Source organism: Cupriavidus sp. 05L310, from assembly GCF_056398185.1.
The window spans coordinates 55,879-106,832 of the sequence record NZ_JBFTOX010000029.1; the positions used below are offsets into that span (position 1 = coordinate 55,879).

The window sequence follows — 50,954 nt, forward strand, 5'->3', positions numbered from 1 at the left end:
AATGGCCACGGTAGCGGGAGGTGCAATAACGAAAGACATGGGAAACCCTCACACGGAAAGAATGGATGAAGCCTTGCAGGGCGGGCACGCGCCGCGTTCCGCCCCCGGGCAAAAAAGATCAGGTGCGTTCTTCGCGCAGCAGGTTGAGCGCGGACAGCACCGGACGATCGGAATAGCTGAACAGCACCGTGTCCCCGACCGAAGCCAGTTGCACGGGCTGCCAGGACGGCACCACGAAGGTGTCGCGCGGCTCGAACTGGAACTGCGCTTCGCCGATGCGCACGGTGCCGCGCCCCTCCACCACCGAATAGACGGTGGCGTCGGTGCTGCGATAGGTCTTGCCCTGGAAGCCGGCCGGCAGGTACTGCATGAAGGTCGCCATGGTCGGCATCGGCCAGCCGCCGGTTGCCGGGTTCACGTAGCGCAGCTTCACGCCGTCCCAGGCATCGAGTTCGCCATTGCGGTAGAGCTGGTCCAGTGCCTCGCGGCTGCGGGCGTACGGGTAGCTGAAGATTGGCGAAGTGGGATCGGTGACGCGGTGGCGCACCGGCAGCATGTTGTGGCCGAAGCGGGCAAAGCTGTCGCCCTCGGGACGCAGCACCGGCTGCGAGGCTTCGGGATAGTTTTCGGCAAACCCGGCGTCCAGGTGCTGCAGCAGCGGGATATCCAGCCCGTCGAGCCAGACTACCGGCTCGCCGCCGTCGGCCACGGCTGGGTTGCCGTGGTCGTGCCACGTCCACGATGGCGTGATGATGAAATCGCCTGGATGCATGGTGGTGCGCTCGCCGTTGACGGCGGTCCAGGCGCCGCAGCCTTCCACGATAAAGCGCAATGCGGACTGCGTGTGGCGATGGCTGGGGGCGATCTCGCCGGGCAGGATCAGTTGCAGTCCGGCATAGAGGGTGGACGTGATGCTCGACTTGCCGGGCAGACCGGGATTCTCCAGCACCAGCACGCGGCGCACGGCCTCTTCCGCGCTGATGACCTCGCCAGCCTGCATCACCAGCGGACGGATCTCGGCGTACTTCCAGATCGCCGGCTGCGCCTGCGGGCGCGGCTCGCGCGGCACCAGCGCGTGCAGCGATTCCCACAGGGGGGCGAGATGGTTGCGGCCGATGCGGCCGTAGTACGCCGAGCGATCCGCGTTCTTGCTTGCGTCTGACATGCTTGTCTCCGGGTCCTTCGCCCTGCGGGGCGGGGAGCAGCCACGGCGGGCTGCGGGCTGTGGGCTTCGATGGAAGATTTATACGCCTGGAGATATACCTTGTAAAATAACAAATTCCTCTTATCCATATCGATATGGATATAGCTCAAAGGGAATACCCTGATGGATTGGACCCAGCGCCTCCGGTTGCGCAACTTGCAAATGCTGCTCAGCCTGGCCCAGACCGGCAATATGAGCCAGACCGCCGTGGCGCTCAGCACCACGCAGCCGGCCCTGTCGAAATGGCTCAAGGAACTCGAAGACGATATCGGCCTGCCGCTGTTCGAGCGCCACGCACGCGGGCTGCGTCCGACGCCCTACGGCGAATCGATGATTGCGCACGCCAGGCGCATCGAGGCGCACCTGGATAGCGCCCGCGACGACATGCAGGCCATGCGCGAAGGCGGCGCCGGCCTGGTCGTGATCGGCACCTCGGGCGCCTCTGCCGCCGATACCGTGCCGCTTGCCGTCACCTCCCTGCTGCAGCGCCTGCCGAAAGCCCAGGTCCGGCTGGTGGAAAGCACGATGAACCTGCTGATGGCGCAACTGGCGCGGGGCGAGGCCGACATCGTGGTGGGACGCTCCGCCCCGGAACTGCAAGACGGGCAGATGCGCACCGAGGCGCTTTACATGGAGCCGATCCATTTCGTGACGCGCCCGCGCCACCCGCTGTTCGAACTGGCCGAGCCCGCCTGGAGCGATCTGCGTGCCTACCGGTGGATCGTCTGGCCGCGCGGCACGCCCATCCGCAACACGCTGGAATCGGCGCTGAACGCGGCTGGCGAGAGCATGCCCGGCGACTGCGTGGAGTCGAACTCGGTCATCCTCAACCTGACCTTGCTCAACCACAGCAATATGGTCGGCGTGGCCTCGCACCGGACCGCGCGCCGCCTGGAACAGCTCGGCGCCCTGCGCATCCTGCCCTTGCGCCTTGCCGGCTTCGGCTCGGTGTCGATGTACTGGCGCGACGATGGCTTCGGCCGCACCGCCGTGAGCGCCGCGCTCGACGCCTTGCGGCGCGCGGCGGTCCGCTCGGTCGACGAACACCCTGGCGACGCGGGCAACTGACGCCGGCGCCTCAGCCGCAAGGCACCAGCCGCCACTCCCCGCCGTGCCAGGCCAACCGATGTGTCAGCCGTAGCGCATCGAGAAAGCGCTGGTCGTGCGACACCACCAGGATGGCGCCCGGATAGGCGCTCAAGGCCTGTTCCAGCGCGCGCACCGAATCGATGTCGAGGTGGTTGGTCGGCTCGTCGAGCAGTAGCAACCGGGCCGGACTCCCCGCCCACAACGCGCACGCTAGCGCCGCCTTCAGGCGTTCCCCGCCACTCAACGCACCCGAGAGTTGCCGCACCAGCCCGGCGCCAAGGCCGAGCAAGGACAGGTGACTGCGCAGCACGCCCTCCGGCAAGGGACTGTCCAGCTCCCGCAGCCGCTCCAGCACCGACTGGCCAGGCGGCAGCAGCGAAGCCGCGTGCTGGTCGAGCCAGGCGCTGGGGACACCTGTCGTGCAACTGCCGGAAACGGGCCCGCACATACCGGCCAGCATGTTCAGCAGCGTCGTCTTGCCGCTGCCATTCGGGCCGGTGACAGCTACCCGCACCGGCCCCGACAGCGTCAGGCTGAGCGGGTGCGCGCCAGCCGGGAACGGCGCGACGGCTTTGTCCAGGTGCACCACGCGCTTGCCGGCGGCAACCACCGCGCCCGGCAGCATCAGTGCCACAGGCGGGCCCGGTTCGGTGCGCTGCGCGGCTTGCATGACGGCTTCGTCCAGCGCCGCGCGGGCTTCCTGCTGGCGCCGCTGTTCGCGGCCGGAATATGCCTGCGCGCCATCCTTGAGCCGGCTGAGGTAGATACCGGGCAGGTTAGCCGTCTTGCCCACGCGGTCGTTGCGGGCGGCGCGGCGCTGGTGGGCATCGTGCTGGCGCCGCTGGTCGCGCAGGGCCAAGCTCCTGCTGGCGCGCGCATGGTCAAGCGCGGCCTGCGCGGCGGCGGCTTCGGCATCCCGTTGCGCCGCGTACAGCGTGTAGTTGCCGCCGTAGTGCCGCAAGCCCTCTGGCGTCAGCGCCGCGATGTGCGTCATCTCTTCCAGCAATTCGCGGTCGTGGCTGACCACTACCAGGCCGCCGCGCCATTGCCGCAACTGCTCGCGCAGCCAATGCCGGGCGACAAGATCGAGGTGGTTGCTGGGCTCGTCCAGCACCAGGCCATCGGCACCGGAAAGAAAAGCACCAACCAGCGCCACGCGGGTGAGTTCGCCGCCGCTGAGGCTGCTGGCAGGCCGCTCCGGCTCCAGGTGGCCCAGGCCGGCTGCCTCGCAGGCCAGCCGCAGCTTGTCGCGCAGATCCCAGCGTCCCTCCAGCAGATCGAAGTCCGGCCCACCTGCCTCGCCGCGCTCAAGCCGCGCGAGCGCGTCGAAGGCCGGCGTCAGGCCGGCCACGTCCGCCAGCGTTGCGCCGTCGGCCGGTCTGCCGTCTTGCGGCACATAGGCCACCGTGCCGCTGCGGACCACGCGCCCGGCATCCGGCGCGACAAGGCCCGCCATGACTTTTGCCAGCACGCTCTTGCCGGTGCCGTTGCGACCCACCAGGCCGATGTGCCCGGCATGGAAGGTGTCGCTGAGGTCGTCCAGCAGAACCCGCCCGTCGGGCAGCGCCACGGTGACATGGCGCAGCGACAGCGAGAACGCCGGGGATGAGTTCGAATTGGAGTTCGAATTGGAACCAGTAGGGAAACCGCCGGACGGCGGCGCGCAGAATACCGCGAACGGCATCGATGTGAAGTCAGTCATGCAAGCTCCAGGCAATACGGATAACGCGTCCGGAACCCGAGGGGCTCGACAGGCGCGACCAGTCTTGAAGTGGGCTTACAGGATCATTTGGCGTTGACTCCGGTGATGATGGGGGATGTGACCGGTCAGGCCCTGGCCGAGTTCCCTCGTCCTGCGCCAGCTAGTACCGGACAAGGTAAAGCCCTCTACTTTTACAGCACTTTTCGGCCTGGATAACACAGGGCACCTGGCAGGCTGGCCCGGCAAGCCGCCGCCTTCCTGCCTTTGCCGGCTTTGCATGCCGCAGACGCTTCCCTCGCCCACCCTTTCGTGCACAGCAATGCGCCATTGCACTTGCTTGTCATGACAAGTATTTACGCCCACTGTGGAGGTGAACAAGCAGGAGTCAACCATGAACACCCACTTCGTCTGGCACTACACCACCGCGACCCATTTGCCGACGATTGCCCAGTCCAGCGCACTGATCCCGACTGCGCAGCCCTTCGCCTCCGCCGCGGCCAAGGTGCTTTGGTTCTCGCGGCAACAGCAGTGGGAACCCTCGGCAGCCAATATCGAATGGAAACGCCGCGACGTTTTTTGTCACCGTGCCAGGAACGATGCCGGTTCGTCGCACGGTCTGTACCGGTTTGGCCTGCCCGGCTCGGATGGCCGGCTGCTGCCCTGGCCTACAGTGACGCGGGTAGCGGGGATCGGCGTGCCCGAGGCGATGGTCATGGTCGCCAACGGTATCCGCGCAGGGGCAAACCCCACGGACTGGCTGGGTACGTTGTCGGCCATCCCGCTTGCCGAACTGCGTTTCCAGGCCTGGAACGGCGAGAAGTGGACGGACGCGGACCTGCATGAATATGAACTCGCGGCGCGGCATGCGAGTGCCGCCGGGACGCAGGCGATCCCTCTCAGGGGCATAGATCTCGCTGCTCGCCGGGGCGCGGCACCCGACCTGCATTGAGAAATGATGCCAACCGATACGAAGCGAGACAGGAGGGCCACCATGTTTCAGCCGCCTCGCATGCCTCATCAGGCACGATAGTTTCCGTTTGCGGAAACTATCGTGCCTTGTCACCATCATCACCTATAGTTTCGCTAAACGGAAACTATATTGACTTTGGCCGTCATCAATCCTATTGTTTCCATATACGGAAACAATGAGCCCGGTTTCACTTCGCATGACGCTTGTTTCCGTAAGACGAAACAATCCCCCAGAAGCCAGGAAGTCTCAAACCCTATGCCGCGCCAGCTGCCAACCTCCCTGCCCCCTCCCCAGCCGCAAATCTCCAGTCTTGGCGAACTCGGCGCGCTCGTCCGTCATCGCCGGCTCAAGCAGAAGCTCAGGATCGACGACGCGGCGAGCTTTTGCGGCGTATCGGCGAATCTTCTGTCGCGGCTGGAAAATGGCCGCCCGGTCCAGACCGACAAGCTCCTGCTCGTCCTTTCCGGACTGGGCCTTGGCATGATCCTGGGACCGAAGGCGGCCACCGCGGATATCGAGATTTCCGCCAGCGCTTTCGAGGGTGCCTGATGGCAACGCACTCGCTCCGCGTTTTCGATGGTGCCGAGCTGGTGGGAGCCGTCCAGTATGACGCGCTGGAAGACAGTTTCTCGTTTGCCTATGACGAGGCCTGGCGTTCGGCCGCGCATCGCTACCCACTCTCGCCAGCCATCCCCTTCGATAGGCCAGCCAGTTCGGCAAGTCTCAGGCGCTTTATTGAGAACCTGCTTCCCGAAGGGCGGGCACTGGACATCGCCTCGGTCTACGGGCAAGTCTCGAAGAACAACGTCTACGGCCTGATCCGCCAGCTTGGCGGGGAAACTGCGGGGGCACTCAGCTTTCATGCCGACGCCCCGCCGCCAGCGCAAGCGCCACAGCTGCGCGAGATCTCCGCCGCTGAACTGAACCAGCGCATCCGCGACCGGGAGCAAGTGCCTTTCACCGTCTGGGATGGCCGGGTTCGCCTGTCCATCGCCGGCTACCAGGACAAACTGGCCGTCTTCATGGACGGGGAGCGCATCTACCTGGCCGACGGGGCCGGCGTCGCGTCCACCCACATCGTCAAGCCCGAGCCGGTCCATGACTCGGCCAGCTGCATGGTGGCAAACGAACACTTCTGCATGACGCTGGCCGGCCGCCTGGGCTTGCCCGTGGCGCCTGTGTCGATACTCCGCATCCCCAGCCCGGTCCTGCTGGTCACGCGCTTTGACCGCGTGAAGGAAAGCGGCATCGTCAGGCGCCTGCATATCGTCGATGCATGCCAGGCGCTGGATCTTCCGGTGAGCTACAAATACGAACGGAATTTCGGCGCCGCCAGGGACGTTGCGGCGATCCGCGACGGCGTCAGCTTCGCACGGTTGTTTTCATTGCGAGAGAAAACGGTCGACCAGGCCGTCGCCCAGCGCATCATGCTGCAATGGGCGATTTTCCAGTTCCTGATCGGCAACAGCGACGCGCACGGGAAGAACTTCTCGTTCTTCTGCACGCGAGCCGGGCTGACGCCCACGCCCTTCTACGACCTGGTCTCCGTGGTCCAGTACGATCAGTTCCTGCATGACCTTGCGATGGCGATCGGCGATGCGTTCGACATGGCGGAGGCCACGCCCTATGCCTTCGCGGATTTCATGTCACGCATCGGCATCCGCAGGCCGACCGCCGTGCGGACCATGACAAGCCTGGCGCGCGCCGCTGCCGCGCAGGCCGCCGGGCAAGCGGAGGATCCGGTGTATGTCGGTGAAGAGCGTGACATGGTGCGCTCGATCGTCGCCCTGGTCCGGCGCCAGGCCGACCGCCTCATCGATATGGCGCCGAAGATACTGGCGGTCGACGCAGCCTTGCTGTAGGCCTAGGCGCTCCGGCTTTGCCAGACTCCGCCGCACAGGCAACAGCCCGTCTTTTGTCCCCCATCTTTATTTCCTCTCGCGGTCAGGTCTTTGTCTTCATTTCCTGGAACCGGAGGCGCGGCGGCCAGTCATGCCGCGCCCTGCCGGACCGGCCCCGCGGCTGGCAGCGGCACCACCGGGACCGGGTCGACATGGGTCATCACATTCAACACGCCGCGCACTTCCAGCGCGCGCCGGCGCGCCTCCACGGCAACGCGGTGTCCGGCTTCCACGGTCATTGCGCCATCGATCTCAAGGTGCACATCCGCAAGGATGAAGTCGCCCATCTTGCGTGTCTTCAGGTCATGCAGGCCCTGCACGCCTGGCGTGGCAGCCATGGCCTGCCGGATCGCCTCGACGGTCTGCTCGTCCACGGCGCGATCCATCAGGTCGTGCAGCGCGTCGCGGGAAAACGTCCAGCCCATCCTTGTGACCATCAGGCCAACCACCAGCGCCGCTACGGGATCGAGCATGTGGTAGCCGAGCATATTGCCGCCAATGCCGACCGCGACCACCAGCGACGAAGCCGCATCCGAGCGCGCATGCCACGCATTGGCAACCAGCATGCTGGAGCGCACGCGCTCGGCTACGGCGAGCATGTAGCGGAACAACAGCTCCTTTGCCGCCAGCGCGCCCAATGCCACCCACAGGGCGATGGGCTTGACCGGCAGCACCAACTCCGGTTGCTCGAGCTTTTGCACGGCCGACCACAGCATGCCGGCGCCGACCGCGAGCAGCAGCACGCCGATCGCCAGCGACGCGGCCGTCTCGAAACGCTGGTGGCCATAGTGGTGATCGGCGTCCGCGCCCTTGCTGCTATGGTGGCTGGCAAACAGCACCACGAAATCCGAGACCAGGTCGGACAACGAGTGGATGGCATCGGCAATCAACGCCTGCGAGCCGGCGAACAGGCCGGCCAACAGTTGCATGCAGGTCAGCAGGATGTTGACCGCCACGCTCACCCACGTGCTGCGTCGCGCAGCCTGCGCCTTGGCCGGAGCGTCCTCGCCGGATGCTTCGTCTATCGTATCGACTTCCATCGATTTCTCTCTATGGCGTTGGGCGTTGGGGGCATTGGGGGCATTGGGGGCATTGGGGGCGTGGGGCTCGGGCGATCTCGCTTCGCGTGGCAGCCAGCCAGGGTGGCACCTGGCCGCAGCAATCCATATGCGGCCAAATGCTATATCAATTTACCTATTGATGCCGCGGGCAGCCCTCAACACCGCTGGCCCGTCAGTGCGACATCAGCAACGGAATTTCGGCATGGCGCATCAGCGTGCGCGTGGTGCCGCCCGTTACCAGCTCGCGCAAGCGTGCGTGGCCATAGCCACCCGCCACCAGCAGATCGGCCCCCAGGTGGCGCACGGCTTCCAGCAGCAGCCGGCCCACCCGGTCGCTGCCTTGCACGGCATGCATGACAGCGGTGATGCCGTGCCGCGCCAGATGATCGCGCAGGCCTGCGTGCGCGCCGGGGACATCGGGCATACCGTGGGTGCCTGTCCGATCATGCGTGCTCGACGCCGAAACCACCGTGACACGCCGCGCCTGGCGCAGCAGGGGCATTGCATCCGCCACCGCGCGGGCAGCCTCCCGTCCGCCGTCCCAGGCGATGGCCACATGCTCGCAAGTCAGGCGGCGCGCGCCAGGCGGCACCAGCAACACCGGCCGGCCGGCGTTGAGCATCACATACTCGGCAGTCTGCGCCACCAGCACGGGGACGGATTCCGGGCCGGGCGGGCGGGCCAGGACAACCAGGTCGGCCATCCGCCCCTGTTGGGCCAGGGCCCAGCCGGGCTCGTCCTCGATGAGCCGGTGCGTGAAGCCCACGCCCGGCGCCGCCTCGTGCATGGCACGATGGAAAGCGGCGCTGGCTTCGGCGCCCTGCGCCAGCAACTGGCGCCTGGCCAGTTCGGCGTAGCGCCCGGCCTCGTCGCCCGCGCCCCGGAAAGGCTCAAGCCGCATGCCGGTGGCTGTCACGCCGATCACATGGCCCGCGGAGCGCTGCGCCAGCCTGGCGGCAAGGCCGACGCGATCCGCACAGCCAGCGTCGGCGCCGAGTTCGACCAGCACGGTCTTGAAATCCATGGTGTTTTCCCTCCGTTCCAGGGACGTCCGCGAACGCGCGGAGACGTTGTCCGACCATCCGGAATGGACTCTACTCCGTGTGCCGTGCAGCGCAAGCGGGCGATGCGCGGGTGTTGCGGCAGATCAAGTTTTCTCCTGCCCCGAGTCCCCCTGCGCCGGGGTGCGCCGTGGCTCAATCTGGCTGGGCATCGGCGCCAGGCTGCGGATCAGCATGATGCTCATGTCGCTGAACGCCTGCGTGCATTGCGCCAGCGTGCCCCGCCACGCGGCATCTGCCAGCGTCAGGTTCTCCCACACCTCGACCGGGTGCGCCGGCGCAACGCCCTGGGCCACCAGCCAGGCGGCGATGTCCCTGGGCATGAAATCCCAGGGACGTGGAATGACGATGGCATTGCGCTGGTCCGCCAGCACATGCAGGAGATGGCGCTTGAACGGATCCAGGTCGCCGCGCCGGTGGAACGTCAGGAAGGTGGTTTCGTCGAAACAAACCTTGCCGCGCGCGGCCAGCACCTGGGCGGCGGAAATGCCAGGTACGGTTTCCACCGGATGGCCGCAAGCCCGCTCCACCCGCTCCAGGTACTGGAAGCCGCTGAAGTGCATGTCGCCCATGAACAGCACCACGCAGCGGCGGCCGGCATGATGCTCGGCCGCAACCCAGTCGAGCCGCTCGACCTGGTCCTGGTAGCCCATGGTGACAATCCGGGCATTCGGCGGCACCAGCGGCCGTATGACCTCGATGACCGTATCGAATCCGGCCACGATGTCGGCGCCGAGGATGAGGTCCGCTACGCCAAGGGTGAGGAAGTCAAGGTGCCCGGGACCTACGCCGGCGCAGATGATCATGGGAAATTCCGGTTCGATGGGAACGGCACGTGCATCGCGCCGCCAGGACAGCGCGCCATTATGCCAAGCCGGCCGCGTCGCGCCGGCCTTGCGGCAGGCGCTGCCATTGCGGTCCTGCGCGGGCAATCCGCGGTTTTCAGCGGTCGCTGAATCAATTCCCGGATAGCGGTATGCAAAAAAAACTTCAGGATCCGCTACCGGATGCCGATACCTGCATCAGAGCCGAGTCAATGTCCCATGAGCCCAGGCGGGCCAGGCAGGCATTCTCGGGCGTTAGCGACGTTTACCTCACCCATGCCAGACAGAGACAAAGCGCTCAGCATAGCCGACCCGCATCAGTTGTTCCGCAATTCGCTTGAGCAAGCTTCCGACGCCGTCTTCGTACTGAACACGGACAACCGGGTGATCTTCCTGAACGCAGCGGCGGAGACACTCTATGGGGCATCCCGCAAGCAAGTCTTCGGGATGGACGTGGACGCGCTCGTGCAAAAGCTGCCCGGCATCGGCGCGCGCGCTCACGGCGCGGAACCCGGTCAGGACGGCGAGCATGCCCTGCCTTTGCCCGCCGTCCAGATCCTGCGGCCGGACGGCGAGCGGCGCTTTGGCTTTATCGCGGAGGCCAGTACCCGGCTCGGAGACGTCACGCTGCGCACGCTACTGTTGAAGGTGGCGGGCAGCATCGAACCCAGCCGCGACGACCATCCACTGCTTTCGGTCATCGCCGACGAGATCGACAGCGCGGTCCTCGTGGTCGATGACGACTGGCATATTGTGTACGCGAACGCCGGGCTCACGCGCATGCTCGGCTACACGCGCGGCGAGATGGTTGGAAAGACGCCGCGCGAGCTGCTAGCCCGCGAATTCACGGATCCGGGCGTGATGGAGCGGCTGCATGCCCACCGCTCCTCCCCCGGCGGCGAACGCCATGAAGCGCTGGTGTACGCGCGCGATGGCAGCCCGCTGTGGGTCTCCGCCACGGTCCGGCATCTGGTCGCCAGCGACCGTCATCCGACCGGGGGCGACCGGCATCACGGCATCGTCATCCTCACGGATATCACTCAGCAGAAAGCCTACGAACTGCTGCAGCGAAAGGTGTTGCAGGCCATGGTGATGGAGCAGCCGCTCCCGGCCGTGATGGAACTGATCTGTGAGGAAGTGCAACGCGTTGCGCCTTCAGTGATTGCTTCGGTACTGCGGGTGGACGCCGACGGCCGTTTGCGCCCGCTGGCCGCGCCGAGCCTGCCGGCGCACTACGCGGCGGCACTGGACGGCATGAGCATAGGGCCCGCTGCCGGCTCCTGCGGCTCGGCCGCCTGGCTGGGCGAGCCGGTGGTGGTCAGCGATATCGCCAACGATCCGCTGTGGGCGGATTACCGCGATCTCGCCCTGCCGCTTGGCCTGGCGGCGTGCTGGTCGTATCCGATCAAGGCCAGCGACGGGCGCGTACTCGCCACGCTGGCGTTCTACTATCGCACTGTCCGCCAGCCAGATGCGTTCCACCTACAGCTCTTCGAGGTGTGCACTTCGCTATGCAAGCTCGCGTTTGAACGCGAGGCAGCGGCCGAGCGGATCATGCAGCTCGACCACTACGATTCGCTGACCGGCCTGCCCAACCGCAGCCTGCTGCAGATGCAGGCTAGCACCCTGCTGCTCGCCGCACGCCAGGCCGGCACCACGCTCTGCGTGCTGTTCGTCGACCTGGACCGTTTCAAGCATATCAACGACTCGCTTGGCCACGCCGGCGGCGACAAGCTGTTGCGCGAGGTTGCCCAGCGCCTGATCGCGCATGCCGGAGAATCCGCGCTGGTGGCACGGCTTTCGGGCGACGAGTTCGCTCTGGTACTGCCCGACAGCGACCGCCCCCGGACCATTGCCGCGGGCAAGCGCATCCTGGCCGCGCTGCACCAGCCGCTGCGCATCGATCACGCCAGCATCGCTCCGTCGGCCAGCATCGGAATCAGCATGTTTCCCGCCGACGGCGATGCCCTGGACTACCTGCTGCACTGCGCCGAGATGGCCATGTACGACGCCAAGGCCGCGGGGCGCAACCTGTTCCGCTTCTTCAGCATCGAGATGAACTGGGCCGCCCAGGAGCGCCTTGCGCTGGAATCGGCACTGCGCGATGCCTTGCTCGCGGAGGAACTGCATCTCAATTTCCAGCCCCAGGTGTTCCTGCGGGATGGGCGGCTCTACGGCCTGGAAGTCCTGGTCCGCTGGCATCACCCGCATTTCGGCATGGTGTCGCCCGACCGCTTCGTACCGCTGGCCGAAGACAGCGGCCTGATCGGCGCACTCGATCGCTGGGTGCTGGAGCAATCGTGCGCGCAACTCGCCGCCTGGCGCCTGCAGGGGCTGTCCGTGCCCACGATCTCGGTCAATATCTCGCCCGCCAGCTTCCGGGACCCGGGGCTGCCGGCACAAGTGGCCGAGACCCTGGCCCGCCACGGCCTGCCCGCCCAGGCGCTGGTGCTGGAGATGACCGAGGGGCTGCTGATGGAGGATGACGCCGGCATTGCCGCCACCGTCGCGGCCATCCACGCACAGGGCGTACGCTTGTCCATGGACGACTTCGGCACGGGATATTCCAGCCTTGGCTATCTCAGGCAGTTGCCCGTGCACCAGCTCAAGCTTGACAAGAGTTTCGTGATCGACCTGGAAAGCGATGCCGCCGCCCGCGAACTGGCCAGCGCCGTCATCCGTATTGGCGACAGCCTGAAACTCGCGGTGGTCGCCGAAGGCGTGGAAAACGAAGCGCAGCGCCAGTTCCTGCTCTCGCAGGGATGCCATATGGGACAAGGCTACCTGTTCTCGCGCCCGCTGGACGCCGCCGCGGTAGCACGCTGGATCACCACGCCACGGCCGGCCGAACACCAGTCCGCGGTGCCCGGCGACCGGCATTCCAAGCGCTGAGGGCAACGTTCACGTCTGGACCCGCCCAGGGCGATAGCCCGGGCGGTTCGCGCGGCCGGCTCAGGACGGCGAAGCCGGTCTCGCGTTTCCAGCCGCGCCCGCCGCTTTGGCGGCCTGCGCTCAGGCTTCCTCGCCCCCCACCTGCGCCTCGCCACCAAGCCGTGGCTTGGTGGCATAAGCTACGCCATGCATTTCCAGATAGTCGCGAATCAACTGGCGCACTACCTGGGAGGGCGTCTTGTCCTGTGCCGCGCACAGGTTCTCGAAGGCGTTCTTCTTCACCGGGTCGATCAGCAGGGTGAGACGGGCGGTTTTGGATTCCATGGGATTGCAGAGTGCCAGCCAGTGCGCCAGCAATGTTAATTTGATTAACATTTAATGATAATAGAACAACGGCCCAAGGGCAACCGACCGTCTTTCGTGCTGTGCAAAGGACTGGGCATTATCGATGTTTTTACCGAGGGTGCCGGGGGGCTGGCCATGTGATATCCCCGCTCGACCTCATCCACGGCTTGCTTTATTCCTGTACCGGGGCCGGTTGCCGTGGTGGCCGCGCAACGCCCCACCGGCCGCATGGCTGCCGCGGTCATCATCGCGCCATGGATCAGGGCAGCCATGGTGATGACCACGCGGCTCGCGCGGTACACTCCGTGGCTCGGACGCAACTGATTTACGGCCCAACACCACAAAGGTTCGCGCAGACACATTGCTTTGCAATTGCCCGGCTCGCCGCTATCTACAATCGAATTGTCGGGAGGCACATCCCGCCCATCAACGAGCCAGCAACGCATCATGCAGGACCAAGCTTTACCTCCCATCGTGATTTGCCTGCAGGGCCTGCGCGAGTTTGCCGCTTCGCTCACCGCGGGCTCCTTGCTCCAGTCCGCCACCTTGCAGGTGATCGCCGAATACGAACGCAATGCCCGGACTTCCGAGGACGCGTACTGCGCGCGGCTCCACTGCTGGGACTAGCCGCGGATCCAGCGGGACTGCCGTGCCGGCCGTTCAATGCCGGCACGCCAGCGGAGAGCGCGCGCCGCCGTCGCGCACCAGCGGCAGGATCGTAGGCGCGAGCGATTTCAGCAGTTGCACGGACAGCGCGCTGGTGAAGGCGTAGCGCGCGGCGTAGGGTTCCTGCACATAAGCCGTAACGTTGCCGAAATAACGGTCGCCAAGGAAGAATACGAAGGTGGCCGAGCGGCTGACCACGCGCGAGGAAATCAGCCGGCCGCCCGGCCCGTAGACTTCGTAGCGATGGTCGCCGGTGCCGGTCTTGCCGCCGGCCAGGATGCCGCTGCTGCCCAGCGCGGCTTTCAGCGAGCCAGCCGTGCCCGAATTCACCACGCCGACCAGCGCCGCGCGCACTACCTCCGAGATGTCCTCGCTCAACAGCCGCTTGCCCTGCCCGGCCAGCCCGAAATCGGTGGCGTATGGCGTGCCCTGCGCGAATTCCAGGCTGCGCAGCGCGGTCGCCTGCTGGCGCACGCCATTGCCCTGGATAATCCCGACCAGTTCGGCCAGGGCGGCGGGACGATCGCCGGCAGCGCCGATCGCCGAGGCATATGACGGCGTGATCCCGCTGAACGGATAGCCCAGCCGTTGCCAGCGCCGCGCGATTTCGGCGAAAGCCTGGCGCTCCAGCTGGCTGCGGATGCGGCGGGTCTGGCCACCGGGATTGCGAGCCTTGAACAGCCAGACGTACACCTCCTGGCGCTGGTCGGCGCTGTCGCGCAAGACTTCATCCAGGCTGGCGTCAGGCCGCTGGCGCAGGTAATCCAGCAGCCATAGCTCCAGCGGATGCACCCGTGCGAGGTAGCCGCGGTCGTTGAGCGAGAAGCTGGTCTGGCCGTACTTGCGGTACAGCGTCGCCAGCTTGTCATCGGTCAGCCCCACGCGCGGCAGGGTGGCACGCATGATCTTGTTGAACTGCTCCGGATCGATGTCAGGTTCGACGCTACGTAGCGCCACCGCCAGCCCCACCGGCGAGAAGTACCGGTTTTCCAGCAAGCGCTTCAACGCTTCCTGATGGGTCTTGCCGCGATACTTCGAATAAAAAGCGCGCAGGTAGTCGCTACCCTCCTTGTCGGCAAAGCGGACCAGGTAGGCCCGCCGCTGCGGCGCGGCCGGGTTGTTCAGCCACTCGTCGGCATCGGGATGCAGCCGGTAGGTCTCGTAACGCACGATATCCCGCATCAGGCGGATGAAGACCAGGTTCACGGAATGCTCGAAACCCTCCCGCACGGGCATGATCTTCGTGTTCTCCCAACGCTCGAAGTTGGTGAAGGTCTGTAGCCCGCCGCCGGTAAAGAACGCTTCGCCCGCCCCGCCGGAGTAGCGGCGCAGCATGGCGGCCTCCAGGATGGCGCGACGGCTCTTGTCGGAAGCGGTGAGCAGGTAGTTCAAAACCCACTGGGTCAACACATCGAGCTTGGCCGGCTTGACCTCGCGCAACCCGGCGGGCGCCATGTCGGCATATTTCTCATGCAGTTCCGAGATGATCTCGAGGTAAGTCACCAGCGTGCGCAGCTTGGCGGTGGAGCCCAGGTTAAGCCGCGCGCCGCGGTTGAGGTCGAACGGCAGGTCCAGGTTGTCGGCCTGCACGCGCAGCAGGTTCGCGCCGTCGATCTTCTCGTAGAGCGTGAAGCTGATCGCCAGCTTGCCGGGGTCGTCGCCTTCGCGCAGCAGGTTGTGGCCATACATGTTGAAGGCATGGGCGCCATCGCGCGTGCCCGCCTTCAATAGCGCCTCTGTGACGACACGTTGCAGACCGGTATTGATGGTGCTATGGGCCGTCAGGTCGAGGCGGTCCAGTTCATAGCTGCTGTCGAGATCGAGATAGCGCAGCAGGTCGGTGCGCACGCCGCTCAGGGCCTTGCGCGAAACAAACGAGATTTCGGGCCGGTCCAGCGACGGGGGAGACAGCTTCAGTGGCTGCGCCAGCGCCGCATCGCGCAGCCACGGCGGGATGGCGCCCGCAGCCGCCAGCAAGCGCAGGTAGCTGTCGGTCAATGCCACCAGCCCGGCGGTATTGCGGCGCAGGAAATGCGATGGCCCGCGCTGCGCGATGATCAGCGAAAGCGCCTCCTTGAACACCTTCGCCTGCCGCTCGCCGAGTTCGCCTTCGCCCTGGCCAGCGCCGGGTCCCGGGCCTGCCGCATTCGCCAGCAAGCGGTTGGCCTCGTCGAAATCCTGCCCGTACCAGGCCCACAGGCCATCCCCCAGCCCGTTGATCTCGCCCAGGCCGGCACGGGCCGAAAGCGGCACGGAGTTCAGGTAATCGAGCAGGATGCGCTGCCTGGCGGCCACGGTGTTCGGGCCGTCCAGATAGGCGCGCATCGACGCGCTGGCCATCTGCCGAAGCTTTTCCTTGGGCGAACTGGTTCGTCCCGCGCGCGAATGGCGGTATTTCTCGATCTGGGTGGCGAGCGTGCTGCCGCCGGCGGCGTCGTGCTTGTCGTTGAAAAAGCGCACGCCCTGGTCCATTGCGGCGCGCGTGAAGCGCCGCACATCAAGCGCGGGGTTGCGCGTGGGAAATTCGGGATCGAGCAGGTCGCGGTTCTCGATAAAGAGCAAGGCGCCCACCAGCAAGCCTGGAATCTGGTCGAAGCTGCCGTAGGTACGGGGCGGCGCGCTCCTGGCATTGAACGCCTCATCATTGCAATCGAGCAGGTCCAGGCGCGCATGGGTCTTTTCGTGGTACGGCGCGAATAAGCCGGAATCGGTCAGCTCGAGCATCTGGTCGGACCAGCGCGCCTGGCGTTCGCGGCGATAACCGCGCGCCTCCAGCAGTTCCGTGAACTGCGGCAAGCGGCTGTAGCCGAAGCGCAGATCATAAGGCCCGTCTTCCGGAAAGCGGATGCGATCACTCGGACCGTCCTTCACCGCGAACGCGATGTCCTTCGCCCGCCCGGCAAAGTAGCGCGCCTGCAACCGCGAAGTGGCCAGCTCCTCGCTGACGGCCGCGCAGACGAAGTAGACGCCACTAATGAGCAGCGCCAATAACAGTAGCCTGGGCCAGAGACGTCGACGCACGATTCAGGTCCGTTTGCGAGGAAACCGGGGATTCCCGGCACTTCGGCCACCGCAGGCCGCCTGCTGGTAACGATGGCACCGTTCCGCCACCTTTGTCACTACGTATACCCTAGTCCAATGGGGCCAAACGCACAAAAGTGGCATGCGGCGCCACCGCGCATCCCCCATCCCGCCATATGCGCGGGCCCGACCGCCAGCTTACACGCGGAACGCGGCGATAGCCTGGTCCAGTTGGCGCGCCTGCTCCTCCAGCGAGGCCGCCGCGGCAGCAGCCTGCTCGACCAGCGCGGCGTTTTGCTGGGTGCCTTCGTCCATCGACGTCACCGCCCGGTTGACCTGCTCGATGCCGCTGCTCTGCTCGGCCGAGGCGGCGGCGATTTCGCCCATGATGTCGGTCACGCGGCGAATCGCCGCGACCACGTCCTCCATGGTGCTGGCCGCGCGCCCGGCCAGGCTGCTGCCGGTTGCGACATGCGCCAGCGAAGTCTCGATCATGGACTTGATCTCGCGCGCCGCGCCGGCGCTGCGCTGCGCCAGGCCGCGCACTTCGCCCGCTACCACGGCGAAGCCGCGCCCCTGCTCGCCCGCGCGGGCAGCCTCGACGGCGGCATTGAGCGCCAGGATATTGGTCTGGAAGGCAATGCCGTCGACGACACCGATGATCTCCGCGACGGTCTTGGCCGCAGCGCTGATATCGCCCATGGTGGCCATCACGTCGCCTACCACCGCGCCACCCTGGTGGGCCACCTCGGCCGCGCTGACGGCAAGCTGGCTGGCCTGGCGCGCGTTGTCGGCGTTCTGGCGCACCGTGGAGGTCATCTGTTCCATGCTGGACGCCGTTTCTTCCAGGGAGGCGGCTTGCGCCTCCGTGCGGCCGGAGAGGTCGGCGTTGCCGGCTGCGATCTGCCGCGTGGCTGCGGTGATCGCACCGGCGCCCTGGCGCACGCGCCCCACTGTGTGCGCCAGGCTGGCCTGCATGCGCGCCAGGCCTTCAAGCAGGCGCCCCATCTCATCGCGGCGCGTAACCTGCACGGGATGGCTGAGATCGCCCGCCGCGATGCGGTCGAACTGCTTCAGCGCCAGTTCCAGCGGGCCAACGATGGCGCGCAGCAGGAACACGGCGCAAGCGGCCGCCACCAGCAGCGCCAGTACGATGGCGGCAATCACCCCGTTGCGGAAATGGCGATACGCCACCTGCGACGCCTCGAAATTGCCGGCGGCCATCTTGAGTTGGAACTGGCTCAGCTTGAGGCTGCTGTCATTGGCGTCGCGAAACAGGCGGGAGAGCTTGCCGTCCATGATCTGGTCGGCCAGAGCGCGGTCCCCGGCCCGCAGCGCGGCGATGATGGCGGCGATGCCATCGCGGTTGGCGGCCTCCCGCTTGGCCGCGACAGCCACGGCCAACTGGTCTTCCTCGCTGTCGCGCGGCAAAGCCATGAAGCGCTTCCATGCCTCGTCCGAACGCCGTGTCAGCTCTTCGGTACGGTCGAGCAAACCCTTGGCTTCCGGGCTGTCCGGGTAGAGCATGGCGCGGTCCAGCGCCGTACGCGCGCGGGTGAGGCTCAGGTCCGCTTCGCCCAGCGCCAGCGCCGAAGCGAGCTGGTTCGTGTAGGTGGACTCATGCGCGTCGTTGGCGGCACGCAAGCCGAGCAAGGCGGCCACTCCCACGCCCAGGGCAAGCAGGAACAGCAGGGAAACGGTAGCGAGAAGGCGGGCGCGAATGGTAAGGCTGGCAAGCATGGCGAGGTGCCCGGAGGCTAATGGCTGTGGAGCCCGCGCTGGGCTGAAAGCCTGTCTATCGGTGCGGTGCGGCGACAACTTGAGGGTCGGCCGCAAGTTGTGCGCAAACAGACACCTGGCCGCCTATTTCACACATCGGGATTGATCTGACGCAAACATCGGCATGATCCCGGTCAAGTCCGGGCCACGGCCTCCGTTAGTCCGGTGATCTCAAACCCCTGTCCCGATCCGATGATGAATAACCTGAGCGTGCGCACCGCCTTGCTGGGCATCCTGGTGACCTTTGCATGCATGATCGTGTTTGGCGCCGGCGTCGGCGTGCTCGCGCTAGGCGCCGCCAACCAGGCAACCGGCCGCGTCCAGCAGCTTTCCGCCACCACGCTGTTGCTCAACGATGCGTACAAGGACATGACCCGGGCTCGCGCAGCGCTAGCACGGGCCTACGCCACGGCGCGCGAGGGTGGTGCCGGGGTCGATACCGGCGCGCTTGATGCCGCCGCCAAAGCCCTCGGAAATTCCGCCAGGGCGTTGCAGCGCTTCGAGGCCACGCCCGCGCAGGAAGAGCAGGACGCGTCCCTGCGCCGCCAGGTCGCCGACGCCGCGCGGCGCCATGCCGGCACGATAGAGCGCGCCATGGCAGCGCTGCGCAGCGGCGACGCTGCTGCCTATGCCACCCTCAACGACAAGGAAGTCCCGCCTTCGGGCGCGGACTACTCGGCGGGTGTCGAGCGCTTCCAGGTGGAGGCGGCCCGGCTGTCGCAACAGGAAACCGAAGCAAGCAGCGCGCGCTACCAGTTGGTGGTGAAACTGGTGGTGGTGGGCATCACCGCAGCGCTGGGCCTGATCGTGGCGGTACACCTGGGGCTGCGCGCGTTCGTCGTAGCGCCCCTGGCTGCCGCCGCCGAGCATCTCGACCGCGTGGCCAAGGGCGACCTGAGCCACCGCGCGGTGGCGGCCAGCGGCAATGAGGTGGGACGCGTGCTCGCCGCCGTGGCACGCATGCAGGAGGCGCTGACGCGCACCGTCAGCCAGGTGCGCGCAAGCTCCGACTCCGTCAACACCGGCGCGCGCGAGATTGCCGCGGGCAACACCGACCTGTCGGCACGCACCGAGCACCAATCCGCATCGCTCGAGCAGACCGCCGCCAGCATGGAGGAGCTCACCTCCACGGTCAGCAACAACACGGAAAGCGCGCGCCAGGCCAGCGAGCTGGCCGCCGAAGCCGCCCGCCTGGCCACGCGCGGCGGCGACGACGTACGCGGCGTGATACAGACCATGGGCGACATCAGCAGCAGTTCGAAGCGGATCGCCGACATTATCAGCGTGATCGACGGCATTGCATTCCAGACCAATATCCTGGCGCTCAACGCCGCCGTGGAAGCGGCGCGGGCGGGGGAGTCGGGACGCGGTTTCGCCGTGGTGGCGGGCGAGGTCCGCGCTCTGGCGCAACGCAGCGCCAGCGCCGCACGCGAGATCAAGTCCCTGATCGACGACTCCGCCAGCAAGGTCGGTGCGGGCAACGCACTCGTCGCCCAGGCCGGCCAGACCATGAGCGAGACCGTGGACGCCGTGCAGCGCCTGGCGCGGATCATGGAAGACATCTCGTCGGCATCGCTTGAGCAAAGCGCCGGCATCGTGCAGGTCAGCGAGGCCGTCACCCAGATGGAGGCCGTCACCCAGCAGAATGCGGCGCTGGTGGAACAGGCGGCCGCCGCGGCCGGATCGCTCGAAACGCAGGCGCGCCAGCTTGCCGAGGCGGTCGGCGCCTTCCGGCTCGCGCAGGCCGCCTGAGGGCCAGCGCGCTCGCCCCTCTACAACCACCTCAGGCCACTTTCATGCAGCCGCCAGTCCGCGCTGCAAAGTGGTCTTGAGCATGGAGAACACCTGCCGCGCCACCGGGTTGGCCGCATTCGGCCGGGCCCACAGGTAATACGTCACATCGGGCAGGCGCGGCAGCCCGTCCTTGTCGCCCAGCACCCGCATATCGGCGCCAAGCAGGTCGATACTACGGGCCGTGATGCCCAGGCCCGCGCGGATGGCCGCCTTGATGCCAATCAGGCTCGGCGCAAAATAGGCCGTGCGCCAGGGCACGCCGGCCTCCTTGAGCGCTTCCAGCGCCAGCTTGCGAAACAGGCTGGGTTCGTCGGCCAGGATCAAGGGCACCGTGCTGCCCCGCTCATAGGCAAAATCCGCCGCGCACACCCAGATGGTGGGCGAAGTGCGCAACACCAGGCCATCCAGGCTGCTGTCTTCGCGGGTGGAGACAGTCAGGTCGATTTCCCCGCGCCGCAACGACTCCATCAGGAAAGGGCTGCGCCCGACATGGATCTCCAGGCGCAAGGCGGGGGAAGCCCGCGCGATGTGCGACAGCAGCGGCGGCAGGATGGTGTCGGCCACATCGTGCGGCGCGCCGATACGCAGCGATCCGGTCAGGTCGCCCTCGCGCAGCACGCGCAACGCCTCGTCGTTCAGGTTCAGCAGTTGCCGCGCATATTCCACAAGCTTGTTGCCATGCCGTGTGAGTTGCTTGCCGCGCCCCTGGCGCTCGAACAACACCAGCGCCACCTGCTCCTCCAGCCGCTGCATCTGCTGGGTGACGGCGGACTGGGTGCGATGCAGCCGTTCCGCCGCCGCGGCAAAGGTACCGTGGTCGGCAATGGCCACCAGGGTGCGCAGCAGGTCCAGGTCGAGATTACGCATTCATTAGACTTGCTTAAGTGTTTTCATGGGTGATTAAGTGGTTTTGGGCACGGGCCTTCATTACAGTGAAACCAGACAAAGATACGTCCCGCCCCGCAAACCAAGAACTATCAAGACTCAGCAAGGATTCTAGAGACATGTCGATCGCACAACAACGCCAGGCCGCCGTCGGGGAAACCATTCGATCCATCAAGGAAATCGTAGCCAGCGGCGGTGTCACCCGTGACTCGCTGGCCAGCGTCCTGGATCAGGTGGCGCAACTGGCGGCCAGGCCGCAACTGTGGGCCGAGAGCGAATTCGCCCCGCCCGAGGAAGGCGAGCGCCAGGCCCGCTACCTGATTGCGGAAGATCCCGACCAGAGCTTCGCGCTGTACCTCAACGTGATGCGGCCGGGCAAGCGCATCCCGCCGCATGACCACACCACCTGGGCCTGCGTGGCCGGCGTGGTGGGGACCGAGTACAACGACGTCTACCTGCGCACCGACGACGGCAGCGTGCCGGGCGTGGGTACGCTGGCGCACTCGCACACCGTGGAAGTGGGCCCGGGCTCGGGCATCGCGCTGCTGCCCGACGACATCCACTCGGTCGAAATTCGCGGCGAAGCCGTGATCCGTCACCTGCATATGTACGGCCGCGCCCTGGAAACCCTGACCAGCCGCACCGCTTATGACCTCGAAACGGGCCGTTGCCAGGCCATGAGCGTGGGCGTCAAGACGCGCCGCTAAGCGGCACCGGGGCGGTGCGGCACTGACACGCCCGCACCGCCCCGCCTCTGCCGAAGCCCTTTTCCAACGCACTACCGCTTGCCTCCCGCCCGTGCGCGGCCAGGAGGCCAGGCCCCCTTTTTGCCTGAAGAACCGCATGCCCGACATCCTTACTACCCCTTACACCCTGCTCGATCCCGCTGCCCTCAAAGGCTGGCTGCACGACCAGGAGGAGATCGCCCTGTTCGATATCCGCGAACATGGCCAGTACGGCGAAGGCCATCCCTTCTACGCGGTACCGCTGCCTTACAGCCGGCTCGAACTAGACATAGGCCGGCTGGCCCCGAATCCTTCGGCGCGCATCGTGCTGGCCGACGATGGCGACGGCCTGGCGCCGAGCGCCGCGCAGGCCCTGGCGGCCCTCGGCTACACGCGCTTGTTCGTGCTGGACGGTGGCGTACCGGGCTGGCATGCCGCCGGCTATGCGCTGTTCGCCGGTGTCAATGTGCCATCCAAGACCTTCGGCGAACTGGCCGAGCACCATTACGGCACGCCCCGCGTCTCGGCCGCCGAACTGGCCGCCATGCAGGCCGGCGAGCAAGCCCCGGTGGTGCTTGACGGCCGGCCCGTCGCGGAATTCCGCAAGATGAATATCCCCGGCGCCATCTGCTGCCCCAATGGCGAGCTGGCCTACCGCCTGCGCGACCTCGTGCCGGACCCGGCCACGCCCATCGTGATCAACTGTGCCGGCCGCACGCGCAGCATCATCGGCGCCCAGACCTTGATCAATTTTGGCGTGCCCAACCCTGTATACGCGCTGGAAAACGGCACCCAGGGCTGGTACCTGAACGACTTCAGGCTGGAACACGGCGGCACGCGGCGCTATCCGGACAACGCCGCGCCCCGCGGCCTCGATGCGGGCCGCACCGCCGCGCAGGCGATGGCGCAGCGCTTCTCGGTCCCTCGCATCGATGTGGCCGAGGCCCGCGCGTGGCTCGACGACCGCTCGCGCACCACCTTCCTTTGCGACGTCCGCACGCCGGAGGAGTATGCCGCCGGGTCGGTACCCGGTGCCCAGAACACACCCGGCGGCCAGTTGATCCAGGCCACCGACCAATATGTGGGCGTGCGGCGCGCGCGCCTCGTGCTGATCGATGCCGATGGTGTGCGTGCGACCGTGGCAGCGAGCTGGCTGCGCCAGATGGGACACGACGCCGTAGTGCTCGAAGGCGGGCTGGAGGCGGCGCTTGGCGGCCGCCTGGCCGCGCCCGCCGGTCCGCAGGCGCCGGCTCGCGCCCTGCGCCGTATCGATGCCCCCACGCTGGCCGCGGGCCTGGCCGGGCAACAGGTGCTGGCGCTCGATGTGCGCGCCAGCATGGCGTATCGCGCCGGCCACGTGCCCGGCAGCCGCTGGTCGATCCGCCCGGTCTTTGCCCGCGACCTGGCCGGCGTGCCAAGCGACACGCCGCTGGTGCTGATCGGCGACGAAGGCCAGCCGGGACTGGCCGGGCTGGCTGCCGGCGAACTGGCGGTGCTCGGCTACCGCGATGTCCGCCTGCTGGCCGGCGGCGTGGATGCCTGGCAGGCCGCGGGAAATACGCTCGCCACGGGGGACGAGGCGAACAGCCTGCCGGATGCGCGCTGCATCGATTTCCTGTTCTTCGTGCACGACCGCCACGACGGCAACAAGGAAGCCGCGCGCCGCTACCTGGCGTGGGAGACCAACCTGATCGGCCAGCTTGACGCGCAGGAACTGGCCACTTTCCGATTCGCCTGATCCGGCCAGCCCGGGATCGTTCCGCAACATGACCCGCCAACAGCGACCGAGCCCTTCGCGCATCCGGCACCCGCCCGCACGCGTGCCGGGCCATGCGCGCGGACGGCAAGGCGAGTCGCCTGGCTTTGATTCCCACACGGCTCGACGGTGCAGCGCCAAGGGGACGTCCCGGCACTCCGGGAACACAGGGGCAAGCGGGGCCGCAGAAGCCCGCCCGGCCCCCCTTCGCTCTGGCATCTCTCTACATACAAAGGGGTTCTTCATGTCACGCATCAAGCAGGTACTGGCCGGCACTTTCGCCACCGTCGCAGTCCTCGCCATCACGATGGCCACGTCCGCTACATCCGCCACTGCACAGCCGCTGGCGCCGGTTGGCGGTTTCCCGTCGCAGCCGCTGCGCTTTGTCTCGCCGTTTCCGGCCGGCGGCGGCAACGATGCCGTCACCCGCATCGTCACCACGCGGCTCACCGAAGTGCTCGGGCAGACCGCCGTCACAGACAACCGCGGTGGCGCCGGCGGCAATATCGGTACGCGCTTCGTGGCCGAATCCAAACCCGACGGCTATACCCTGCTGACCTCGCAGGTGTCGGTGATGGCCGTCAATCCGACGCTGTACAGCGCCCCCGGCTTCGACCCGGTCAAGAACTTCATGCCGGTCACGCAGATCAACGCGGCGCCGCTGGCCATCGTGGTGGCAGCCAATGCGCCGTGGCAGACGTTTGCCGAACTGGCCGCCCAGGCCAAGGCCCAGCCGCAGAAGATCACCTTTGCCACGCCCGGCAACGGCACGCTCTCGCACCTGGTTGGCGTGGTGCTGGACAAGGACAGCGGGGTGGCCCTGCAGCATGTGCCCTACAAGGGTGCCGGCCCCGCTATCAACGATCTGCTGGGCGGGCAGGTGAATGTGCTGATCACTTCCACCTCCTCGGTGGCGAGCTTTATCCAGAGTGGCCGCATGCGTGCGCTGGCGGTCACCAGTCCACGCCGCCTGGGTGTGTTCGCCAAGGTCCCGACGCTTGAGGAACTCGGCTATCGCAATGCCCGCTTTGAAGACTGGTATGGCGTGTTCGCGCCGGCCGGGACTTCGCCCGAGCGTATCGCCTACCTGAACCGCGCCATCGCGCAGGTGCTGCAGATGCCCGAAGTGGTGAAGCTGATCAACGAAGGCGGCAGCGACGTGGTGGCCAGCAAGCCGGACGCATTCGCCGCGCAGCTCAAGAGCGACATCGCGCGCTGGTCGCACATCGTCAAGCTCTCCGGCGCCCGCGTGGACTGATCAGCCTGGATTCGAAGCGGCCGGCATGGCTCTTGCGGCCGCCTGCGCAGGCAATGACAAAGTACAAAAGACAAGCACCAGCCGTCATCACCGCCGTGCCACCCCGGCGCGGCGTCCTACCAGGCCAGGCCATGAAAAAGCACAGCATACTTACCCATCTCGCCCACGCCGGCCGAACCGCCTCCGTGGACGGCGGCCAGCCGGTCAATCCGCCCGTGGTGCGCGCCAGCACGGTGCTGTTCGACTCGGTGGCGCAGATGCGCGAGATGCGGGCGCGGCGCGGCAGCGAGCGCCTCTTCACTTATGGCGCGCGCGGCAACCCCACCGCGTTCGCACTGGAAGACATGGTCACCGAGCTGGAAGGCGGCTACCGTACGCGGCTCTTTCCCAGCGGGCTGGCGGCGGCGGCAATGACGCTGTTGGCCTATCTGCGCCCCGGCCAGCATGTGCTGCTGCCCGATTGCGTCTACGAGCCGGTGCGCAAGCTCGCCGAAGGCTTTCTCGCGCAGCACGGGATTGCCACCAGCTTCTATGCCGCCGACGGCCACGACCTGCAAGCCAGGCTGCGGCCCGAAACCCGTCTCGTGTACGTGGAAACGCCCGGCTCGCTGGCCTATGAGATGTGCGACCTGCCGGCCGTCGCCGACATAGCGCATCGTCATGGCGCGCTGGTGGCGGCCGACAACACCTGGGGCTCCGGCCTGCTGTACCAACCACTTGCGCTCGGCGCCGATATCTCCCTGATGGCCGCGACCAAATACCTGTCCGGGCATTCCGACGTCATGATGGGCACGGTCTGCACGACCGAGGCCGCCTGGCCCGCGTTGGCCGCGCTGGCCGACGCCTTCGGCATCGCTGTCAGCCCGGACGACGCCTATCTGGTGCAGCGGGGCATGCGCACGCTGGGCGCCCGCCTGTCCCAGCACGAACGCGGCGCCCTGGCGGTGGCGCACTGGCTGTGCACCCGCCCCGAAGTCGCCGAAGTGTTCTGCCCCGCCCTGCCCGGCGACCCCGGACACGCACTGTGGCGCCGTGATTGCCACGGCACCAACGGCCTGCTGTCGTTCGCCCTGCGCGATGCCGCGCCGGATGCCGCCGAACGCTTCATCGACAGCCTTGCGCTGTTCGGCATCGGCGCCTCCTGGGGCGGCTTCGAGAGCCTTGCTGTGATCGCCGACATGCACGCCGCGCGCACCGTCACCGACTGGTCGGCGCGCGGGCAGGTGATCCGCTTGCATATCGGGCTGGAGGAGATCGACGACCTGCTGGCGGACCTGGCGCAGGGGTTCGCGGCGATTGCCGCCGACAAGGAGACCGTCCTGCCTTTGGCGACACACGCGGATGCGCTGCCTGCACTGTCCGGGCATTAACAGGTGTCCGAATGGCACTGCGTCTTGTACCTCTGTGCTAGCATTGCATTCAATGCAAGCATAGGAGACCGGATATGGCGACACTGACCATTCGCAATATTGATGAGGATCTCAAGGCACGTTTGCGCATTGAGGCCGCACAGCACGGTCGCTCAATGGAAGAGGAGGTTCGCGTCATCCTGCGTCGTGCCCTGAACAAAGCACCTGGCCCCGGCCCATTCGGAAGCCGGTTACACCAGCGCTTTGCAGGCCTGGCTGATCCGGGGATCGAGCTACCCCCACGCGAGGAACAGCCTCGGTCGGCGGATTTGCCCGAATGATCGTACTCGATACCAATGTAGTGTCGGAGTTCATGCGGGCACAGGCCGAGCCGGCTGTCATCGGATGGCTCGACCGGCACTCACAACATGAATATGCTGTAACGGCGGTGACCGTTGGCGAGCTTCTATTTGGCATTGCGCGCTTGCCGGAGGGGCGCAGAAAAAGCGGGCTACGAGAAGCAGCGCTCCAGATGCTCGAGGAAGAATTCGCGGGACTGGTGCTTCCATTCGACGAAGCGGCCGCCGTCCACTACGCCGCGCTGGTGTCCCAGCGGGCTCAAGCCGGACGCCCCATCAGCATGGCAGATGCCCAGATTGCGGCTATTTGCTCTCATCATGGCGCCGTACTTGCCACACGCAACGGAAAGGACTTCGAAGGAATTGGCCTGACTGTCGTGAATCCATGGATGGGTTGATAGCGAGCGCCAGCGGAGATGTCCAAGCCTGTGCCCTGACCGTTTATCCGCGCGAACAACATCGGCGATCTTCAGGTTCGCCCTCTTCGCTTGCCCGCCTCCGCACAGGATTACAATGCCGGCTTTGGCGTCCCTCACGCAATGCCCGCGACCATAGCCGACTGCCCTCCCGCCGTTTTCTCACCTGACGAGCAGCAGAGCTTCTACCGCCTCATCGCCTCGCGCCGCGACATGCGGCACTTCATTGCGGGGGCTTCGGTCGACGAGGCCGTCTTGCTGCGCCTCCTCCATGCCGCGCATAGCGCCCCCTCGGTTGGCCTGATGCAGCCGTGGCGCTTCATCCGTATCGCCAATCCCGCCCTGCGCGGGGAAATTGCCGCCCTGGTCGAGGCCGAACGGCAGAACACGGCGATGGCGCTGGGCGAGCGTGACGGCGAGTTCCTGCGCCTGAAAGTGGAAGGCGTGCGCGAATGCGCCGAGCTATTGGTGGTTGCGCTGGCGCCCGACGATGGCACCGTGTTTGGCCGGCGCACCATGCCGCGCGAGATGGCGCTATGCTCCGCCGCCTGCGCCATTGAAAACCTCTGGCTGGCGGCGCGCGTGGAGAATCTCGGGCTGGGCTGGGTTTCGATGTTCGCGCCGGACGCGCTCGCCACGCTGCTGAAGCTGCCGCCGGGCGCGCAGCCTATCGCCATTCTCTGCCTGGGGCCGGTGCAGGCCTTTTATCCCGCGCCGATGCTGGAAGTGGAAGGCTGGCGGCAGGGGCGCCCGCTGGCAGCCATGATGTCCACCGATACCTGGAATCAGCCTGACGCCTGAAGCGCTCTCAAGGCGCGACCGACGGCTCCCGCTTCATGCAACGCAGCACAAAGGTGGAATGGCTGTGCCGCAAACCCGGCAGCTTGTAGAGCTTGTGGCGCAGGAACTCCTCGTAGCCTTCGGTGCCCGCCACCGCCACCTTGATCAGGTAATCGTATTCGCCGGTCAGCAGGTAGGCTTCCATCACTTCCGGCAGTTCGGCCAGCGCTTCCCCGAAGCGATCCAGCATGTCGTCATCGTGCCGGTCCAGCGTGACTTCGATCAGCACGGTATCGGGCAAGCCGAGCGCCTTCTGGTTCAGCAGCGCCGCATAGCCCTCGATCACCCCGCTTTCCTCCAGGGCACGCACGCGGTTCCAGCAGGGCGTGGGCGACAAGCCGACCTGCTCGGCCAGCTTGAGATTGGAGAGCCGGCCATCGCGCCGCAACGCACGCAGGATGCGCCGGTCCGTTTCATCGAGCTTCGGGGTGGTTGCCATGGTTTTTGCCACTACAAGAGATGAAGTTACTGCTCAATCTATCATATATAGATAATCCATCTCCAAATTACGCAAAACCGAAGACAATAAAGAAGCTCATTCTGGGGCCCCGCTGGTAAATTTGCCGCATGAACTTCACACCCGCCTCCCCCACCGGTGCCGACGCCATGCCTACCCTGAACCTCGCAGTGCAACTCGAACGCAGCGACCTTTTCAGCGCCATCGAATGGACGCTCGCCAACGCCCGCCGCACCGGGCTGCGCCTGCTCGACATGCGCTTCGGCCACGCGGCGGCGCCCCACCAGCTCACGCTGTCGGTCGCCGCCGGCGATGCGAACCTGCTGGATCTGTTCGTCAAGCGGCTGGAAAACGGCGCCGATGTGCTCGACGTGCAGGAAGTGCTGGAAGTGCTCGAAGTGCCGGATGCCCCCGCGCCGGCAAAACGCGCCGTACCGGCGGCGCAGCCGGTCGCCATGGAATCTTCGCTAGAATGCATCTGAGCCGCCGATGCCGGAAATGGTCAGCGCGCGGCTCGGTGACGCCCGCTCCGGGCGCCGTCCCCTGCGCCGCGGTGCCTCCACATCGCGGCGGATACCGTGCCAGCCGGTCGTTCGGAATGCGTCATGCCACGTCGTTTGCCGCCGCTCTCATCCCTTCGCTTATTTGAAGCCGCCGGGCGCCACCAGAGCTTCAAGCTCGCTGCCGCGGAGTTGAGCGTCACGCCAAGCGCGGTGAGCCACGGGATCGTCGGACTGGAGCAGTCGCTCGGCGTCGAGCTCTTTATCCGCGAGCCCCGCGGGCTGTCCCTGACGCCGGCGGGCGCGGACTACCTGACCTACGTGTCCAAGGCATTCTCCCTGCTCGAAACCGGGACACAGCGCCTGCCGAACCAACGGGAAAACCGCACGATCGCCGTGAGCTGCGCGCCCACCCTGGCATCGCGTTGGCTGTTGCCGCGCCTGCATGGCTTTCGCGCGCGGTGGCCGGATATCAATGTCACCGTCGACACCTCGCAGCGGCTGGTCGGTTTTCCCGCCGACGGGTTCGATTTCGCCATCCGGATGAGCCGGGCCCCCACCGCTGGCGCTTGCTGGACCCGGCTGTTCGGCGAGCAGCTGGTCCCGGTATGTAGCCCGGCCTATCGCGACAGCTTGCTCGATGCAAACGGCACCATGGACCTTCGGCGCGCGACGCTGATCCACGTCAACCCCGCGAGCGAAGACTGGCAGGCCTGGCTGGATGCCGCGCACATTGCCGGGATCGCGTCATCCGGCGGTTTGCGCTTCGATACGATCCAGCTGGCCTTCGAAGCGGCCAGCGCGGGCCTTGGCGTCGCGCTGGGCAGGCGGCCGCTGGTCGACAGCGATCTCGCCAGCGGGGCGCTGGTCGAAATCGGGCCCGAAGTGGTCTCCGCCCGGACCGCCTACTGGCTGGTAAGTGCGGCGGGCGCGGATCACCGGCCCGACCTCTCCGGCTTCAGGCAGTGGCTGCTGAGCGAAGCCGGGGCCTTCGAGGACAGCGCCTCGGCCGCCGTTTCAATTCCATAGCAAAGCCACAGGCAAAGCCGGCGCATCGCGCACCGATCCGCGATAGCACAGGTGAATTTCCCTCACCTGTCGTCAAGATCTTTTCCTTTGCCGCATCGCTCCTCCGCTGCCAGTATTGGCGGCACGAGGAGGGCCAAACACCATGTTGACGGCACCCAGCAGGCAAGCTGCATCTTTAACGCACCCGGCAACGCTCGTCGTTGTGTCGGCGGCGCTCATCCTGAGCGTCGTCATGGGTATCCGGCAGACCTTCGGGCTATTTATCGGGCCACTGTCGTTCGACCGCGGGATGCCTGTCACCGTGATCGCGTTCGCGATCGCGCTTCACAATCTGGCGTGGGGATTCGCGCAACCGTTCGCGGGTGCCGCGGCCGACCGATACGGGTCCGCGCCGGTGGTTGCCGCCGGCGCGCTCAGCATTGCCGCCGGCCTGGCACTCGCGGCCATGGCACCGTCGGGCGCCATGCTAGTCGTCGGCATCGGCCTGCTGTTCGGCATCGGGATCAGTTGCACCAGCTTCGGCGTCGTCCTGTCGGCGGTTGGCCGCATGGCATCCCCCGAGAAGCGCAGCATGGCGATGGGCCTGGCGAGTGCCGGCGGATCGCTCGGCCAGGTCCTCATGGTTCCGCTTGCGCAGGCGGTGCGGGAAACATCGGGCGTATCGGCGTCGCTGTTCGTATTCGCGCTCCTGATGCTCGTGGTGGCGCCATTCGGGATCCTTCTGGACCGCCGGGATGCGTGCCGCGCGCCACTGGCGGAGCCGCAGGCGTTTTCCCTGCGTGAAGTCTTGTCCAGGGCGTGCAGGCACCCCGGCTATCGCCTTCTCACCATTGGCTTCTTCGCCTGCGGATTCCAGCTTGCCTTTATCGCCACGCATTTGCCGGGCTATCTGACGCTCTGCCATATGCCCATGGGACTGGGGGCGACGGCGCTGGCCCTGATCGGGCTGTTCAATATGCTGGGAAGCTGGGCATGTGGCTGGCTGGGCGGCCGCTTTCGCCAGCAGTACGTGCTGGGCTGGCTCTACCTGGTCCGGTGCGTGGCCATCGGCGCCTTCCTGCTGGTGCCGAAGACCTCCGCCTCGGTCGTTATCTTCGCCGCCGTGATGGGCCTGACCTGGCTGGGGACCGTGCCGCTGACGAGCGGGCTGGTGGCGAAGATCTTCGGCACACGCCACCTGGGAACGCTGTTCGGCGTCTGCTTCCTGAGCCATCAGGCCGGCTCGTTCCTGGGTGCATGGCTAGGCGGCTTCGTCTTTGACGTGACCGGTTCCTATTCGCTGGTATGGGGCGCCACGGCAGTCGCCGGGCTGCTGGCGGCGATATTGCACTTCCCCATCGACGATACCGTGATGGGCATCCCTGCCCTTCGATCGGATCCGGCGCCAACGTAGCCAGCGGACATTCACGCGCGCTCGCGCTGCTCGAAACTCCGCGTGAAATAGACCAGCCCGGACTGCGCTCGCAACCGGTAGAGCGAAGCCGGGCGCCGCCCGGTTTCCTTCTGCGTGCCGAGCTCTTCCAACAGGCCCGCCGCCAGCATGCGGGTCCGGAAAGCCTTTTTCTCCAGCGGCCGGCCCAGCACGAGTTCATAGACGTGCTGCAGCTCGCCAAGCGTAAAGTCCGGCGGCAACAGGTGCGCGGGCAGCGAAGTGTATTCGGTCTTGCCGCGCACGCGCCCAAGCGCCGCGCCCAGGAGGTCGGCGTGATCGAAGGCCAGCGGCACGGACACGCCGTCGCCCTCCACCGGCGCCCAGCGCAGGTCGGCGGCATTGCCGCCCTTCTGCGGGGCCAGGGTGGCATCGGCCAGCAAGGCCATGTACACATGGGTGGTGGACCAGCCGCGCGGATCGCGCTTGGCGCTGCCCCAGCTGCCCACCTGTTCCAGATACGGGCTATTCACTCCGGTCTTCTCCGCCAGCTTGCGCAGCGCGCACCCCTGCAGATCCTGATCCCGTTCGATGTCCACGAAACCGCCCGGCAGGGCCCATTGCCCGGGGAAAGGCTCGCCTTGCAACTGCGGGCGCTGCACGAGCAGCACCTGCAAGGCCCCGGCACGGATGGTAAGGATGACCACGTCCACGGTGGTCAGCGGGCGCCCGAAGGCGGGCGCGGCGGGCTTCGTCATAGGGCTGTGCGCTCCTTGCGGCAGGTTGTTCAGGCCGGATTATAAGTTGACAAGTGTCACAGCCCCACTTATATTAGTGGTACAGACACACTTAATACCCGCCACCGAATGCGGGCAATCAAAGACACCACGCGAAAGGACCACCATGTTCGGCATCCGATTCATCAAGGCAGATCCCACCACCTACCTGATGCAGATGAAGAGCGGCAAGATCGTCCGCGAAGGCAGCGGCCAGTCGTTCTACTACTACGCGCCCACCACCTCGCTGGTGGCGGTGCCGGTGGGCAGCCAGATCCTGCCCTACATCTTCGAGCTGATCACCACCGATTTCCAGTCCGTCACGGTGCAGGGCAATCTCTCCTATCGCATCGCAGAGCCGCGCAAGACAGCCGCCATGCTCAATTTCGCGCTCAAGCCGGATGGCCGCAACTACATTTCCGAGGATCCGCAGAACTTGCGCACCCGCGTCGAAGGCGTGGTGGAAGTGCTGGTGCAGCAGGCCGTTAGCGCGGAAACGCTGCGCTCCGCCCTGCAGGCCTCGGACCGCATGGCGCGCCAGGTCGAAGGCGCGCTCAAGAGCCAGCCGGACGTGCTCGCTTTAGGGCTGGAAATCCTCTCGTTCTCGATGGTGGCCGTCAAGCCGCGCGCCGAAACCGCGCGCGCCCTGGAAGCCGAAGTCCGCGAACAAATCCTGAAAGCCGCCGACGACGCCATCTACGCGCGCCGTAACGCCGCGGTGGAAAACGAACGCGCCATCAAGGAGAGCGAGCTCGACACTGAAGTCGCCGTGGAACTCAAGCAGCGCACCATCCGCGAGACGCAGATGGAAGCCGAAGCCGCGGTGCAAAAGAAGCAGGCCGAACTCGAAGCCAGTGGCATGGAAGCGCAGATCGCGCTGGAAGCGCGCCGCAAGGAATTCGTGGGCCTGGAGGCCGATAACACCCGCACCACCGCCGAGGCCGAGGCACACCGCCTTGGCGCCGTGATGCAGGCGCTGCAGGGCGCAGACGCGCGCATCGTGCAGGCGCTGGCCGCATCGGGCATGGCCCCAGGCCAGTTGATCGCGCAGGCCTTTGGCGGCATTGCCGACAAGGCGGAGCGGATCGGGCAGCTGAACATGTCGCCGGAGCTGCTGCAGTCGCTGCTGGCACCGCAGGCCAAGGGCCGCGGCTGAGACCATACGGGACAAAGGGAGCAAGACACATGGGCACAGCCGCCGATCGCAAGGTAGTGCTGGTGACGCGCAAGACGCGGCTGGAAGAACTGCTGGCGCGCTACCACTCGCTGGCGCAGGCACGCTTCTACCTGGAGCACCTGGGCGCGGACATCACCGATTACCGGCGCGAGCACGACACCTACCTGGCCGCGCGCGAGCAGGTCGCCGCCGTGCTGTCGCGCTACCTGCGCAGGCAGGTGGTGGACCGCCAGTTCCTGCCTAATTTCCTGTTCGGCCCGGACGACATCGTCGTCGCGCTGGGCCAGGACGGCCTGGTCGCCAACACCATGAAGTACCTCAATGGCCAGCCGTTGCTCGGCGTGAATCCCGACCCGGCGCGCTATGACGGCGTGTTGTTGCCGTTCCAGGCTGGCGACCTCGCGCGCGTGCTGGCCGAGGCGATGCAGGATCGCCGCCCTGCACGGCCAGTCACCATGGCGCGCGCCGAGTTGTCGGACCAGCAGGTGCTGTACGCGGTCAACGACTTCTTTATCGGCCCGCGCAGCCACACCTCGGCGCGTTATGAGGTCCGGCTCGGCGCGCAGTGCGAGGTGCAATCGTCGAGCGGGGTCATTGTCTCGACCGGGCTCGGCTCTACGGCCTGGCTCAAGAGCATCGTCACCGGCGCGCGCGCCATCGCGCAGGCGGACGCACCGTATCAGGCCTTGCCGTGGGATACCGACCGGCTGGTATTTGCCGTGCGCGAGCCCTTTCCCAGCCGCGCCACCGATGCCACCCTGGTGTATGGCGACATCCCGCGCGGCGAGCAGATCGTGCTGCGCTCGCTGATGCCCGAGTCCGGCGTGATCTTCAGCGATGGCATCGAAGCGGATTTCCTGCAGTTCAATGCGGGCACCGAGGCACGCATCGGCGTGGCGGAGCGCAGCGGGCAACTGGTGCAATAGCGGCGGCGCGCGCTGCTGTCCGCGCTATGCAAGCTCCGGCAGCAGTTCGATCCCGTCCAGCTCGGCGGCACAGGTATCGCGCACGATAGAGACAAAATCGCGCACATAGGGCCGCTCCGCCAGCGCGGCCGGCGTGGTCGCATACAGCTCGCTCCACAAACCCTTGGCGCCAATCCGCTTGGCCAGCACATAGTCGTGGTCGACGTAGTTCTTCACGCCCCAGTTGGGCAGCGCGGCCACGCCGCGGCGGCTGGCCACCAGTTGCAGCACCGCCACCGTCAGCTCGGCCGTGCGCCGCTGCAGCTTGATGCCGGCGGGCTCCAGCACTTCGCGGATCAGGTCGATGCGCTGCTCCGGCACCGGGTAGGTGATCAGGGTTTCGCCGGCCAGGTCGGCCGCCTCGATCCGGCGCTTGTTGCGCAGCCGGTGCTCGTTGGCGATCACCGCCAGAATCTCGAAGCGAAACAGCGGCGCCACCGCCAGTCCGCGCTTGGCCGGCGGCAGCGAGCCGATGACCATGTCGGTGCGTCCCTCGGCCAGCAAGGCCAGCGGATCGGCGTGGAACCCCGCCACCAGGTCCACCTCCACTTCCGGCCAGCGCCGGCGGAACTCGTCCATCACGGGCATCAGCCAGTCGAAGCAGGTATGGCACTCCAGCACGATGCGCAACTCCCCGCGCGTATCGCCTTTGAGCCGGGCTAGATCGCGTTCGGCCGTGCTGATGGCGGCAAGCGTCTCGCGGGCCAGCGCCAGCAGCCGTTCGCCGGCCGGGGTAAAGCGCAGGCCCTGGCGGGTACGGTCGAACAGCGGCAGGCCGTAGTGCGCCTCAATGCCCTTGATCTGGTGGGACAGCGCCGACTGGCTCACATGCACGCGCTCGGCGGCCGAGGCCAGCTTGCCTGACTCGGCGATCGCCACCAGGGAGCGCAGGTGCCTGACTTCGATCACGGCTGGCTCCTGCGTTGGGCCGGGCAGCGCCTGGTCGTATTGATATGAAATTTATTCATACGTTGATTAAATCTTATCGCTTGATTCATTTTACTCCGGATTCCAAACTGGGCGCCATCGTCACATCTCACATACGGAGCATTGCATGGCACGCACCCATATCCCCGGCTTTCCCCGCATCGGCGCGCAGCGCGAACTGAAGTTCGCCCAGGAGGCCTTCTGGCGCGGCGAAACCGACGAAGCCAGCCTGCGCCAGGTGGCGGCCGGGCTGCGCCAGCGTCACTGGCAGTCGCAGGCGCAAGCCGGGCTGGACAGCGTCGCGGTGGGCGACTTCGCCTACTACGACCAGGTGTTGAGCCTGAGTGCGTTGCTTGGCGCCCTGCCCGCGCGTTTCGGCTTCGACCCCGGGCAACTGAGCCTGGCGCAGTATTTCGAGCTGGCCCGCGGCAACAAGGCGCAGCCCGCCATGGAAATGACCAAGTGGTTCGACACCAACTACCACTACCTGGTCCCCGAACTCGCACCCGATACCCGCTTCGATGGCGGCGTGGACTGGTTCTTCGATGAAGTGGAAGAAGCGCTGGCGCTGGGCCTGACGGCCAAGCCGGTGCTGATCGGGCCGGTCACCTACCTGTGGCTGTCCAAGACGCATGTCGACGGCTTCGACCGCCTGAGCCTGCTGCCCGGCCTGGTGGCCGCTTATGGCCGCATCCTGGCCCGCCTGCGCGAGCGCGGCATCGAATGGGTGCAGATCGACGAGCCGGCGCTGTGCCTGGACCTGGCGCCGGCGTGGCTCGATGCGTATGACGGCGCCTACGCCGAACTGGCCGGCTCCGGCGTAAAGCTGCTCCTTGCCACCTATTTCGACAGCGCCGCCGACCACGCGGCACGCGCTGCCGCCCTGCCGGTGCAAGGCTTCCACATCGACCTGGTGCGCGCGCCGCGGCAGCTCGACGCCTGGCGCAAGGTGCTGCCGGCCAATGCGGTGCTATCCGCCGGCGTGATCGACGGCCGCAATATCTGGCGCACCGACCTGCGCCGCGCGCTGGCCATCCTGGCGCCGCTGCACGCCGAACTCGGCGAGCGCCTGTGGGTCGCGCCGTCCTGCTCGCTGCTGCACGTGCCGGTTTCTCTCGATGCCGAGCACAAGCTCGATGCGGAGATCAAGACCTGGCTGGCCTTCGCCACCGAAAAGCTGGCCGAAGTGAAAGTGCTGGCGCGCGCGCTGAATGAAGGCGAGGCCGCGGTAGCCGCCGAGCTTGCCGCTACCGATGCCGCACTCACCTCGCGCCGCAGCTCGCGCCGCGTGGTCAACCAGCAGGTGCAGGCACGCGTCGCGGCGGTCAGCGCCGCCATGGCGGAACGCAAGAGCCCCTTCCAGACCCGCATCGAACGCCAGCGCGCCGCGCTGCAGCTGCCGGCGCTGCCGACCACCACGATCGGCTCCTTCCCGCAGACGACCGCGATCCGCCAGACGCGCGCCGCCTACCGCCGCGGCGAGATCGGCGCGCTGGACTACCTGCAACGCATCCGTGCGGAAATCGAGACCGCGGTGCGCAAGCAGGAAGCCCTGGGACTGGACGTGCTGGTGCACGGCGAAGCCGAGCGCAACGACATGGTCGAGTATTTCGGCGAGCAACTGTGCGGCTACACCTTCACCGAGAACGGCTGGGTGCAGAGCTATGGTTCACGCTGCGTCAAGCCGCCCGTGATCTACGGCGATGTGTACCGCCCCGAGCCGATGACGGTGGAAACCACGCGCTATGCGCAATCACTGACCGAGCGTCCGATGAAGGGCATGCTGACGGGTCCCGTCACCATGCTGCAATGGTCTTTCGTGCGCGACGACCAGCCGCGCGCCACCACCACTTTGCAACTCGCGCTGGCCATCCGCGATGAAGTCTCCGACCTGGAGCAGGCCGGCATCCGCATCATCCAGATCGACGAACCCGCCTTGCGCGAAGGCTTGCCGCTGCGCAAGGGCGACTGGGCAGCGTACCTGGAATGGGCGGTGCACGCGTTCAAGATCTCGGCCGCATCGGTGGCGGACGAAACGCAGATCCACACGCATATGTGCTATGCCGAATTTAATGACATCCTGCCCGCCATCGCCGCGCTGGATGCCGACGTGATCACCATCGAGACCTCGCGCTCGGCCATGGAACTACTCGAAGGCTTTGGTGCGTTCGACTATCCCAACGAGATCGGACCGGGCGTGTACGACATCCACTCGCCGCGCGTGCCGAGCGTGGAAGCCATCACGCACCTGCTCGAACGGGCTTGCGAGGTCATCCCGCCGCAACGCCTGTGGGTCAATCCGGACTGCGGGCTGAAGACGCGCGCGTGGCCGGAAACCGAAGCCGCGCTGGCCAATATGGTGGCCGCCGCGCGCAGCCTGCGCGAGCAGATCGGCAAGACGGGCGCCCCCACCTGGCAGCGCACCACCCGCCGGGCGGGCCTCGGCGGACACGCGGCACAGCATGGCACGGGCCACGCAGCGGGCTGTGTCGATTGCGTGAGCCACGCGGCCTGAGCAACCCGGCATCGAATGAAGCCGGCTTAGATCGAATTAAATCGAATTAAATCGAATTAAATCGAGTTAGCAAATACGTCAGCCAGCTTTCCGGTGTGCGAAGCATGCCGGAAAGTTGGCTGTTTTTTGTTTCCCGACGGGTAAAAGGAACGGCTTCGCCCTGCCGTCCACATCGCCGGATGTGCCCTGGTGCAATTAATGCGGCACTGTGTCACATAGCGCGCGGCAGGGGGTCTTCCGTATCGTACGCGCCTATCCAAGCACGACGAAAAGGCGCGGCCCCAAGCAGGTCCGGCGTCACAAGGGAAAACATGAAACGAGCCAGACACTGGAAGCGGCGTGCCGCCGCCCTGCCCGCCGCGGCATTCACCAGCGCCGCCCTCGCACAAGCCGCCAGCCCGGCCCCGGCGGACGCCGCTGTCACACTGCCCATAACCACAGTGACAGCCAAGGCGCCGGGATCGCTGACCGTGCCGAATGTCCAGCAGCAGAAACAGGCGCTGGACCAGACGGCCGGCTCGGTAGGCTTTGTCGACGCTGCGTCCTACAGCGACACTTACGCCAGCAACCTGCGCGACGTCCTCAAGGATGCGCCAGGGGTTTATGTGCAGGAGCGCTACGGCCAGGAACTCCGGCTATCCGTTCGAGGGTCGGGCATTGCGCGCGGCTATCACACGCGCGGCCTCGAAATCCTGCAAGACGGCATTCCCACCAACTTCGCGGATGGCAGCGGCGACTTTTACCAGATCGATCCGCTCGGCCTGAGCGCCGCGGAAATCTACAAGGGCGGCAATGGGCTGGCTTATGGCAGCACCACGCTGGGTGGCGCCATCAACTTCACCACGCCCACCGCGCTGACCGCCGACGCGCCCAACCAGTTGCGCGTGGACGGCGGCAGCTTCGGCACCGTGCGCGCCAGCGGCCAGGTCTCGCGCCAGATCGGCGCTTTCGATTTCCTGGCCAACCTGAGCGTCAACCACGCCGATGGCTACCGCGCTCATGAGCGCGGCCAGTACGAGCAGTTCAATGCCAACTTCGGCTACCGCTTCAGCCCGGCGGTGGAAACGCGCTTCTACCTCGGTGCCTATATCGTCGACCAGAAGCTGCCCGGCTCGCTATCGTTGTCCGATGCACTGAACAATCCGACGAAGGCCTCGCCCGCCGCGGTGGCCGGCGACCAGGCGCGCAATACGCGTACCGAGCGCGTTGCCAACGTGACCACCGTCAAGCTCGACAGCGGCCAGCTCGATTTCACCACCTGGGTCATCCACAAGAGCCTGTACCACCCGATCTTCCAGGTCATCGACCAGGACTCCTGGACTTACGGGTTCGCCCCGCGCTACACCGGCACGCAGACCGTTGGCGGCCTGCGCAACCAGCTTATCGTCGGCGCGCGCTTCTTCGGTGGCAACAACGATGCGCGCCAGTACATCAACAACGCGGGCAACCGTGGCGCCCAGACGCTCAATGCGGCGCAGGACGCGTATAACTACGAGGCCTATCTCGAAGACCGTCTTTACGTAACGCCGACTGTCGCGCTGATGGCGGGCGCCAAGGCTTACCGCAATGTCCGCAACTACCATGACTACGGCGGTCTGCCGGCCGACCCTACAGCCAAGTCCGACAGCGTCGCCTATAGCGGCGTGAACCCCAAGTTCGGCGTGCTGTGGGAGCCGGTTCGCGACGTGCAGGCCTTTGCCGACATCACGCGCAGCGCGGACGTGCCCGACTTCACCGACCTGACCCAGACCTTCGCGGCCACCACCCGTTTCGTGCCGCTGAGCGCCCAGCACGGCTGGACGCTGGAACTGGGCACGCGCGGCAAGCGCGAGCGATTCTCCTGGGACGTGACCGCGTACCGCTCGCTGGTACGCGACCAACTGCTGCAATACACCACAAACCCGAATATCCCGGCCGCCACCTTCAACGCCAACCGCACCACGCTGCAAGGCGTGGAGCTTGGCGTCTCGAGCGACGTGCTACAAAACGTGTTCGGCTCGGGCGACAAGCTCACGCTGTCGCAACTGTGGAACTACAGCGACTTCCGCTTCGACAACGATCCGCAGTACGGCAATAACCGCATCGCCGGCGTGCCCGAGCACGTGCTGCGCACCACCATCGCCTACAGCCGCGCGGCCGGGCTGCGCGTGGCCGGCACCATCGACTGGGTGCCGGGCGGCGCCTATGTCGACTACGCCAACACGCTGCGCGCACCCGGCTATGCGCTGTTTGGCCTGCAAGCCAGCTATGAATTCCAGCGCGGCGTGACAGTCTTCCTCGACGCGCGCAACCTCGGCGACAAGCGCTATGTGAGCGACTTCAGCACCGTGACCGATGCCCGGACCGCAAACACCATGGTGTTCTACCCGGGTTCCGGCCGCGCGCTCTACGCCGGCATCAAATACAAGTTCTGAGCCGGCAGGCAGTTCGCTGGCATCCTGATGAGAAAAACCCGCCAAGGCGGGTTTTTCTCATTCCTGTGGCTGAAACCGCCCGGAAATCAATCCACCCGTTCCACCGCGGGCGCGTTCCATGCACCGTCCAGCATCGCTTGCCGGGGCCAATACACGCGAAGCGTCAGGTTGAAGGCGTCTGGCGGCGCCGGCAGCCAGTTGGCGGCGCGGCTGCCCTGCGGGCGGGCGTTCTGGATAAAGATATCGAGCGAGCCGTCGCGGTTATACCTGAGCCGGTCGCGGTCGCCGATGGCGTAGCGGCCAAGGGGATTGGCGACGAATGCCTGTTTGCTGTTGTAGAGGGTCAATGACCAGAAGGCATCGGTCGGCGGCATCTGGCCCTTGTTGAAATGCATCCGGTAGCGATGCGCGCCACTCAGCGGCTGGCCCGCGGCATCCACGCGCGTAATGGGGTAGAGCGCGTCCTCCGGCAAATTGGCGCCCAGCCCCACCCATGCCACCACCGCACGCTTGCCATAGGACGTACCGTAATTGCCGAGATCCCGGTGCACGGTCCATTGAATCCCCGGCTCGCCGCCGCGCCTGGCGGCTGCGACGATGCCCGCCAGGGCGGTCGTGGCGCCTTCCTGCACCGCGCGCGCCGTCGAGGGCTCCATCGCAGTTACGGAGAATGGCATGCCCGGGACGATGCCGAGCTTCTTGGTCGATTCCACCATGGCGGCGTCGGCCGCCGCGGGCGGATTGGCGGGCAGCAGCGCTGCGAAACGCGTGAAGAACGCCTGCGCGTCCATGGCTGCCACCTGCTCCACAGGTGGCGTCTCCACGTCCACGGCAACCGCTTCGGTCAGGCTTGGCTGCGTGGCCTTGGGCCGCGCCTTGCCACCCCGCTGCCATGCCGAGAGCGGCATCAGCCGATACTGGTCTTGCAAGTGGCGGACCGCCGCATAATCCTGCTTGCCGTTGGTCTGGGTACGGCCAATCAGCCACACCATATCCGTGGGGGCGCGAATTTCCTTTACACCCGCTGGCAATGTGCCTTTCCATTTAGGACCGGTTACGGCAAACACAGCCCGCTTGGTACCGGTGGTACGCTTGCCTGGAGACGCGAAGACATTGGTCCATGCGTCCATCAGCGGCATCAGGTAATAGCGGCCGTGTGTATCGGGCAGCGACAGGATCACCGGCTCGGCGGACAAGTCCAGCCATGCCGTCGAATAAAGCGTATCCGCATTCGGGCTGACCACCTCGGTGAAAGAAGCGTCCGGGAAGCTGCGCTTGTGCGAGAAAGTATTGACGGGCGTGCGCGCTGTCATGACTTCGCGCGTCACATCCATCAGCACCAGTGGATAGGCGTAGACGAATACCTCGGTCGACAAGGCCTTGTTGGCCGCATCGGACGGCAGCGAGGAGGCTTGCGGCACGGCGGACGATTGCGGGCCCGTGGCACAGGCGGACAACAGCAGACCGAGCGCAAGCGCACTCGTTATTCGGCGTAGCGAAATCATCATGACCCCGGTTCCTCGTCGGACTGGCGACCTTCCACGCGCTATCGCCGACGAACGGACGACATCCTTGCGCGGAGGTGCGATTATTTTCCCCGAGCGATGATGTTCCGCAGCAAGGTACTTGTCAATTAAACCACGGTGAACAATGCGGGGAAGCGAACCAACACCCGTTACGCCGCGCCTCGTCCCGGCATACTCGCGCCGCGTCTTGCCCTCCGCTTTCCGGCCAATCCGGCAGCCTGAGTCAAGACAATATGTTGTCGGGCGGGAATACAGGCGTATGAACCGCCTCTCCGGCAGAGCCTGGATCTTTCCGCACGGGACTGCAGCGATTCGCCCCACCGTCAAGGCGTGCATTATCTCGATAATGCGCAGAATAATAATCCCAGCGCGAACCGTTTCGATAACGTAGACCCGTGCGCGGTATCACCATTGGCGCGCAAACTCGCGCCCAATATCCGGGCATCGTTCAGGGATATAACCATTTGCCGTGAGCCGGACGGCGCCAGGGCGGCATGGCGCGCGCCGAGCGATTGTCGCCACGACGCACGGCGGTCCTGAAACACGCTCCCGATGTTCGGCTTGGGCGCTCCGCTCATTTGGCCGATACTGGGAATGCTGGCCGTCCTCGCTCGCCGCACGGTGCTTCGGCCCGGCTTGCCCCAGCGTCCAGATGCGAGCGGACCGGACCGCGGATTGCATTCACGCGATGGACGAGACCGTCATGGCAACTGGCAGCGCGACGTTGGCCAAGCACCCCGATCTGTCACCGGCGCAGGTATATCTCTTTGCGTTCACGCTGGGCTGCGCTACTGGCGTGGATTTCGTGGCGTCATCCATGATGGGCGTCGCCGGTACGCACATCCGGGGCGGCATCCACGCCTCGCCGGAGGATTTTCTCTGGAGCCTCACGTCCTATGCCGCCGCGGCCATGGCCGCCAACCTGGTGCTGCGGCGCATCGCGCAGGACATCAGTTATCGCGGCTATACCCTGCTCGGCCTGGCCATCGCCACCGTGGGCGCCGTACTGTGCACCGTTTGCAATACGCCACTGGAACTGAGCCTGGCGCGCGCCGTGCAAGGTTTCGGCGCCGGCGGCTTGTTCACCGCCTCACGCATCATCATCCAGCTGGTGGCGGCCCGCGAAGAGCGCCGCCCTCTCTTTCTCGGCTTCAATGCCGGCGGCATGGGCCTGGCGGCGCTGGCCCCGTGGCTCACGGCGGTGCTGGTGGAGGATGCGAGCTGGCGGATGATCTTCGCGGTGCAGGCAGGCATGTCGGCCGCGGCGATCCTGCTGGTGTTCGTCTCGTACCCACGACGGCTCGCGGCATCGCTTGCACCGTGGGAAGTGGACGTCGGCGGCATGGATTGGATTACAGTGATCTTGCTGGGCACGGGCGCGCTGGTCCTGCTGCACGGGCTGGGCGACCTGCGCTTCTATGAGTTGACCAGTTCGCCATCGGTGGCTATCACCCCTCTCGCCGGACTGGCGCTTGTTGCGGGCGTCTTCATCCACCAGCACCGCCATCCCGATCCCTGGCTCAATCCCAAGCTGTTGTTCGGCCGCCGCTACCTGGTCGGGCTAGGCTTCTACACCCTGTACTACTTCCTCAACGGACTGTGGGGATATGTAGTGCCCAGCACGCTGCAGTCCGGGCTGGGCTTCACGTTCCAGACCGCGGGCAAGGTCCTGACCATCACCGGGCTGATCGGTTTTGCGGGTCTTTGCGCCTTTACCTATGCGGGCACGAGGCTGAAGGGGCAGCGGCGCTACATCGCCCTGGGCTATTTCATGTTTGCCGGCGCGGCCTGGCTCCTGAGCCAGCGGATGATGCCGGGGGCATCCATGGCCGTCCTGCTGCCGGCCCTGACGCTGCAGAGCCTGACCACGCCCTTCATCCTGGCACTGGTGGCAGGCCTGACCTATGCGGACTTCAGTGTCGAGGATTTTGCGCACGCGTATCAGTTCAAGAACATCATGCGCCAGATCGCAACGGCCGGCGGCACCGGCGTAGCCAGCCTGTGGCTCCAGTACGGCGAGGCAATGGCGCGCACGCAACTGGTGGCCCGGATCACCCCGTTCGACCTGCCCGACGGCTTCGATGCCGCCACGCTGACACGCTGGTCGGCACTGATCGACCAACAAGCGCAGTTGATTGCGGTGAGCAATCTCTTCGCGCTGCTGGCCTTCGCCTGCGTGGGTGTGGCACTGGTTGCCGTGGCGCAGCGGGCGCTGCGGTAAATCACGCGAATACTACACAGTCATGGACGCACCGCGCTCCAAAATCCCCCAAAGCGGCGGGATTATGAGTCAGCAAAGGGACTCTACAATGCTGCAGCGCGGCGCAGATGCCACGCCAGCCAGCCGTACAGGACGCATGACCATGATGTATTACGTTCTCGGATTTTTACTCTTCGAAGCTTTGTGGTTCTTCCCATTCAGGAAGGTCTTCAAGGCCGCGCATTTTGGTGGGCTGTACGCCTACCTGGCGCTGATCCCGCTCATCGGCCCACTGCTCTGCATCTGGATCCTCGCGGCCCGCCCCTGGCCGCTCAAGACCAAGCTCGTGCGCACGTTCTCCCAGACCTGACACGCACGAGTTGCCAATCCCGGGCCGGCATGCGCCTGGCGCCAGACAAATCGCCAGGCGAAGGTTTCAGAAGTCGTGCTCTTCCAGCAACACGGGGTTCAGCGAGCGGTCCGCGGACCATTTCGCCCATGCCGCCTCCTGGATACGGCCAAGATTCCGCTCGAAAATACCCAGGTGGCTGCCGATCTGGCCCTGGGCCAGCGCATCGAGTGCCGAACGCGACACAAAGCCACTGCCTGCCACGCCGTCCGCCACGATGGAGAAGCCGATGAGCTCGCCATCTTCGGACGGGGCTGGAGTGTGTATCTGGAAGGCAGTCGACATCATTTGCTCACTTTGAATCGGAGACAGGATCCTAGCATGGCCGGCCTGACGCAATAGCGCCAGGGGCCCGGCCCGGGCCACCCGCACATTCATGCACGCCGTCATGGGAAGGGTATCGCCCGATTCCATCATCGGCCCCTCCTCCATGAGTATCCTCCTTACGCATTGAAAAGAGCACTTATCTGCTCATCACCGTCAGGAGGCACAAGCATGGATCGTCGTCATTTCCTTACCGCCGCGGTAGCCGCCGCGGCTGTCGGCTCTGCCCCCGCGTTTGCCAATAGCTGGCCGAGTCGTCCGCTGCGCCTGGTCGTAGCCTATCCCGCCGGCGGCGGTACCGATGTGGTGGCGCGGTTGTTCGCCGACTTCCTTGGCAAGTCCCTCGGCCAGTCGGTGGTCGTGGAAAACAAGCCCGGCGGCGCAACCATTCCCGCGACGCTGGACGTGATTCGCGCCAAACCGGATGGCCACACGCTGCTAATGACGCTCGGCTCCTCGGCTACCTCCGGCGCGCATATCAACAAGGTGCCCTATGACCCCCTCACGGACCTGACGGCACTGGCCGAAGCGGCGCGCGCGCCGGTGCTGCTGGTGGCAACCAAGAATGCGCCCTTCTCCACGCTCGCCGAGATGATCGCGTATTCCAAGAGCGCCAAAGCGCCACTGCATTCGGCTTCCTACGGCCCGGGCACGTCGTCGCACTTTGGCCCGCTGCTGCTCAACAAGCTCGCCGGCAGCAGGCTGGAGCCGGTGTTGTATAAAGGCTCGGCGCCCGCCACGCAAGACCTCGTGGGCGGCGTGGTGCCAGTGATGATCGACGGGCTGACCACCGCGGTACCGCTGTACCAGTCCGGCAAGACCAAGGCTCTGGCCATCACCACGCCGGAACGCTCGGACATGGCGCCGGGTGTTCCCACGTTCCGCGAGCAGGGATTTCCGGGCATGGAGCAATTGAGCGGCTACTTCGCGTTGTTCGGTCCCAAGGCCATGCCACCGGATGTCGTCGCCGCGGTCTCGGTGGCCATCCAGAAAGTGCTGACTGATTCGGCCTATCACAAGCGGCTGTTCGCGGTCGGTGTATTGCCGCCGCAGTCCATTACGCCGCCGGCCTTCGCCGCCCAGGTCAAGGCAGACTATTTACGCTGGGGGGAATTCATCAAGGAGATCGGCTTTACCATCGACGCTTAAGCCGCGGTGCTGGCGCGTGCGCAACGCGCGCGCCGGTGGTGCCGTCGTCAGAGCCGCGCGGCAGCCGCCGTGACCCAAGCCGCGGTCTTATCCGGAATCGTGACCGGCAGCATGTGCCCGCCCGGCACGAGTTCCAGATCCAGCGCCGGCAGTTTGTCCTTCATCGCCTTGCCGTGCGCCTGCCAGTCAAGCACGGCGTCGGCGGTCCCATACAGGATGCTGATCGGCAGGGTCAGCGATGCGTAGCGCTGCGCCATGCCGGGGAGATCCTCCGCCACGCTGACCATATCGGACGACGCGGCGTAGAAACTGCCGGGCCGCAGGCCAAGCAGCCCGCCACCGGCAATCGCAAAATCCTTGGGCGGCTGATCGGGGCTGAAAACCGTATCGAGCATTGCCCGCCCGCGCAAGATGGACCTGGGTACCGCCCATGTCCACGCGATGGCGCGACGCAGCGTGGCGGACGAGATCGACAACGCGCGGAACATGGGCGGCACGCCCTCCACCGGATGGGTCAGCGGCGCGATCAGGGCGAGGCCGCCGACCGCGCCGGGATGATCGAGTGCAACGCCCAGGGCAACCGCGCCACCCAGGGAATGGCCAACCAGCAGGGGATTCTCCACGCCGAGCGCCCGGATGAACTTGGCCACGACCGCGCTTTGCGCGCTCAGGCGGGCCGACATCGCCGCTGGCCTGGTCGAGTACCCCGAACCCGGCCGGTCGACCAGGATGACGCGGAACCGGCTGGTCAGCCGCTCCAGCAAGGAGTGCGAGAAATTCCCGGTCTGCCCGCCCAACCCGTGAACCATGACAATGACGGGGCCCTGGCCCTTGTCGATGTAATGAAGCCGGGCACCATCGATCTCAATGAACTTGCCCTTGGGCGGCAGCGCCTTTTCCACCTTGTGCGCGATGAGTCCGGTAAATGCCACCAACCCAAGCAAAACAATCCCACCGATGGCAATGCAGGCAATCAATATGGCCATTGCGTCTATCCTTTCAACTGTTAACGGAATCGGCGGTCATGCCGGCAGCCACCGCCGGGCCGGGCCGCATGGCGTCCGCGCCGGCGCGGCCGAACGCCATCTCGCTGTCCACGACCCTGCCGAACTTCAGGGCCATCAGGTCGAACAGGTAGTTCTGGTGGACCTTCCAGGGCCGCCTGGAACCCTGCTTGGGCAAAATGTTGCTGGCGCGCCGGACATAGCCGGAACTCAGCGACAACGAAGACTCCTCACCGGCAGACGGATCCGTGCGGCGCGGTGCGCACCACGCATGGCCATGCGCGTCCATATGATTGAGCAGGCGGCACACGTAGGTCGACGACAATTCCGCCTTCAGGGTCCAGGAGGCGTTCACATAGCCCATGGCGACCGCCAGGTTCGGCATGTCACTGTACATCATGCCCTTGTACATAAAGGCCTGCGCCGGGTTCATCGGGGTTCCGTCCACCTCGATCTTCATCCCGCCCGCCACCTTCAGTTGGAGTCCGGTGGCCGTCACGATGACATCGGCATCGAGCCGCTCGCCTGAGCGCAACTGCAGTCCGGTCTCGGTGAACGATTCGATCTGGTCGGTGACTACCGACGCCTTGCCGGAACGAATGGATTTGAAGAGATCGGAGTCCGGCACAAGGCAGAGCCGCTGGTCCCACGGCTTATAGGACGGCGTGAAATGCTTGTCGACATCGTAGTCCGGGCCGAGCTGCGCGCGCACACCCTTGAGGATTTTCTGCTTGACCAGATCCGGCTTCTTGCGCGACAGATTGTAGAAATACATGCCCAACAGGACGTTTTTCCAGCGCGTGACACGATGGGCCATCCCCGCCGGCAAACGCCGCTGCAACCATGCGGAAACGGCATCGCTCGACGGCCGTGCCACGATGTAGGTTGGCGAACGCTGCAGCATGGTCACATGGGCCGCGCGCTCCGCCATCGCCGGCAGCAGCGTGACGGCGGTCGCGCCGCTGCCAATTACGACCACGCGCTTGCCGTCATACGCCAAGTCAGACGGCCAGTGCTGCGGATGCACGATCTTGCCGCCGAAGCGCTCCATGCCAGGCCAGCCTGGCATATAGCCATCGGCGTAATCGTAGTAGCCACTGCACAGGTAAAGAAAGCTGCAGGTAAAACGGACCGGCGTGCCATGCGGACCGGCCGTTGCCTCGACTGTCCATCGCGCGGTCTCGGTCGACCACGACGCCTGCGTGGCGCAGTGGCCAAAGCGGATATGCCGCTCGATGCCGAATTCCCGGGCCGTACCGCGGATGTACGCCAGGATGGAGTCGCCATCGGCGATCGACTTTTCACTGCGCCAGGGGCGGAAACTGAAGCCGAGCGTATACATGTCCGAGTCCGAACGCACGCCGGGATAGCGAAAGAGGTCCCAGGTACCGCCGATCGCCTCGCGCCCTTCCAGGATGGCGAAGCTCTTGCCGGGGCAACTGGTTTGCAGGTGGTAACCAGCGCAAATACCGGAAAGCCCCGCCCCAACGATCAGCACATCGACGTGTTGCGCCGCGCCTTCATTTGCGGCGTGCCCCGCCTTCAACGCTTCGGCCGACGTGCCGGCATGGGCCTGGGAATGCGGATGTTCCGCGTTGCCTGATAGCATCGATAGTCTCCTGTTGACCAAACCGGGCCGGACGCTTGCCGCGCCGAATTATCAAGGTGCATCCGTGTTGTCTTCAGACTAGACTAGGGTGTTCACCCTAATTAATCAACCGGGATTGCCAGATCTAGGGCTTACCCCTAAGACCCAGCGAAGCAAACATGCAGATGACGAAACATGACAGGATTGGCCGGCCATGACGGCGGAAGGTGCGCCGGCCCGGCGTCCCAAGACGCGCGAGCGCATTCTGGATGCCTGCCTGAGCCTGTTCAACGAGCGCGGCCCGGTCGTGGTCACCACTGCGGAAATCGCGTCGTCGGTTGGCATCCAGGAGGGCAACCTCTACTACCACTTCCACCGGAAGGAGCAAATTCTCGAGGCACTCTTCGACGATTTCGAGCGGGCGCTACGTGAGACCTCGGTAGCGGATCTGGCGCAGGGCGATGACCCCGGCCGTTTTGCAAGCTACCTGAGCGGTTGGTTCAGCCTGATGTGGGAGTGGCGCTTCTTTTATCGCGACGCGGCGTCCATCCGTGGCCTTGCACCGGCATTGCGATCACGCAGCGAATTGCTGGCCAACGATGGGCAGCATCATGTCCGGCGCGTGTTCGGCTGCATGGAATCCGCTGGACTGTTGCGTGCCACGCCCGAGCAACTTGACCAGTTGGTCGTCAACACCTGGATCGTGTCTACCTACTGGATCGACTATCTCCGGTCCCGTCATGGAATTGATTCCATCAAGCGGGAACACATCAGTTGGGGGGCGTCACAGGTGATGAGCCTGTTCTCGCCATATATGACGAAAACGGGGACGGCACTACTGAATATTCAGGGGGCGCGGGATTGACGACACCCATGACGCCATCTCTGCGGACGGCGGCATGGCGATCCCCACCATGGCCATCGCCATTGACGACATGCAGGAAAGCGAAATCGGTCTAAGGTGAAAGCTTGCCCCGCCTGCGCCATGACGGCACCCGGGATTCCTTGAGTCACTTACCGGAGAGGAACATGACAGTGACGCTCAGGTATTGGTCTGAAGACGGCGATGAGGAAACCGTCGATGTATCGTCAGTACAACTCCTGTCGCAGATGACACCCCACCCTCCTTCGCCATTGCCGAAGAGCGCCCCGGCCAGCGAAAAGAAGCCTGAAAAGTGGACCATCCCAGACGACCCCCCAGGTGATTTCGCCTAGCGCGCATGCGGCGGCAGGCCAAGCAAAAAGCCCGTGCGGCATGAACCGGACGGGCTTTTGGTGTTGGTTGCGGGGGCAGGACTTGAACCTGCGACCTTCGGGTTATGAGCCCGACGAGCTGCCAACTGCTCCACCCCGCGAAAGAGAATATACGCGGATTAAGAGCATCTGGATACCCCTAATACAAAAAGAACTGGAAAGTGCTAAGGCAAGCGGCCATTTGCGTAAGCAAGCGGCGTCTGATCCATGTGGCAAGTGAAGGACAACTGGCCTCGCGTGCGCCACATGTACATCGCACCTGCTCCACACTCGCCTGGAAAATATCTCCAAAAACGCTCAGCCATTGCCGTCTATCCACAGCTTCGCCCATTCATAGGCCGCCACCTTCGCGTCGGCGGACGAGGCATGATTGCGGCCAATCGACCTGGCATCCTGCACTACCGCCCCATCCTCCCAGATCGCGCACGACGCAATGTGCAATCCGTCCTTGATCGTCTTGCAGTAGACGTGGACGACATAGCCTTTGTATTCCGTGGTGCCGCTTTCCATCTGCGTCCTAGCTCCATTTCCATTTCGATGGATGCTAGCACGCGGCGCCTGCACAGCCCGGTGTCACAAGCGTCGTGCGGGCGAACCGGCCGCAGGCCGGTCGCATTCCAGCCGCTTGATCAGCGGATCAAGCGGCGGTCGACTTCTTGGCTGCCGCGCCAGCGGTGGCGCCTTCCTGCTCGGCGGCCTTGCTAGTGGCGACGGCTGCGGCCTGGAGAGTGCTTTCAGCAGTTTCAACGGCCTGCTTGGTTGCCTTCTGCACTGACTCGTAGGCGTTGTTGGCGGCGCTGATCGCGGACTTTACGATGGCAACGGTCGACTCGGCGCCTGCGGGCGCATTCTTGGCGAAGCTCTCGACGAGGGCCTGTATCTTCTTCGAGTTTTCAGCCAGTTGGACTTCGGCGACCTTGGTGAACTCTGACTGGGTCTCCGAGGCAATGTCGTACACGTGGCGGCTATACGCCATGGCTTTTTCGGCAATCGGCTGGACCAACGAGGCATGGATGGCCAGGATCTCCTGGGCATCCTTCGCGGCGAGCGCCTTCCTGGCGTTATCCACGTTTTCGGTGAAAGTCGTCTTGACCACTTGCAGGTTCAGTTCGACCAGCTTCTCAATACCTTCGAAGGCTTTGGTGGTCAGGCCGAACAGCGTTTCCACATTAGCCTTATGGACAGCCGCGACTTGTTCCGGGGTGAAGTTCATGCTGGTCTCCATGGGTTAGGTTCAACACTGTGCAAGGTAGGCTGTTTTGATGTCAAAGACATGACGCAGCCGACTTTCGCCGATCAGCCGTGATCGCGACGGATGACAATTTCGAAGCCGCAAAAGCAAAACCCCCCAGTACTTTCGTACTGGGGGGTTTCAAGGGAGAGCCTGGCGATTACCTACTTTCACACGGGTATCCGCACTATCATCGGCGTGGAGTCGTTTCACGGTCCTGTTCGGGATGGGAAGGGGTGGTTC

At 65.6% G+C, this 50,954-nt stretch carries 45 protein-coding genes, 1 tRNA gene and 1 rRNA gene (1 of these 47 running past the window's edge); 26 read left to right on the forward strand and 21 right to left on the reverse strand.

Annotated features, from left to right (window positions below; all coding sequences use genetic code 11):
- Together AC1DS6_RS21470 and gtdA are read right to left on the reverse strand one after the other, a co-directional pair.
- Positions 1 to 39, reverse strand: the 5' end (the start) of a protein-coding gene (locus tag AC1DS6_RS21470; protein WP_441629062.1) for a fumarylacetoacetate hydrolase family protein. 660 nt of this gene lie to the left of the window's left edge; 39 of the gene's 699 nt are visible here — the first part of the coding sequence; the start codon lies at positions 37 to 39; its stop codon lies beyond the left edge, outside the window.
- A gap of 79 nt (positions 40 to 118) precedes the next feature.
- Entirely contained in the window at positions 119 to 1,165 is a 1,047-nt protein-coding gene (gene gtdA / locus AC1DS6_RS21475; protein WP_441629064.1) for a gentisate 1,2-dioxygenase, read from the reverse strand.
- Positions 1,166 to 1,327: 162 nt separating this feature from the next.
- Between gtdA and AC1DS6_RS21480 the strand changes: the two genes are divergently transcribed.
- Positions 1,328 to 2,272, forward strand: a complete 945-nt coding sequence (locus tag AC1DS6_RS21480; protein WP_477103031.1) for a LysR substrate-binding domain-containing protein — start codon at positions 1,328 to 1,330, stop codon at positions 2,270 to 2,272.
- Positions 2,273 to 2,282: 10 nt separating this feature from the next.
- Here AC1DS6_RS21480 and AC1DS6_RS21485 read toward each other — a convergent pair whose 3' ends face one another.
- Positions 2,283 to 3,995 (reverse strand): ABC-F family ATP-binding cassette domain-containing protein, encoded by a 1,713-nt coding sequence (locus AC1DS6_RS21485; protein WP_477103032.1) that lies wholly within the window; start codon positions 3,993 to 3,995, stop codon positions 2,283 to 2,285.
- Positions 3,996 to 4,386: 391 nt separating this feature from the next.
- Between AC1DS6_RS21485 and AC1DS6_RS21490 the strand changes: the two genes are divergently transcribed.
- The 3 genes from AC1DS6_RS21490 (at position 4,387) to AC1DS6_RS21500 (ending at position 6,827) form a co-directional block, all read left to right on the forward strand.
- On the forward strand, positions 4,387 to 4,944 hold the full coding sequence (locus AC1DS6_RS21490; protein WP_477103033.1) for a hypothetical protein: 558 nt from the start codon (positions 4,387 to 4,389) through the stop codon (positions 4,942 to 4,944).
- 276 nt (positions 4,945 to 5,220) lie between these two features.
- Positions 5,221 to 5,514: a helix-turn-helix domain-containing protein gene (locus tag AC1DS6_RS21495; RefSeq protein ID WP_441629072.1), complete on the forward strand. Its 294-nt coding sequence runs from the start codon at positions 5,221 to 5,223 to the stop codon at positions 5,512 to 5,514.
- Positions 5,514 to 6,827: a HipA domain-containing protein gene (locus AC1DS6_RS21500; RefSeq protein ID WP_477103034.1), complete on the forward strand. Its 1,314-nt coding sequence runs from the start codon at positions 5,514 to 5,516 to the stop codon at positions 6,825 to 6,827. Before AC1DS6_RS21495 ends, AC1DS6_RS21500 begins: the two co-directional genes overlap by 1 nt.
- Before the next feature lie 128 nt (positions 6,828 to 6,955).
- On the opposite strand, the gene AC1DS6_RS21505 is transcribed toward AC1DS6_RS21500, so the two are convergent.
- From AC1DS6_RS21505 to AC1DS6_RS21515, 3 genes are all read right to left on the reverse strand, one after another.
- Positions 6,956 to 7,906, reverse strand: a complete 951-nt coding sequence (locus AC1DS6_RS21505; RefSeq protein ID WP_477103035.1) for a cation diffusion facilitator family transporter — start codon at positions 7,904 to 7,906, stop codon at positions 6,956 to 6,958.
- A 193-nt stretch (positions 7,907 to 8,099) separates the two neighbouring features.
- The gene (locus AC1DS6_RS21510; RefSeq protein WP_477103036.1) at positions 8,100 to 8,951 is read right to left on the reverse strand and encodes a universal stress protein; all 852 of its coding nucleotides are present in this window, start codon (positions 8,949 to 8,951) and stop codon (positions 8,100 to 8,102) included.
- A 123-nt stretch (positions 8,952 to 9,074) separates the two neighbouring features.
- Complete coding sequence (locus AC1DS6_RS21515) at positions 9,075 to 9,794, reverse strand: cobalt-precorrin-7 (C(5))-methyltransferase (RefSeq protein ID WP_441629080.1); 720 nt, start codon at positions 9,792 to 9,794, stop codon at positions 9,075 to 9,077.
- Positions 9,795 to 10,088: 294 nt separating this feature from the next.
- Here AC1DS6_RS21515 and AC1DS6_RS21520 point away from each other — a divergent pair, with 294 nt between their 5' ends.
- Positions 10,089 to 12,704, forward strand: a complete 2,616-nt coding sequence (locus tag AC1DS6_RS21520) for a sensor domain-containing protein (RefSeq protein WP_477103037.1) — start codon at positions 10,089 to 10,091, stop codon at positions 12,702 to 12,704.
- A gap of 120 nt (positions 12,705 to 12,824) precedes the next feature.
- On the opposite strand, the gene AC1DS6_RS21525 is transcribed toward AC1DS6_RS21520, so the two are convergent.
- Complete coding sequence (locus AC1DS6_RS21525; RefSeq protein WP_441629084.1) at positions 12,825 to 13,028, reverse strand: CopG family transcriptional regulator; 204 nt, start codon at positions 13,026 to 13,028, stop codon at positions 12,825 to 12,827.
- Between the two features lie 468 nt (positions 13,029 to 13,496).
- Here AC1DS6_RS21525 and AC1DS6_RS21530 point away from each other — a divergent pair, with 468 nt between their 5' ends.
- Positions 13,497 to 13,676, forward strand: coding sequence for a hypothetical protein (locus AC1DS6_RS21530; RefSeq protein ID WP_035864305.1), 180 nt, complete (start codon positions 13,497 to 13,499; stop codon positions 13,674 to 13,676).
- A 33-nt stretch (positions 13,677 to 13,709) separates the two neighbouring features.
- Here AC1DS6_RS21530 and AC1DS6_RS21535 read toward each other — a convergent pair whose 3' ends face one another.
- A complete protein-coding gene (locus AC1DS6_RS21535; RefSeq protein WP_441629086.1) occupies positions 13,710 to 16,703 on the reverse strand; it encodes a transglycosylase domain-containing protein in 2,994 nt (997 codons plus the stop codon).
- Positions 16,704 to 16,934: 231 nt separating this feature from the next.
- Positions 16,935 to 18,476 carry a methyl-accepting chemotaxis protein gene (locus AC1DS6_RS21540; RefSeq protein ID WP_477103038.1) on the reverse strand — a complete coding sequence of 514 codons (1,542 nt, stop codon included), beginning with the start codon at positions 18,474 to 18,476 and terminating at the stop codon, positions 16,935 to 16,937.
- Positions 18,477 to 18,710: 234 nt separating this feature from the next.
- Between AC1DS6_RS21540 and AC1DS6_RS21545 the strand changes: the two genes are divergently transcribed.
- Positions 18,711 to 20,267: a methyl-accepting chemotaxis protein gene (locus AC1DS6_RS21545; RefSeq protein WP_477103048.1), complete on the forward strand. Its 1,557-nt coding sequence runs from the start codon at positions 18,711 to 18,713 to the stop codon at positions 20,265 to 20,267.
- A gap of 42 nt (positions 20,268 to 20,309) precedes the next feature.
- Here AC1DS6_RS21545 and AC1DS6_RS21550 read toward each other — a convergent pair whose 3' ends face one another.
- Positions 20,310 to 21,176 carry a LysR substrate-binding domain-containing protein gene (locus AC1DS6_RS21550; protein WP_477103039.1) on the reverse strand — a complete coding sequence of 289 codons (867 nt, stop codon included), beginning with the start codon at positions 21,174 to 21,176 and terminating at the stop codon, positions 20,310 to 20,312.
- 137 nt (positions 21,177 to 21,313) lie between these two features.
- Here AC1DS6_RS21550 and AC1DS6_RS21555 point away from each other — a divergent pair, with 137 nt between their 5' ends.
- The 7 genes from AC1DS6_RS21555 to bluB all read left to right on the forward strand — a co-directional run bounded on the left by AC1DS6_RS21555 (position 21,314) and on the right by bluB (position 27,858).
- On the forward strand, positions 21,314 to 21,901 hold the full coding sequence (locus tag AC1DS6_RS21555; protein WP_441629092.1) for a cysteine dioxygenase family protein: 588 nt from the start codon (positions 21,314 to 21,316) through the stop codon (positions 21,899 to 21,901).
- A 136-nt stretch (positions 21,902 to 22,037) separates the two neighbouring features.
- On the forward strand, positions 22,038 to 23,657 hold the full coding sequence (locus AC1DS6_RS21560) for a rhodanese-like domain-containing protein (RefSeq protein WP_477103040.1): 1,620 nt from the start codon (positions 22,038 to 22,040) through the stop codon (positions 23,655 to 23,657).
- Between the two features lie 262 nt (positions 23,658 to 23,919).
- A complete protein-coding gene (locus tag AC1DS6_RS21565) occupies positions 23,920 to 24,933 on the forward strand; it encodes a Bug family tripartite tricarboxylate transporter substrate binding protein (protein WP_441634953.1) in 1,014 nt (337 codons plus the stop codon).
- 131 nt (positions 24,934 to 25,064) lie between these two features.
- Entirely contained in the window at positions 25,065 to 26,303 is a 1,239-nt protein-coding gene (metC, locus tag AC1DS6_RS21570) for a cystathionine beta-lyase (RefSeq protein ID WP_477103041.1), read from the forward strand.
- Positions 26,304 to 26,377: 74 nt separating this feature from the next.
- Positions 26,378 to 26,623, forward strand: a complete 246-nt coding sequence (locus tag AC1DS6_RS21575) for a FitA-like ribbon-helix-helix domain-containing protein (RefSeq protein ID WP_441634949.1) — start codon at positions 26,378 to 26,380, stop codon at positions 26,621 to 26,623.
- Entirely contained in the window at positions 26,620 to 27,039 is a 420-nt protein-coding gene (locus AC1DS6_RS21580; protein ID WP_441634947.1) for a type II toxin-antitoxin system VapC family toxin, read from the forward strand. Before AC1DS6_RS21575 ends, AC1DS6_RS21580 begins: the two co-directional genes overlap by 4 nt.
- Positions 27,040 to 27,180: 141 nt before the next feature.
- A complete protein-coding gene (bluB, locus tag AC1DS6_RS21585) occupies positions 27,181 to 27,858 on the forward strand; it encodes a 5,6-dimethylbenzimidazole synthase (RefSeq protein ID WP_441634945.1) in 678 nt (225 codons plus the stop codon).
- A 7-nt stretch (positions 27,859 to 27,865) separates the two neighbouring features.
- Here the strand turns inward: bluB and AC1DS6_RS21590 are convergent, their stop codons facing one another.
- Positions 27,866 to 28,336, reverse strand: coding sequence for an Lrp/AsnC family transcriptional regulator (locus AC1DS6_RS21590; protein ID WP_035864287.1), 471 nt, complete (start codon positions 28,334 to 28,336; stop codon positions 27,866 to 27,868).
- Between the two features lie 128 nt (positions 28,337 to 28,464).
- On the opposite strand from AC1DS6_RS21590, the gene AC1DS6_RS21595 reads away from it, so the two are divergent.
- The 3 genes from AC1DS6_RS21595 to AC1DS6_RS21605 all read left to right on the forward strand — a co-directional run bounded on the left by AC1DS6_RS21595 (position 28,465) and on the right by AC1DS6_RS21605 (position 31,276).
- Positions 28,465 to 28,836, forward strand: coding sequence for a hypothetical protein (locus AC1DS6_RS21595; protein ID WP_477103042.1), 372 nt, complete (start codon positions 28,465 to 28,467; stop codon positions 28,834 to 28,836).
- Between the two features lie 123 nt (positions 28,837 to 28,959).
- Positions 28,960 to 29,883: a LysR substrate-binding domain-containing protein gene (locus tag AC1DS6_RS21600; protein WP_477103043.1), complete on the forward strand. Its 924-nt coding sequence runs from the start codon at positions 28,960 to 28,962 to the stop codon at positions 29,881 to 29,883.
- Between the two features lie 142 nt (positions 29,884 to 30,025).
- Positions 30,026 to 31,276: an MFS transporter gene (locus AC1DS6_RS21605; protein ID WP_477103044.1), complete on the forward strand. Its 1,251-nt coding sequence runs from the start codon at positions 30,026 to 30,028 to the stop codon at positions 31,274 to 31,276.
- Positions 31,277 to 31,287: 11 nt separating this feature from the next.
- Here the strand turns inward: AC1DS6_RS21605 and AC1DS6_RS21610 are convergent, their stop codons facing one another.
- Positions 31,288 to 32,010 carry an NUDIX hydrolase gene (locus AC1DS6_RS21610; RefSeq protein ID WP_441634937.1) on the reverse strand — a complete coding sequence of 241 codons (723 nt, stop codon included), beginning with the start codon at positions 32,008 to 32,010 and terminating at the stop codon, positions 31,288 to 31,290.
- Positions 32,011 to 32,155: 145 nt separating this feature from the next.
- On the opposite strand from AC1DS6_RS21610, the gene AC1DS6_RS21615 reads away from it, so the two are divergent.
- A complete protein-coding gene (locus AC1DS6_RS21615; RefSeq protein ID WP_035864275.1) occupies positions 32,156 to 33,184 on the forward strand; it encodes an SPFH domain-containing protein in 1,029 nt (342 codons plus the stop codon).
- 29 nt (positions 33,185 to 33,213) lie between these two features.
- Positions 33,214 to 34,131, forward strand: a complete 918-nt coding sequence (locus AC1DS6_RS21620) for a diacylglycerol kinase catalytic domain-containing protein (protein ID WP_441634935.1) — start codon at positions 33,214 to 33,216, stop codon at positions 34,129 to 34,131.
- A 24-nt stretch (positions 34,132 to 34,155) separates the two neighbouring features.
- On the opposite strand, the gene AC1DS6_RS21625 is transcribed toward AC1DS6_RS21620, so the two are convergent.
- Complete coding sequence (locus AC1DS6_RS21625) at positions 34,156 to 35,079, reverse strand: LysR family transcriptional regulator (RefSeq protein ID WP_441634933.1); 924 nt, start codon at positions 35,077 to 35,079, stop codon at positions 34,156 to 34,158.
- Positions 35,080 to 35,224: 145 nt separating this feature from the next.
- Here AC1DS6_RS21625 and metE point away from each other — a divergent pair, with 145 nt between their 5' ends.
- Both metE and AC1DS6_RS21635 read left to right on the forward strand, forming a co-directional pair.
- Positions 35,225 to 37,612 carry a 5-methyltetrahydropteroyltriglutamate--homocysteine S-methyltransferase gene (gene metE, locus AC1DS6_RS21630; RefSeq protein WP_441634931.1) on the forward strand — a complete coding sequence of 796 codons (2,388 nt, stop codon included), beginning with the start codon at positions 35,225 to 35,227 and terminating at the stop codon, positions 37,610 to 37,612.
- A 311-nt stretch (positions 37,613 to 37,923) separates the two neighbouring features.
- Entirely contained in the window at positions 37,924 to 40,026 is a 2,103-nt protein-coding gene (locus tag AC1DS6_RS21635; protein WP_441634929.1) for a TonB-dependent receptor family protein, read from the forward strand.
- 86 nt (positions 40,027 to 40,112) lie between these two features.
- Here the strand turns inward: AC1DS6_RS21635 and AC1DS6_RS21640 are convergent, their stop codons facing one another.
- The gene (locus AC1DS6_RS21640; RefSeq protein ID WP_441634927.1) at positions 40,113 to 41,534 is read right to left on the reverse strand and encodes a DUF1254 domain-containing protein; all 1,422 of its coding nucleotides are present in this window, start codon (positions 41,532 to 41,534) and stop codon (positions 40,113 to 40,115) included.
- Between the two features lie 721 nt (positions 41,535 to 42,255).
- Here AC1DS6_RS21640 and AC1DS6_RS21645 point away from each other — a divergent pair.
- Positions 42,256 to 43,773 carry an MFS transporter gene (locus tag AC1DS6_RS21645; protein ID WP_441634925.1) on the forward strand — a complete coding sequence of 506 codons (1,518 nt, stop codon included), beginning with the start codon at positions 42,256 to 42,258 and terminating at the stop codon, positions 43,771 to 43,773.
- A gap of 88 nt (positions 43,774 to 43,861) precedes the next feature.
- Positions 43,862 to 44,122 carry a hypothetical protein gene (locus AC1DS6_RS21650; RefSeq protein WP_441634923.1) on the forward strand — a complete coding sequence of 87 codons (261 nt, stop codon included), beginning with the start codon at positions 43,862 to 43,864 and terminating at the stop codon, positions 44,120 to 44,122.
- A 66-nt stretch (positions 44,123 to 44,188) separates the two neighbouring features.
- Here AC1DS6_RS21650 and AC1DS6_RS21655 read toward each other — a convergent pair whose 3' ends face one another.
- A complete protein-coding gene (locus tag AC1DS6_RS21655) occupies positions 44,189 to 44,449 on the reverse strand; it encodes a hypothetical protein (protein WP_477103045.1) in 261 nt (86 codons plus the stop codon).
- Between the two features lie 207 nt (positions 44,450 to 44,656).
- On the opposite strand from AC1DS6_RS21655, the gene AC1DS6_RS21660 reads away from it, so the two are divergent.
- A complete protein-coding gene (locus AC1DS6_RS21660; RefSeq protein WP_441634919.1) occupies positions 44,657 to 45,634 on the forward strand; it encodes a tripartite tricarboxylate transporter substrate binding protein in 978 nt (325 codons plus the stop codon).
- Positions 45,635 to 45,681: 47 nt separating this feature from the next.
- On the opposite strand, the gene AC1DS6_RS21665 is transcribed toward AC1DS6_RS21660, so the two are convergent.
- Together AC1DS6_RS21665 and AC1DS6_RS21670 are read right to left on the reverse strand one after the other, a co-directional pair.
- A complete protein-coding gene (locus tag AC1DS6_RS21665; protein ID WP_477103046.1) occupies positions 45,682 to 46,620 on the reverse strand; it encodes an alpha/beta fold hydrolase in 939 nt (312 codons plus the stop codon).
- Between the two features lie 13 nt (positions 46,621 to 46,633).
- A complete protein-coding gene (locus AC1DS6_RS21670; RefSeq protein ID WP_477103047.1) occupies positions 46,634 to 48,247 on the reverse strand; it encodes a flavin-containing monooxygenase in 1,614 nt (537 codons plus the stop codon).
- Between the two features lie 193 nt (positions 48,248 to 48,440).
- On the opposite strand from AC1DS6_RS21670, the gene AC1DS6_RS21675 reads away from it, so the two are divergent.
- Both AC1DS6_RS21675 and AC1DS6_RS21680 read left to right on the forward strand, forming a co-directional pair.
- Entirely contained in the window at positions 48,441 to 49,091 is a 651-nt protein-coding gene (locus AC1DS6_RS21675) for a TetR/AcrR family transcriptional regulator (RefSeq protein WP_441634914.1), read from the forward strand.
- A 164-nt stretch (positions 49,092 to 49,255) separates the two neighbouring features.
- The gene (locus AC1DS6_RS21680; protein ID WP_152561776.1) at positions 49,256 to 49,441 is read left to right on the forward strand and encodes a hypothetical protein; all 186 of its coding nucleotides are present in this window, start codon (positions 49,256 to 49,258) and stop codon (positions 49,439 to 49,441) included.
- A 64-nt stretch (positions 49,442 to 49,505) separates the two neighbouring features.
- Here the strand turns inward: AC1DS6_RS21680 and AC1DS6_RS21685 are convergent.
- The 4 genes from AC1DS6_RS21685 to rrf all read right to left on the reverse strand — a co-directional run.
- Positions 49,506 to 49,581, reverse strand: a tRNA-Met gene (locus tag AC1DS6_RS21685).
- Positions 49,582 to 49,777: 196 nt separating this feature from the next.
- The gene (locus tag AC1DS6_RS21690) at positions 49,778 to 49,990 is read right to left on the reverse strand and encodes a hypothetical protein (RefSeq protein ID WP_441634910.1); all 213 of its coding nucleotides are present in this window, start codon (positions 49,988 to 49,990) and stop codon (positions 49,778 to 49,780) included.
- 127 nt (positions 49,991 to 50,117) lie between these two features.
- Positions 50,118 to 50,693: a phasin family protein gene (locus AC1DS6_RS21695; RefSeq protein ID WP_441634908.1), complete on the reverse strand. Its 576-nt coding sequence runs from the start codon at positions 50,691 to 50,693 to the stop codon at positions 50,118 to 50,120.
- A 169-nt stretch (positions 50,694 to 50,862) separates the two neighbouring features.
- Positions 50,863 to 50,954, reverse strand: a 5S ribosomal RNA gene (gene rrf, locus AC1DS6_RS21700); the annotation flags it as partial.

Excerpts from the sequence above, each read along its gene's own strand:
- AC1DS6_RS21575 (WP_441634949.1), top strand. The coding sequence starts at position 26,378 with ATGGCGACACTGACCATTCGCAATATTGATGAGGATCTCAAGGCACGT.
- AC1DS6_RS21540 (WP_477103038.1), bottom strand. The coding sequence starts at position 18,476 with ATGCTTGCCAGCCTTACCATTCGCGCCCGCCTTCTCGCTACCGTTTCC.
- AC1DS6_RS21565 (WP_441634953.1), top strand. The coding sequence starts at position 23,920 with ATGTCACGCATCAAGCAGGTACTGGCCGGCACTTTCGCCACCGTCGCA.
- AC1DS6_RS21510 (WP_477103036.1), bottom strand. The coding sequence starts at position 8,951 with ATGGATTTCAAGACCGTGCTGGTCGAACTCGGCGCCGACGCTGGCTGT.
- AC1DS6_RS21695 (WP_441634908.1), bottom strand. The coding sequence starts at position 50,693 with ATGAACTTCACCCCGGAACAAGTCGCGGCTGTCCATAAGGCTAATGTG.
- AC1DS6_RS21485 (WP_477103032.1), bottom strand. The coding sequence starts at position 3,995 with ATGACTGACTTCACATCGATGCCGTTCGCGGTATTCTGCGCGCCGCCG.
- AC1DS6_RS21500 (WP_477103034.1), top strand. The coding sequence starts at position 5,514 with ATGGCAACGCACTCGCTCCGCGTTTTCGATGGTGCCGAGCTGGTGGGA.
- AC1DS6_RS21635 (WP_441634929.1), top strand. The coding sequence starts at position 37,924 with ATGAAACGAGCCAGACACTGGAAGCGGCGTGCCGCCGCCCTGCCCGCC.
- AC1DS6_RS21680 (WP_152561776.1), top strand. The coding sequence starts at position 49,256 with ATGACAGTGACGCTCAGGTATTGGTCTGAAGACGGCGATGAGGAAACC.
- AC1DS6_RS21580 (WP_441634947.1), top strand. The coding sequence starts at position 26,620 with ATGATCGTACTCGATACCAATGTAGTGTCGGAGTTCATGCGGGCACAG.
- AC1DS6_RS21605 (WP_477103044.1), top strand. The coding sequence starts at position 30,026 with ATGTTGACGGCACCCAGCAGGCAAGCTGCATCTTTAACGCACCCGGCA.
- AC1DS6_RS21525 (WP_441629084.1), bottom strand. The coding sequence starts at position 13,028 with ATGGAATCCAAAACCGCCCGTCTCACCCTGCTGATCGACCCGGTGAAG.
- metE (WP_441634931.1), top strand. The coding sequence starts at position 35,225 with ATGGCACGCACCCATATCCCCGGCTTTCCCCGCATCGGCGCGCAGCGC.
- AC1DS6_RS21640 (WP_441634927.1), bottom strand. The coding sequence starts at position 41,534 with ATGATGATTTCGCTACGCCGAATAACGAGTGCGCTTGCGCTCGGTCTG.
- AC1DS6_RS21520 (WP_477103037.1), top strand. The coding sequence starts at position 10,089 with ATGCCAGACAGAGACAAAGCGCTCAGCATAGCCGACCCGCATCAGTTG.
- AC1DS6_RS21620 (WP_441634935.1), top strand. The coding sequence starts at position 33,214 with ATGGGCACAGCCGCCGATCGCAAGGTAGTGCTGGTGACGCGCAAGACG.
- AC1DS6_RS21615 (WP_035864275.1), top strand. The coding sequence starts at position 32,156 with ATGTTCGGCATCCGATTCATCAAGGCAGATCCCACCACCTACCTGATG.
- AC1DS6_RS21690 (WP_441634910.1), bottom strand. The coding sequence starts at position 49,990 with ATGGAAAGCGGCACCACGGAATACAAAGGCTATGTCGTCCACGTCTAC.
- AC1DS6_RS21515 (WP_441629080.1), bottom strand. The coding sequence starts at position 9,794 with ATGATCATCTGCGCCGGCGTAGGTCCCGGGCACCTTGACTTCCTCACC.
- AC1DS6_RS21590 (WP_035864287.1), bottom strand. The coding sequence starts at position 28,336 with ATGGCAACCACCCCGAAGCTCGATGAAACGGACCGGCGCATCCTGCGT.
- metC (WP_477103041.1), top strand. The coding sequence starts at position 25,065 with ATGAAAAAGCACAGCATACTTACCCATCTCGCCCACGCCGGCCGAACC.
- bluB (WP_441634945.1), top strand. The coding sequence starts at position 27,181 with ATGCCCGCGACCATAGCCGACTGCCCTCCCGCCGTTTTCTCACCTGAC.
- AC1DS6_RS21530 (WP_035864305.1), top strand. The coding sequence starts at position 13,497 with ATGCAGGACCAAGCTTTACCTCCCATCGTGATTTGCCTGCAGGGCCTG.
- AC1DS6_RS21545 (WP_477103048.1), top strand. The coding sequence starts at position 18,711 with ATGAATAACCTGAGCGTGCGCACCGCCTTGCTGGGCATCCTGGTGACC.
- AC1DS6_RS21650 (WP_441634923.1), top strand. The coding sequence starts at position 43,862 with ATGCTGCAGCGCGGCGCAGATGCCACGCCAGCCAGCCGTACAGGACGC.
- AC1DS6_RS21670 (WP_477103047.1), bottom strand. The coding sequence starts at position 48,247 with ATGCTATCAGGCAACGCGGAACATCCGCATTCCCAGGCCCATGCCGGC.
- AC1DS6_RS21505 (WP_477103035.1), bottom strand. The coding sequence starts at position 7,906 with ATGGAAGTCGATACGATAGACGAAGCATCCGGCGAGGACGCTCCGGCC.
- AC1DS6_RS21600 (WP_477103043.1), top strand. The coding sequence starts at position 28,960 with ATGCCACGTCGTTTGCCGCCGCTCTCATCCCTTCGCTTATTTGAAGCC.
- AC1DS6_RS21655 (WP_477103045.1), bottom strand. The coding sequence starts at position 44,449 with ATGATGTCGACTGCCTTCCAGATACACACTCCAGCCCCGTCCGAAGAT.
- AC1DS6_RS21610 (WP_441634937.1), bottom strand. The coding sequence starts at position 32,010 with ATGACGAAGCCCGCCGCGCCCGCCTTCGGGCGCCCGCTGACCACCGTG.
- AC1DS6_RS21675 (WP_441634914.1), top strand. The coding sequence starts at position 48,441 with ATGACGGCGGAAGGTGCGCCGGCCCGGCGTCCCAAGACGCGCGAGCGC.
- gtdA (WP_441629064.1), bottom strand. The coding sequence starts at position 1,165 with ATGTCAGACGCAAGCAAGAACGCGGATCGCTCGGCGTACTACGGCCGC.
- AC1DS6_RS21480 (WP_477103031.1), top strand. The coding sequence starts at position 1,328 with ATGGATTGGACCCAGCGCCTCCGGTTGCGCAACTTGCAAATGCTGCTC.
- AC1DS6_RS21555 (WP_441629092.1), top strand. The coding sequence starts at position 21,314 with ATGTCGATCGCACAACAACGCCAGGCCGCCGTCGGGGAAACCATTCGA.
- AC1DS6_RS21490 (WP_477103033.1), top strand. The coding sequence starts at position 4,387 with ATGAACACCCACTTCGTCTGGCACTACACCACCGCGACCCATTTGCCG.
- AC1DS6_RS21645 (WP_441634925.1), top strand. The coding sequence starts at position 42,256 with ATGGCAACTGGCAGCGCGACGTTGGCCAAGCACCCCGATCTGTCACCG.
- AC1DS6_RS21495 (WP_441629072.1), top strand. The coding sequence starts at position 5,221 with ATGCCGCGCCAGCTGCCAACCTCCCTGCCCCCTCCCCAGCCGCAAATC.
- AC1DS6_RS21595 (WP_477103042.1), top strand. The coding sequence starts at position 28,465 with ATGAACTTCACACCCGCCTCCCCCACCGGTGCCGACGCCATGCCTACC.
- AC1DS6_RS21665 (WP_477103046.1), bottom strand. The coding sequence starts at position 46,620 with ATGGCCATATTGATTGCCTGCATTGCCATCGGTGGGATTGTTTTGCTT.
- AC1DS6_RS21550 (WP_477103039.1), bottom strand. The coding sequence starts at position 21,176 with ATGCGTAATCTCGACCTGGACCTGCTGCGCACCCTGGTGGCCATTGCC.
- AC1DS6_RS21660 (WP_441634919.1), top strand. The coding sequence starts at position 44,657 with ATGGATCGTCGTCATTTCCTTACCGCCGCGGTAGCCGCCGCGGCTGTC.
- AC1DS6_RS21560 (WP_477103040.1), top strand. The coding sequence starts at position 22,038 with ATGCCCGACATCCTTACTACCCCTTACACCCTGCTCGATCCCGCTGCC.